Here is a 57,671-nt window from a genome sequence, read left to right as displayed (position 1 = left end):
GGCTACATGCTTATTTTGTTGGATAAACATGGGTTTTTATATTTCTTTTCACAACATTTTGAGACAAATATCTGGGTAAAAAGTTTGTATGGGGTGGTGGTGTGTACAAATCATTGGGCTTGGATGTTGGCACTAATCGGGTACAGTGCGTCCCATTTGACTTCACCGAATCCACAATTGCGCTATGCGACGTCAGCGGTTTTACCTTGGTATATATTGCACCAAACTTTCATTATTGTTTGTGCTTATTGGTTAAAGCCATTCGAGATTTCCCCCGGTATTGAAAGTATGTTCATCATTGCTCTTACCGCATTAGGGTGTTTATTGGGATATGAGGTAATAAAACGCAACAAGGTGTTATATGTTTTGTTTGGTGTAGCTAAACAAGATAAAACCTGTATACCGAAGGCAAAGTACCAGACAGTTTCATAAAGTGTGGCGCTAGTAGCTAGCGCCACAAAATGAATTAGAGGCGCTTAATTTTTTTGTCTACCTGATAACCTTCATCAGTAACAATTTTTTCTAAAACCGCAACTCTGTCTTTTAGCTGTGTAATTTCAGTTTTTAACTGATCGCTTTCTTGTTTGTTCAATCCACTGAGTTTTTTTGCTTGTAAGTACTTACTATAAAGGTCGTTGAACACGCCAAAACCAACGCTAACAAGTACGATTAAAAAAACCATCGTAGTACCCGACATACATGTATCTCCTTAAGCTTATCTACTCTAATCATAGTTGATAATTGTTGTGGGTATAGTGACAAGTGTCAGATAAGATACTTCAACGAAGGGTTCGGGAAATAGCTCGCGATAACTGCGGATGGGTTAGGTTTAACTGTGGGTTTAACCAAGCGCGCCCAATATTAATTTTGAGCACGCTGAGTTGACTACTCGTAAGTAAGTGGATCTGTCGCCTGGTTTAAATCAAAAGCTTCCAAACGCTCTTGGCATGCACCACATTTGCCACATGCTTTCTCACGGCCATTGTAGCATGTCCATGTTTGACTATAGTCTAATCCCATTTTCAGGCCATCTGTAAGAATGTCAATCTTAGTATTGTTGAGATAAGGGCAAACGATTTCAACTTCGTCGTAGTTGGCGATACGACATACATCATCCATCTTTTTCACAAATTCAGGTCGACAGTCAGGGTAGATAGCATGGTCGCCAGAATGTGCACCATAAAATACTTTATTGGCTTTTAATGATACAGCGTAGCCAACAGCAAGTGACAGCAAAATCATATTCCGATTAGGCACAATTGTGCTTTTCATGCTCTCTTCTTCGTAGTGACCTTCTGGGACTTCAATGTCATCAGTCAAAGAAGAACCGGCAAGTAACTGATTGATTGCTGAAATATCAACAATCTTGTGCGCTACATTCAAGTCGTCACATACTTTTTTAGCGACTTCTAGCTCTTTAACATGTCGTTGCCCATAATTAAAAGACAGCGCATAGACTTCGTGGCCCTGCTTTAGGGCTTTGTTTAGCACAGTGTAAGAATCCATGCCACCGGAATAGATAACAACGACTTTTTCGCTCATAAGGAGTACCTCGGATAAATGCCTCAGGTTTTGCCTCGATTTTAATAGAGGTTTGCTTCAGGGCGCGATATACTACACGGCCGCTGAAAAAATGACAATTTTAGCAGGTTATTTTCGCAAAATATATTGAGTAGTTTGGAGCTGTTTTGTACAAAATCAACGAAGTTTTTGAAACCATTCAAGGTGAAGCAAGTTATACGGGAACGCCGTCAATCTTTGTTCGCTTGCAGGGCTGCCCTGTGGGTTGTGCTTGGTGTGATACTAAGCAGACATGGGATGTCAATCCAACATACTTGGTGAGCCTAGACAAAACGGTCGAAAAAAAGTCAGACTCTGAATGGTGGGCAAATGCGACCGCAGAGGAGATCATCGAACTATTTAATAAGCGAAAATATACCGCAAAGCATATTGTGATCACAGGCGGTGAGCCGTGCATGTATGATTTAACATCACTTTGTGAAACGTTGCATAAGTCGGGATACTCTACCCAAGTAGAAACCAGTGGCACATTCGAAGTGCTAGTGCCAGAAGAAACTTGGGTTACAGTGTCACCCAAAATCAACATGCGTGGCGGCTATGAGGTGCTTAAATCTGCCATGCAGCGCGCAGATGAAATAAAACACCCCGTGGCAATGCAAAAGCATGTCGATGAATTAGAGGCACTGTTTGAGCAAACCGGTGTGAGGCCTGAGCTTATTTATTTACAGCCAATTAGCCAAAAAGCCAAAGCGACTAAGCTAGCCATCGATACGTGTGTTAAGAAAAACTGGCGTTTATCAATCCAAGTACATAAATATATCGGCATTAACTAAAAAAGGCGGTCACTGCCGCCTAGCAAACTTAGTAACACTCGTTACTGCCAATTTCAATAATTCGCTCTGTTTCACCACTGTTGTTAAAGAGATAAAGACCTTTATTTATGTCATTCAGTATCGAGCGCCATTTAGGTTTCTTTTTACTCAATGCAAAGAATAAATTGTTGTAGCGTAAGGCGGGCTCTACATCCTCAAGTCCGCGAAGTAATGTCACTTTTTCGGATTTAGATAGCTCAGAATAGCTGACGGTAAAACGCAGCACTTTAGGGTCGCCTATTATTAGGTCAACGCGTTTACCCACGAGTAATTTCACAAGTTGTAAATCATCGACCGCTTCAACGATAACAAATTCATCATTGTCCATCATAGCATCAAACTCAGGCGTATTCTGATACCCCCTAACAACGCCGATTGTAGTGCCTGTTAAATCATTGAGGTTGCCTGCAAACTTATCTTCTTCACCTCGCCGCTTTAAAAAGCCTATTTCTCCACCTGGGAATGCATTGGATAAAGCCAGTAGCTCTCGTCGCGTTTTGCCTGGAAAGTTGTCAGACGGAGAAGCGTCTTCAATAAAGTACTCTGGGAAAAGTATATCTGCTTTGCCCGCTTCGACGGCTTTGACAGCCCTTGCCCAAGGCAAGAACTCAACGTAAACAGGGTAGCCTTGATCTACGAGTAAAGACACCGTAAATTGAAATACCCAACCTTTATTGCATAGTTGATCGCCGATATAAGGGGGCCAGTCAAGCGTTACTAAGTGTAACTTCTCTTTTGTGGCGTCTTTACTAAACAAATAACCATTCTTGTACTGTTCCCCCATGATCATCTGATATTGCCCAGACTTGAAAAAGCCAACCTGAAGACTCGCATTGGCAGGTGTCGCAAACAGGGCTAAATAACCAAACATAAAGTAAACTAGTGGTCTCATTTTATTTATCCTTATTCGAATAAGGTACTCAAATCAGCAGCCCATCTGCTCGACTTAACATTGTAATATCAAAGTGCCATAACTTGTTTCACTTCAATCAATGATGATTTAAACAAATTTTTATTGTGATACTGGCATGATTAGTTGCCTCGTAGGCTAATATGACGGCGGCTTCGTTCTTGTCACGGCTTTTGACGCAAAAACACAATTATTCTGAGTGTTTGGATACCAATAATTAAACAAGTCTAGCAATCTAAAATATGCCGAATTTTTGGCTTAGGTTATTTATTTTAGTCTAGTAAGAATACTAAAAAAGGCGAGAGTAATTTGTGTAAATTGATGAGAAAAAAGCCAGCAAATTGCTGGCCTTATAATACTGAAGCTTATTGAACCAACTCTTGTTCACTGAACTCATCAGCAAACATTGGGCTAGAGAGGTAACGCTCAGTAGCACTTGGTAAAATAACTACGATATTTTTGTCTGCATTCTCTGGTTTTTCTGCAATGCGCTTAGCCGCCACGACTGCGGCACCTGAAGAAATACCGACTAAGATACCTTCGTCCTTCATCAACTGATGGGCCATTGCAATTGCATCTTCGTTAGACACTTGCTCTGTTCCGTCGATAAGTTCTAAATCTAGGTTTCCAGGTATGAAACCCGCGCCTATACCCTGAATTTTGTGAGGACCAGGTTTGACTTCTTCACCGGCAAGCGTTTGAGAAATTACTGGAGAGTCAGTAGGCTCTACCGCAATTGATTTTACACCTAGGCCTTTTTCTTGTTTCAAGAAGCGGCTCACACCCGTGATTGTACCACCAGTACCAACACCCGCTACGAAGTAGTCAACATTGCCTTCAAGTGCTTCAAAGATTTCTGGACCTGTTGTTTCGAAGTGGATCTTAGGGTTCGCTGGATTTTCAAATTGTTGCAATAAAACATACTTTGAAGGGTCGCTTTCAAGAATTTCATTTGCTTTTTCAATTGCACCTTTCATGCCCTTTGCGCCCTCGGTGAGGACAAGGTTAGCACCGAGTGCTTTTAAAAGCTTGCGACGTTCAAGGCTCATTGTGTTTGGCATTGTGAGCGTTAGCTTGTAGCCACGAGAAGCTGCAACGAACGCCAATGCGATACCTGTATTACCAGAAGTAGGCTCAATTAGCTCTTTGCCTTCTCCTAACAGACCTTGCTTTTCTGCTTCCCAGATCATTGAAGCACCAATACGGCACTTTACACTGAAGCTTGGGTTGCGCGATTCAACTTTAGCGTAAACGTTACCGCCTGTAACACGGTTTAATTTAACGATTGGCGTTTGGCCTATCGCTAGGCTGTTATCTGAAAATACTTTAGACATAGTGTTCCCTTGAATAAGCTTAGGACTATTATTAAGAAATAATGAATATAGTCACACTTTACTGGTCAGAAAACAAAACAAGAAGTAAAGAATGGCTATAAGATATATTAAAAAAGCTTATATCCAGAATGAATATAAAATAAGCTGCTAATTACTAAGAGTAATTAGCAGCGTGTGGTTGCTACAACAACCAAGCGTAGCTGAATTTGGCAAAAAAGGTTTTGTTGTCTTTGGTGATATGAGTCAGGTCGTCGTCTTGGTAACCACTATCAGAATAGCCAACAAATAACACGGTTTCGGGGTTTAGTTTGTATGAGTAGAGTAGTTGGGTACTCAACTTTTTGTACTTACTATCAACGTCATCAATATATTTTTGCAGATTTCGTTCAATATCTAGATTAATCACAGCGAGCCTGATGAAACTATTGATCCCGAATTGATATGTAAAGCGCGCATCAGAGAGGTTAGCCGTGTATACATTGTCTCCTTGATGCTCAAATCGCTCGAAGGTATGCCTCAATTTAACTTCAAAGTGCCTACCGAGATTAAAATTCAGAGTCGGTTTAATCAAGTATCTTTGCCCTAGGCGATTGTTCGCTAAATCTACTCGATTACCTGTGTTGAGGTTTAACGCTGCAAAAACACCTGCTTTTGGCTTCATTTCAAAATAGGCCCATTGGGTGTTTTCTGTAAACAGATCTGTATTTCCATCAATAGAAAGTATCGATTCATCTAGCCTAAGTCCGGTGCGTTTTCGATGGTCGACACCGAATTCGATAACGCTTTGCAGAGGCCCTTGCAACTTAAAGCTTGATTGCACTTCTTTTTCTAGTAGTTCGCCATCCTCATTATGCGTAATATCCCAATCAGTATACCAGTTGGCACGATTCCACCAGCTATCGTCTTTGCCGTACCAGCGATACTCAAACCCGGTTACAAACTTATTAAAGTCAACTTGCGATAAAAAGCCCATGTCAGCTCGAAAAGCTGACTCATAACTTCTATAGGAGCTGAATGCGCGCCAATGCTTACGATTGTGCTCATAGCTTGCCAAGTAGCCCATACCTTGCTTGTCATCGTCATTGAGCACACGTAATACACTTTCGTCTAACTCACAGTCATCGAGGGTTTCATCGTCGCAAACTTCATCAATAAAGTGTTTGTCATATCGTGTATCTGTTGCCGTTGCCTGTATCTTTATGGTGTCGTGCTTAGTCGGACGATATTTACTATCTACACTGATGACTTGGTTGCGATAATCTTCGCTTTGCCTTACTGTGCTGGTGGCTCCAATGGACAAATTACTATCGATATCATAGCGATACCGCAATGCAGCGTTTTCGCTTTTCTGCTCTAAAGACACAATGCTGGACCCCAAATTGCCAGGAATAAGTACATTTGTGATTTCATCATTTGCTACGAATCCGGCAAAGGTATGGCCTTGCTTGCTGCTAGTCACTTTGACCCCATAATCAGGAGACGCGACATTACGGGTGTGGACCAAGTTCAAGTGAGACGAAAAGTAATCGTCATTTTCAAGGAAAAAAGCGCGCTTTTCAGGGAAGAACAGACTAAAACTGTTGTTGACACTTAATTGCCCAGTATCGGTTTCTACTTGAGAGAAGTCAGGGTTTAGTGTGAGATTTAATGTCGTGTCGGGTGTAACAGCCCACTTTACGTCTAAGCCAGGTTCATAGTCTGTATCATCTTCAAAGTCAGGTACTTGATTGCCATCAATATCACGAGTTTGAGAGTTGGCGATTGCCAGTGCTGGGGTTATGGTGATATTACTGCTTTGTGTTGCTTGTTCAAAGCCGCTAAACAGGGGCATTTGACATATCCAGCAGCTGTTATTGTGATCCAGTTGCATATTTGAAATACGCAAACGTTCATCTCTTGGCAAGAAACGTAAAAACTCCATCGCCATTGTTTTGGTCTTTATACTGTCGTCAAAGTTTAGAACTCGCAGTGGGATTTCTACTTCTACTGTATAGCCATCCTGTGAAATTATGCCCTTACTTGTCCAGATACCATTCCAAGATGCATTTTCATTCTTGGTGAGTTCATCTTCTATGGAGTCCAGTTGTACGCCTAAAGGGTTTATAAAAAACTGGTATGCGTTACGACTGGTATTCAGTGAATCTATCTTGATACCTACTAGATCATCGTTCCAAATTTTATCTCTATCTCGGTAATGAACTCTGATTTGATCTGGGTTTGGATCTTTGGCAATAAAGGCGACAAATAGCGAGCTGCCATTTTCATAGACGAGCGCTTCGGTTTTGACTAGGCTGGCAACATTATCATGAGGCCAATTGACATTATCAATGGCAATCGTTTTGGCTTTTTGCCAAACCGGATCGTGAACATTACCATCAATTTTTGCTGACTCAGGTAAGTAAGGAATGTCTATTGTTGCTTTTTGTGCGAGCGCACTCATTGAAAGTAAAAGTGCACAAGTATAACTAGTACTTCTTAACATGGTAAAAGATTTATTCTCAGTCGAATGAGGTGTTAATTAAATAATAATAGTATAAGCGCCTCAATTATTTCTCGTTGGACTGCGTTAATTTCAGGTGAAATAAGGTAAATCAGATGCAGTTAAAGTATCGCATTTGTATACCTAAGGGGTAAAAACATGGTAAAAAGGGGCTCAAATTAATGTGATTCGGGCAAAAAAATGTCTCTAATAATAAAGCTTATCGCCGGTATCTTGGGTGGTATTTTGGCAGGTTTATATCTGCCAGTGGGTATAACAGAACTACTTTACACAGCAAAAGTAATCATAGGTCAGTTAATTAGCTTCACTATTCCTCTAATTATTTTGTTTTTCATTGCATCAGGTATTGCTGGTTTACCTAAGGCGTCAGGCCACCTTTTGGGTAAGACCGTAGGGTTTGCCTATGGCTCAACCGTGATTGCAGGTACTTTAGCCGTGCTATTGGTATTAGCTGCAACAGGATTTTTTGAAGGTAGTATCGCCTACGAGGCGGCAAAAGGCGCCGAGTTAAAAGGGTACATTCAACTAGAAATTCCACCTATTATGGGTGTAATGACGGCGTTAGCGGCGGCCTTCATATTTGGTATTGGCATTAGCCAACTGAACCTTGTGCAGCTAAAAGATGTTGTTGATCAAGGGCGTGATGTGATTGATGCTTTACTCGCTAAAGTCATCATTCCAGCGTTACCTTTTTATATAGCGGGTGTTTTTGCCGAAATGGCAGTAGCTGGCACAGTCGTTGATACACTAAGTACTTTTGGTGTGGTGCTCGTTGCCGCAGTGGCAATGCACTGGCTGTGGTTGACAACGCTCTTTGTCGTAACTGGCTTAATGTTAAAGCGCAGTCCTATAGAATTGGTTAAAAATATGCTCCCTGCTTACTTTACAGCGATTGGTACTATGTCGAGTGCGGCTACGATCCCTGTATCGCTAAGAGCGAGTAAATCGAATGGTGTATCTGAAGAAGTCGCAAACTTCTCAGTTCCTTTATGTGCTACAATCCATTTATCGGGCTCAACCATTACGATTGTAACGTGTGCAATGGCTGTTATGTTCCTATCACCAACTATGGCTGTACCATCGTTAATTGAGATGCTGCCATTTATTTTTATGTTGGGTGTTGTAATGATTGCTGCACCAGGCGCACCAGGTGGTGCTGTTATGTCAGCTCTGGGTCTATTAACTTCAATGCTCGGGTTTGACGAAAGTGCGATAGCACTGATGATTGCACTGTACTTGGCGCAAGATAGCTTCGGCACAGCATGTAATGTAACAGGCGATGGCGTGATTGCACTGTGGGTTAACCGATTTTCCGAAAAGGGATAGCAGTTTAATATCGAATTAAGAAAATATTCGTATATTTACTAAATGGAATGATGTAATTGATTATGCTTTGCGGAATTATGTGTTAATCTCGCAAAGCAAATCGATAAGATTTTATTTACCAAGGGCTAGCGTGAGGATGTTCCATTGATTAACGTACTTTTAGTTGATGATCATGAACTTGTAAGGACTGGGATCAAGCGCATCTTAGATGATGTGCGTGGTTTCAAGGTGGTCGGAGAGGCTAAAACTGGGGAAGAAGCGGTGACTTTTTGCCGTCAAAATGAACCTGATATCGTATTAATGGACATGAATATGCCAGGAATTGGTGGTTTGGAAGCAACGAAAAAGATTTGTCGTTACTGTCCAGACGTAAAAGTTATCGTGTTAACCGTGCACTGTGAAGATCCATTTCCAAGTAAGGTGATGCAAATTGGCGCGCATGGTTATTTAACCAAAAGTGCGGGTCCAGATGAAATGATCAATGCAATTCGTTCGGTAAACTCTGGGCAGCGTTATATTGCACCTGAAATTGCACAGCAGATAGCGTTGGCGCAATTTAGCGGTAAAGTGGATGAAAACCCATTTCAATCTCTGTCTGATAGAGAGCTGCAAATTATGTTGATGATCACCAAAGGTGAAAAAGCCCAAGATATTGCAGAACGACTGAACTTGAGCTCTAAAACCGTGAACAGTTATCGCTATAGAATGTTTGAAAAACTGGATGTCAGCGGAAATGTTGAACTAACTCATTTGGCCATTCGTCATAAAATGATCGATATAGATAGCTCTCGTTAACCACTTTAATGGCTGTATTTGATCATAAACCGTTTTTAAAAACGTTGACCACTGAACCTGGTGTATATCGTATGTACGATAAAGAACATCAGGTTATCTATGTCGGCAAGGCAAAAAACCTTAAAAAGCGTGTCAGCAGCTACTTTCGTAGCAATATTCCAGACAGTAAGACTCAGGTTTTGGTGAGTAATATTGCCAACATAGAAGTCACATTAACCAACACCGAAACTGAAGCGCTTCTTTTAGAAAATAACCTGATTAAGAAATATCAGCCCAGATACAATATTTTACTGCGTGATGATAAATCTTACCCCTATATTTTACTGACTGATCATCGTCACCCTCGGCTTGCTTTTCACAGAGGATCACGCAAACAAAAGGGTGAGTACTTTGGTCCATTTCCAAGCAGCGCGGCGGTATCGGAGAGCTTACGCTTGATGCAAAAAATCTTTCCTGTACGTCAGTGTGAAGATGTCTATTACCGTGCAAGAAGCCGTCCATGCCTGCAACATCAACTCAAGCGTTGCTCCGCACCGTGTGTTGAGAAAGTCTCAGATGAAGAGTACAGCAATCAAGTTGATCTAGTGAGGCAATTTTTAAGCGGTAAGTCACATCTTGTAATCGAAGCTTTGGTTGCCAAGATGGAGCAGGCTAGTATCTCGTTAAACTTTGAAGATGCCGCTAAATACCGAGATCAAATTGCGTTACTAAGACAAATGCAAGAGCAGCAATCCGTAGCTGGTAACTTTGCCGAAATGGATGTCATTGGCTTTACGCAGCACAATGGGTTATGTGCGATCCATATGTTGATGATTCGAGATCACAAAATACTGGGCAGTAAAACTTATTTCCCCAAAGTGCCAAAAGACTCCAATGACGATGAGATATTGACGTCTTTTATAGGGCAGTACTATATATCTAATGGTTCAAATGCGCGGATAGCAAATGACATTGTGTTGCCCTTTGACGTATCTGAACGAGCGGATTTGGCAGCAGGCTTGACGCTGTTAGCAAAAAGAAAAGTGCAATTGAGAGTTAATGTGCGGGCAGAGCGCGCGCAATATCTGGCATTGGCGAATAAAAATGCGCACAACAGCATTATGGTTAAACAAAGTGCGCAGGATGCGATTAGTAAACGTTACGCGATGCTAAAAGATGCAGTAGGGCTTACTGATATTAGTCGCATGGAGTGTTTTGATATTAGCCACACTATGGGAGAAAACACGGTCGCGTCTTGCGTTGTTTTTGATGGACAGGGCCCCAATACGAGAGAGTACAGACGCTACAACGTGACGGGAATTACCCCTGGAGATGATTATGCGGCGATGGACTTCGCGTTAAAAAAACGCTATGCCAAAATGACCGATGAGCAAAAAGTTCCTGAGATTATCTTTATCGATGGGGGTAAGGGCCAGCTTGCCAGAGCGGAAGCCTTTTTTGAAGATTGGCAGCTAGACAAAATGCCCATGTTGATTGGTGTGGCTAAAGGAACCAGTCGAAAGCCGGGATTAGAGACATTGTTATTTGACGGCGGGCGTAAAACCATTAATCTAGATAGCGATTCGCCAGCATTGCATCTCATTCAGCATATTCGGGACGAATCGCACCGATTTGCCATTGCTGGGCACCGAAATAAACGTCAGAAGCAACGCACTCAGTCGGTACTTGAGGAGATCGCGGGTGTTGGAAGCAAAAGACGACAGACGTTGCTTAAATATTTAGGGGGACTGCAAGGCGTTAAATCAGCAAATCTACAACAATTAGGGCAAGTGCCTGGGATCAGTCCTGAGTTGGCTGAAAAGATATTTAATCATTTGCATGACAAAGCTTAATGCTTCGTGCGAACATATAGAAAAAGAATTCTCTAAGTAGTTATGTGGAATATTCCAAACACGCTCACAACATTTAGGTTGTTTCTCATCCCAGTATTTGCCGTGGTGTTTTATTTGCCATACACATGGGCTTTTTTTGCTGCCGCCTTTATATTCTGGTTGGCCTCTATTACCGATATATTAGATGGGTATCTAGCTCGCAAGCTAAACCAGTCTACGCCATTTGGTGCGTTTTTAGATCCCGTCGCTGATAAAGTTATGGTCAGTGTCGCATTAGTGTTGATTGCCGCGCACTATCAAAATGTTTTAGTAACACTTGCCGCTGTAATTATTATTAGCCGTGAAATCGTTATTTCAGCGTTAAGAGAGTGGATGGCTGGACTCGGCAAGCGAGCCAGTGTGGCAGTATCCAACTTAGGTAAATTTAAAACGGCTGTCCAGATGCTCGCCATAATCGGCCTTATTTGGCAGTTTGCCCCATGGATGATTACGTTGAGTTACGCTCTTTTGGCCATAGCGACTGTACTGACTATTGTCTCAATGTTGCAATATTTGCTTGCGGCGAAAGGAGAATTGCTTAAATCTTAACTGGTGTTGAGCAATTACAGAACGCTTTAGATAAAAAATAAGCAAACAGTTAAAAACATTCATTTTTTATATTGACGCATCCATTAAGTTCTGTAGAATGCGTCCGTGTTGAGAGACAACAGTCATCAAAACGAAATGTTGTTAAGGCTCACTTAAGAGTTTTAATTACAATGCGAGTATAGCTCAGCTGGTAGAGCGCGACCTTGCCAAGGTCGAGGTCACGAGTTCGAACCTCGTTACTCGCTCCAACTCTTTTTGAAGAGTATGGCGGAATGGCAGAGTGGCCATGCAGCGGATTGCAAATCCGTCCACCTCGGTTCGACTCCGGGTTCCGCCTCCATTTTCTCAACAACATCCACATGCGAAAGCAAACCCGATGCCCGGGTGGTGGAATTGGTAGACACAAGGGATTTAAAATCCCTCGCTGGTAACAGCGTGCCGGTTCAAGTCCGGCCCCGGGCACCATTTATTGTGCGAGTATAGCTCAGCTGGTAGAGCGCGACCTTGCCAAGGTCGAGGTCACGAGTTCGAACCTCGTTACTCGCTCCAACTTTACTTTAAGGTTGGCTTTTGCAACCCGATGCCCGGGTGGTGGAATTGGTAGACACAAGGGATTTAAAATCCCTCGCTGGTAACAGCGTGCCGGTTCAAGTCCGGCCCCGGGCACCACTTGTTTACAAGTGAAAATGCGAGTATAGCTCAGCTGGTAGAGCGCGACCTTGCCAAGGTCGAGGTCACGAGTTCGAACCTCGTTACTCGCTCCAACTCTTTTTAAGAGTATGGCGGAATGGCAGAGTGGCCATGCAGCGGATTGCAAATCCGTCTACCTCGGTTCGACTCCGGGTTCCGCCTCCATTTACTTCCACGTAATCTGTTCATATAGACATCCGTCGCCCGGGTGGTGGAATTGGTAGACACAAGGGATTTAAAATCCCTCGCTGGTAACAGCGTGCCGGTTCAAGTCCGGCCCCGGGCACCATTTACTCATTCGAATGCTTTATTTTCTATTTTATCGACTTTAATAAACCATTTGGTTTGTTGTTCTCTTTCACCCTACACATAATCTTGCTAAGCTCGCTAACATAACTTTGTCATGGTTAAAGGGATTAATAATGAGTATTGAAGTGTGGTTGTCTTTTTTCGTAGCATCATTAGCTCTGTGTTTTACGCCAGGCCCAGCTGTATTACTAGTGGTAAGCCAATCGTTGTTAAATGGAAAAAAAGCAGTATTGCCTATGATTCTTGGTATAGCGAGTGGTGATCTTATTGCGTTAAGCTGTTCTTTGCTTGGTATAGGTGCCGTGCTATCTACATCAGCAACCGCATTTAATGTGATGAAGTATATTGGTGCTTTGTATTTAGTTTTCCTTGGAGTACGTGCATGGCGTCAGGCCAATAACAATACATCGCCTGAGTCTAATCAAGTCAAATATAGCGGTTTTAAGCTATTCAGAGATTCAGTATTGGTTACAGCCTTAAACCCCAAAGGGCTGATTTTTTTCATGGCATTTCTTCCACTCTTTATTAACCCGGAAAAAAGCGTTGTTGAGCAAATGCTGATACTGGGGTGCACATTTATAAGCGTTTCATTAATAAGTTCATCGACCTATGCGGTATGTGCGCATAAAGTGCGCGCGTCAGTTGCGTCACAACGTGGCCAGCGGCTATTTAATAGATTGTCGGGAGGTATGTTGGTTGGTGCTGGTGGGATCACAGCAACGCTAGAGCAATAAGTGTTATTTATCCATATCTCATGTAATTAAAAAAGTGCGGGCAAGTCTGCCCGCAACGAATAAGGTGCTCACAGCAATCAAGCATTACTACTGTTCTTCGCCCGATAAAGCAAAAAATTCGAGCATTAGCTTGAAATGACCATTGCCAAAATACTCGCTAGAAATAATTTTACCTTGACCACTAACGCAGTCTCCTTCAAATGAATGCACTAATTCGCCTTCCATAACGACTTGGCGGCGATTCTTGGCCCAGTAAATACGAATGCCTTGCTTAGTGCCTCTGAATGTATCGAAATAGTCTTTGAATTCCCGCTCTTTGCCTTTAAGTGGGTTGAGTTCGAAATCCACATGCTTACTGAGCTCTTGCCCGTAAGAGCTAAATACTGCGAGCTGAAAAGTGTCATTTATGATGGTATCAAAGTCCCACCATGGCTTATCTACACTGATTTGCTCTGCACTTGCAGCGAGAAGAGGTACCTCGAAACAGAGTTCATTGGGCGCTACTTGTTCGGTTTTGTGCTGATTATAGATATGCTCGATAATCGCCATTTCTTGAGGTGTGAGCGCTTTGTCATCCTCATACTCAAATTCTGTAATTGATTTTGCAATGAGGTGATCTTCTAGCGACTCCAATACCTTGTCTGTGATCTTAACCTTATTCATACTGATATCGTCTCATTTATTTTATTGCTGTGAGTGAGAAAGTAAATGTCGAAATCTGCTTGTGGGTTACCACCTAATTCTAGGCTTAACCCAGACTCTTCAACGCGTTTTGCCAACTTAGTTACAAATCTAGATATATATGTGATTGCCGCATTTCCTTTAAAGCCGTGACGTTCTCCAAGCTGTTTTTGAGTCAATGCATTTTGCCTAAAAGACAAAGAAAAAAAGTCATAAAAGAGTGCTTGTTTTTGCTTATCTTCTTCTTGTGCAATCGTTTCTAACAGTAGGTTTATAAATAGCCGCGCATTTTTATCCATTTTAGTTACCTGATCTGGAGTAGGCTGATCACTCGGCATCAGCTCATAAATGTTGCTCGATTTTTCATCACCTTGATTAGATTCATATAAATGAATTATCTGTACTGAACGGCCCTCATCAGGGGCTTTTGCTTGCTCAGACGCAGATTTTTTTCTGTACGTTACATTGCTACCCATATCCAAGTAGACGCTTTCAAAAGCACGATATGTATAAGCTTTTAAAACGTGATTAAAGTCACCCTGTGCATTAAGCCTTTGGGCATCTGGATGCGCTCCTTTGTCTTGTTCAGCTTCTTGTTTGGTTGCTTTAATCACTTTTAGTAAAGTCTCTTGGATCAGTGCTTCGGTATCGATACGATGGTCCGTAATTGCCTTTTTTCTAAGTAAAAACTTAATAAATTTATACGCTTCTTGTACGGCTTGTTTGTTATCAAACCACATCAATACCCCCTTTGTCGTTGCTGTTGTATCCTTTTGCCCGCCCATTGTATGGCTTACTCTAATGTGAGTCACCTCATGGCTATTTGCGGTATAACAACTTTTGATAAAGTTTCAGCACAATGTTTTACGTCTTCAAACTAATGCTATCAAAGTTTGTTGCTTTTTTAGTTACATTTTAATAATTCAATATAATGTTCAAACTTATTTTTGGCTTTTTGCCATTTAATACTCGCATTGGCTTTTAAATAATTTTCTGAAAGTGTTTTCCCTTGAGTAAAATAGTTACATGCACTCTCTGTCTCTCCTATTTCTGAAGCAACATAGCCAAGGTTAAAGAGCTTTTTTCGATAACTAATTTGATATGCTTGATTACTTGGGCGCTTTTGGGTTAACGCCAAAGCAATCACGCGAGCCTTTTCAAGGTGAGACTGTGCGGCTTTTTTGTCACCTAAGTCATATAGGTGAGAAGCGACTTTGGAATGAACACCTTGCAGTAAACTGGCAAAGTCTAAGTTATCTTCGTCTTGTGCCGTTAAGCGCTCGGCCGCCTGTAGTGCTTTTTCATAGTAAAGTGTACTTTGTTCTGGTTGTGCAGACTCTTCGAAGTAATCGGCATAGGCTGTATAGAGCTCAATACTATGTCCTTGCCAATCTGTGTTATGTTCATTGAGTTGTCGTAATTTTCTCGCAATATCAAGGCCGATTAAAAAGTGCTCTTGTGCCTCAATTAGGTAGCCCTGCGATAGTTTATTTTTGCCTAAGCGACTTGCCAACAACAGCTGTGCAACCTGCACGTAAACATTGTCAGGATCTTTAATGGAGTACATGCGTGCAAGATCATCTGCTTGCTGATAGTACTGTAATGCCTGTGTCCTGCTTGTACTGTACTCAGCAAGGTTGATGTAGGTGCGGAGCAGGTTGTATTGTGACACGAGGTGATTGGGATCGTTGCTGAGCTGTTTCTCAAGTGTCGTTTTAGCTTGTAACAGTAAATCACTCGACTTTTGTTGTGAAGGCGAAGCCTTGGCCAGCTCTCTAAAGACGTTAATTCTCAGTACATTGTAGGCTTGTTCTAGTTGTTGAGAAGGGACAATGCTATTTAATATTTGCAGTGTTTGATTGAGCTTTTCAGAAGCAAAAGTAATGTCTCCAGCATCTAGCGCAATGGAAGCTATCTGCGATGTTGCTCTAGCTTTAGTAAGTGTTAGAGACTCATCTTCTTGCATGTTTTCAATGTGCTCGAGCGCCCGTTGAAAATAGGATCTAGCTTCATCCGCTCTACCTTGTTTAAGCAGCAGTGCGCCAAGTTCATACTTAAAAGCAACAAAGAGTTGTTGCTCCTTCGAGCCCTTGTTTGCTATGGATGTCAGGCGACTCTCCAAAGCGCTAAGGGTATCAATTACTTCGTCAATATGTGTTGAGTCATCTTGACGTAGTATTTTAATTTTAATGAGCAGTAGCCTGAGCTTATCTATTTCATCAAGCGGGATATCATCGACACTGTCTACTAACTTTGACAAGAGGGCGTTTAAATATTTGCGTTGAAAGGTGGGTAGGTACTGCTCGAGTATTGGCTCTATAGAGTCAATATTAATAAGCACATTATCTTTTAGATGCATTAAAGCCTGTGCTGTTTTTGCTTGTTCCTTTTCTATCTGTTGTTTTTGGAAATAGGAATATGTTGCTGTGCCCAAAGCGCAGACAAATAACAAGCTGGTAGTAAACAATCTACGCTGTTGAGTTTTGTTTTGTAATTCAAGAGAAGCTTGGTAATGACTTTGCGATGTGATTATGTAATTTTTTACCGACTCCAGACCAACAGTGCCGGGTTGACTAAGGTACTTAGCTCCGTCTGAAAGCTCATGTTTAGTTAATGCAAAGTGATACTGTTCTTGAGGTTGTCCAGCGAAGTTTTTCCATTGCTTATACTTGGTTTCAACACCATGAAACCATTGTAGGTACTCTTTTCTTGCCGTGAGCCAAATATAAAATCTGGGCCAAATTTGCTGATCCAGAGAAAGGTTATCTGCAATCGTGATCAGGCAATCGTGCGTTAGCTTCACATAGGGAGGTAATTTTTGAGCCTGATGACGAATAATAAGTTGTTTTTCTATCAATGCATTAACTAACCCTAACAGCTCTGGGTTTTGTTGCTCTAATGCAATAAAGTCGACATGGCGTGCGTAGCAAGTTCCATTGATATTTACACCAACAAACAGTTCAAAGAATTGTTCTGTGAGTGGTTCAAACTGTCCTAGTATATGTTCAGCCTGTTGGTAAATAACACCAGTCAGTTTATTGAGCTGGTTATATTGTGCAAAAGAGAGCATTTTGGGCTGCTCGCTGGTAATCGCTAGAGCGTGCATTTGTGCCAGCAAATATTCTACGGCTGGCAACGCGTGAGACAGTTTTAACGCTTCGGTCTGAATTGTTTGCGCTAGGCCTTCTTCTAAAATAATGCCTAAAGCGAGTGCTTGGTTGTTGATTATTTTCAGCCAATCCTCGGCAGACAAACTGTGGGGAACGTAAAAGTCTCTACCAACCATATCTGTCTGGTGTAGGTACTCACTTCGTATGCTGGTAATTATTTTTAATGGGGTGTGTTCACCAAGTAACGCCAAACTTTGGAGTAACCGACTGTGGGGCTCTAATTCATAGATTTCTTCAAATTGATCTACGAACCAAACATAAGTTGTTTTGTGCGCGCTTAGATGATGAGATAGCTCGTCTAAGTAGGTGGTATTTAAACTTAATAACGCTTCAACGAACAGGTCTAAGTCGACAGCCATTGTTTGTAATATTGTGGAAACCCCGGCTTCATTGGAGTTAATAAAATGCGTTAATAGGGCGCGACTGTCCGAAAACTGTTTTGGTAACCCAATTGCCCATTTGATATCACCGATTTGCTTGGTTAACTCTGGCAATAATCCAGCCTTAATAAGACTTGATTTGCCACTTCCAGAAACACCGTGAACTTTTATCAGAGTCGGGTTTTCATTAAATAAGTTCACCAATTTAGCGGTTAACTCTTCTCGTCCAAAAAAGTAATAAGCGTCGTGAGGATCAAAGCTACATAAACCTTTAAAGGTCAGGGTACTGTTTTGTTGTTCACCGTCAAAGTCCTCACCGAGTATATGAAAAAGCGCTTGGTTTATATGCTCAATTGGGCAAAGTTTACCGCCAATTGCCAAAGCTTGTTCAATCAGTTCAGGGTCGATGTTTTGGTGGTTCGCTTGTGGGTAAAAAATGGTAAAAGAACCGCTGTGGCGATTTGCCATCGCATACAGGGCCCCTCTAATTTTATTGTTGATGTGCCCAATACTATGCACATTACCGCTAGGAGATACTTCACCAGTTGCAAATAAGGTATCGTCTAGATGAATATGCTTATTTAGATGACTACGGTAGGCTAAATAGCAACCAAGGGCATACCCAAGGCCAATACTCGTGCTGTCTTGCTGTAAGTTGATGGTTTCTTGATTACTTGATGTAAGCTTGAGCTCGATAAAAAATTGGCTTTGTTGTCTGTCGAGAGGATTTAAGGACATGAAAGCAGCTTCTGCTGCCATAGTGAAGTAGTTATTCTGCTCCTTAAATTTATAGCCCAGTGCGAGCACCAAATCATTGGCAAATTTTACTTTAACCTTTTGTTGATCCTTTGGCTTTATAAATCTGAATTCTGGGTTATACGTATAGCGCTTGTCAGACAAAAGAATATGTATCATTTCTTGCTCTTATTAATTAATGCTGCACATGGTATGTGCACCTATTTTTACTCAATTGTGTTGAACCATCGAACCGCAGCATAGTGTTTTTACAGCTCACTCCTTATTACAACGTCAATTAGAGACAAAAAATAACATTTGCGGTGAAAAAATTAAATTTAACATGCGTTATTGTCTCTTATGAATATTATTCAAGTTTGTGGGACTTTAATGCTTTCTTTAAGCACCATTTTAGTAAAGTACATGATAAGGCTTGAGTTTTGACTTTCCTACTATGATTTTTTTTATAAATCTACCTTTTTTTTAATTTATTGGATTAAGTTGAGTTTGGTTTGTTATTTTTTAATCAATTTTTCGTTTGTTAGTATAGAGAACCCGCTTTTCTCTACGGAGTTTTGATCTGGACTGTATAGTTCGGTGAAATTAAAACGTGAGTTAGCTGGTAAAGGTATTTGTCTTTAGTTCAAGTATGTGAAGAATTAGATTTCTGTTTATGGCGTATTATGCAATTATTTGTTGTGCCAATTGATGTTACTTTTATTGCATTAAAAACATTGTTATTGAGCGACTGGGCTGGTGTGAGTAAAAGCAATAAAATAGGTGAAACAGTAGCTTTAAAGAGTAGAAGTTCAAGCGCGATAGGTGTGTAAATAGCGTTAAACAGGTGGCTTTAGCAGATAAATAATCGCAGTGTTTGTAAACAAGAAAAATACAATAAATTTAAAACAATAATCAAAAGTAGAAACATCGCTTTGTTAGGAGGGGATATGGTCTATTCGAAGAAAAGTCTATTAATTGCAGGTATAGCAACAGGGCTAAGTATTTTGCCAGCTGCGCATGCTCAAGGGGGTGGTAGTTCTTACTTGGTGGAATACGCTCAAGGGCAGTTATCACCCAATGTGCTCAGTTCTTTGAAAGTCATTGGACGAAATGGTAACAACTATATTGCGCAGGGTTATCTATCGACTCAGCAGGTGGCTGGGCTGGAACAAGTAAACGGAGTCATACTTGAACCCGACTATGGCTTGTCGTTGAGTAACAACTCGCTCGACTATCTTCAAAATAGTTCACATAGTCTAGACACTCTTAATAACAGCGAACTTGAGCCCTATTGGCTAAGGGCTACAGGTATTAACAGTTTGCCCGTAGCATTGAACGAAATTCCAGTATGTATTATTGACTCTGGCGTTGATAGCGCGCATCCAGACTTACCCAACAATATAAATGGTTATCATAGCGTATATGCAGGGTTTTGGAATCAGGATGCATTGAGCCACGGTACACATATGGCGGGAATTATAGCAGCTCAAGGCAATGGTATTGGTGTTAAAGGGGCTCTCAGTGAAGGGGTCGCTAAACTGCAAGTACACAAGCTTATTAGAACCGCACATGGTAAAAACTCTTCAATTTCCGGCGGTAGTTTGATAGAAGCCATAGAAGTGTGTGCAAACTCAGGCGCTAAAGTGATCAATATGTCACTAAGTGGGGATCAATTCTCGCCAATGACGATGGCTGTGATTGACCGCTTAACATACGATAGAGGCGTGATATTTGTTGCGGCAGCGGGTAATCATGGCTCACAGCTGAAAAAGCTGAGTGGGTTACATAATGACTCGCTGCACTATCCTGCGTCATACCACAACGTTTTGTCTATCGGTGCGCTTGACACAAATGGCGTGGCGGCATCTTTCTCGCCTGCGAATGGCGAAATTGATTTAGTCGCGCCAGGCAGCAAGATAATTTCCACCGCTAACCGTAGCCACTTTGCTGTGCAGCAAGTTGGTGTTCAGCAAGGCAGTGGAGCTGAACAGTTGCTCAGTTATACACAAATTGATGTTGGTGTGAGCAGCCACTCTATGCAAGCAACCTTGCCTGCGCAATGTTTATATTCGTTGACTGCGGCAGATATTGAGCAGCAGATTTCTGAGCGGACTTTACCTTACAACACCAGAGTTGCTTTGAGTAATGCACAAAACAGTTGTAAAGCGGCAAGTGGTAAAGTTTTAGTGATTGATTATCCGCAAAGCGCTACCGGTTCTGTTAAGGGGCTAGACTATTACACAGAATTTCCAACGTTACTTGTTCATCAATGGCCTGTTGAAGGTGACACCTCAAATATCACTCTCAATATCAGCAGTTACCACAGCAATTATGTCGTAGGCGCAGGTACTTCACAGGCAACAGCGATTATTTCTGGCGGTATAGCAAGGTTGTGGTCTCAAAATCCACAGTGGCGCAATACAGACATCATTAATGCGCTTAAAGAAACGAGTTACGACTTAGGGTCTTCTGGACATGACAATGTTTATGGGTATGGCCTACCTAACTTTACAAAGGCACTTGCGTATTTGCATGCAGGGCGCACGCCTGATTGCCCGCAAGAGTGGTATCAAAACAAGCCCTATTCCGGTGGTGAAAAAGTGACATATAACGGTATCGTGTACACCGCACATTACTGGAATAAGAATTTAAGTCCATCAGCGGTGCCGTCAATGTGGGAAGCTCAAGGGTCATGTAATATGAACAACGCCTCTCAATCACAGCCTACAGATGGTGGATATAGCATTTTGGACTTTTCGGGTTTAGAGGAAGAAGAAGTAAACTACAGCTGTAAGGGGCTTAGTTTAATGTGTAGTGGTGGAAGGTAACCACTACACACTCAACTCAGTAGGGGCAGAAGCAGCCCTTACTGAACAAGAGGGCCGCATTATGTGTTTAGCTGCCCTCTAACAGCCAAACATAGACGTTAGGAAGCCCATCTTTGTAATTGATTTGGATATCAAGTAGGCGGCCATTTACAGTCTGCTCGATGGTATAATAGGTATGGTTTAAAAAGTAGCGCCCCTCATTTTGTACAAGTGTACTATTTGAAGAAATTTCTATTCCTTTTATTTTTGCAAGCTCAACCAGTGCATCTCGGATGGCGAATTTAATGGCGCTACTTAAGAGGTTATCAGGCGCTATCGTGCCATCTTCACCAAAGTTTCCTAAAACAATACTTCTACCTTCAAACTCTTGTTTTTTGCGCCAATTAGTAGGGTTTGAAAGGGGAGCTTCTCGTGTTGGGAGGCTGTAATTAGCAAACAGAGTTGCGCCGTAAGTACAACTGTTAGTCATGAGTATTGGCTGCTCTATTTTTTGAGCAGAAACATTGCCTTGACGAGATAGGTTTATGGCGTATTGGGTTTCAGATTGCTCATCAGATACGTAGCTTTCGCGTAATTGCTCTTTAACGTTTACTCTCGCCTGACTCAGGTAGCCTGCAAGAACTTTGGCATTTTGTGCGTTCATGGGGATTTGTTGGTGTGCGAATGCAGTGTAATAACTCACACCAATAACGCTATTGTGACTGTTCTGGCATAACCATGAAGGTTGACACTGAGAAAAGTCACACTCAATTGGCTGGCATTGTTTATTGGTCGTGAGTGCCGAGGTACTCGCGTAGCTGTAAAGTGTATCCGCTGTTACATGAGGGTCCGAGAAATAGACCTCCTGCCCATTTTCTAAGGAAATGCTTGTTAAGTTATGTGTGACTTTATTCAATTCTACGTCGATTTCAGAGATTGCATAGTGCTCTAGTAATCTCACTAAAGCGCGCTGACGACTCGCAATCAAAGAGCCATATTGGGTTGCACTGTATGGCGCTGCTGTACCAATGAACCCTACCTGATTTGATTGTACGGGCGCTTGCAGCCAGCAAGGAGCTACCACTGTGGGAGCAGGCTCTTTTTCCACAACAGATGTTATTTGGCAGCCTACAAGAGTAATAGGGTATAGGCATGTGATTACAAAGCGATATAAGGGGGTCATGGGCCATCCTATTGGGCACCTAAAGTCAGATGCAAATCCTTTAATTGTATTTAGTGTCCTGTAAAGGGATATCAAATTCAACCATTAGCCCTCCTCGTTCTCTATTCTTTAGTTTAATTAGGCCTTGGTGTGCGCAAATTATTTCGTTGCATAGGCTCAAACCTAAGCCTGTGCCATCAGTTTTAGTCGAGTAGAAAGGTTGTAGCGCCTGGTGATGATTTCCGTCGATGATCCCTGTGCCTCTGTCCACCACCGCAACTCTGAGGCGAGTATAATCTTTGACTACTTTAACTGCGATCTCTTGAGGTAGACTACCAGATTCATGGGCATTTTTTAATATATTAATGAGCACCTGCTCCATTTGTGTTATGTCAAAGTATGCGCGTGTAACAGGCAGTGAAGCCAACATTTCAAAGGGGTAGAGCTTGTTTACTTGGTCAAAAAGCGGCGCTAAATCATGGTAGGCGAAGTTGGGTTTGGGCAGCCTTGCAAAATGAGCATATTGCGCAATAAATTCGCTAAGATGGGTAGTCCGTTGGTCTATGGTTTGCAGAATATCGGGTAATAATTTTAGATGTTTGCTTTGTTCCACCATCGTTTTGGCAGAAGTAGTGAGTGAGCTAATAGGCGCAAGAGAATTATTTAACTCGTGACTGATTAAGCGGATAGCATTTTTCCACATATTAATCTCTTCTTGGCTTAGCTCATGGGAAACGTTTTTGAAGATTAAGAGTCGATGAGGCTTTTGATTTAACGTGACTTGCTTAAAGCTTAAATAGTAACTTTGTTTTAGGTCATGTTGTTCAAAGCTAATCAGGCCAGTTTGTTGTTCGGTAATTGCAACTTGTAAGTTGGGGTGTAATTTTTTGATACTTTGATGCAGCGCCATCCCCTCTAGTTTCGGTTTTTTTAACAGTTGGGCTGCTTCACCGTTGGAATAGACAATGTGATGGAAGGTATCCAGCAAAATAATGCCCATGGGCGATGCTTGAACGATACTATCTAATAAAATTTCACGTTGATTGGAGGATTGGCGCTGTTGTCTTAAACTGCTCGTCAATATGTTATACATACGCAGGAGATCTTTTAATTCATAGCTATGATACTCGGCAATACGGATTGAAAAGTCTTCATCACGAATGCTTTTTAGTCCATTCGTGAGCGTATCTATTACGTGCTTATGTTGCCTAAACACCACCTCGCAATATATAAATACTAACGGGATCACCAGCAAAAATGCCCCAACTGTAGCAGCGTTAAATGATGCACCTAAAAAGAGTAACCCAGACTGAGTTGCTACCAAAATCAAAAGAGCCACGATGCAAAAGATTGCCATTTTGCCAGCCAGTGAGTACGACTTAAATTTCATCAACGTGCGATTCCAAACTTGTCCATGCGTCTATACATTGCTTGGCGGCTGAGCCCTAAGCTCTTCGCTGCATGGGTTACATTACCATCGTTGGCCTGCAGGGCTGTGCGAATATCTTGCGCTGAAAACTCTGATGAAGTGGCTGAACTCGTTTGCTTGATTTGTAACCCCAGATCTTGTGCTTCGATGACTTCACCTTGCGCAAGCAGTGTTGCTCGACCAATCACATTTTGTAACTCCCTGACATTACCTGGCCAGTGATAGCGTTTTAAAGCATGCTGAGCGCCAGCACTCAATCGCTTAGTATGGTCGATAAAGTGATTAGCCAAAGGAATAATATCTTCGGGTCGCTGCGCCAGAGACGGAAGATTAAGCTCAATCATGTTAAGGCGGTAGTAGAGGTCCTCTCTAAACTGGCCCTGTGAAATTGCTGCGGCAAGATCTATATTTGTGGCACTTAGCACGCGTACTTTGACTCGTTTAGTTTGGCTACTGCCAACGGGTTCGAATTCTCCTGTTTGTAATACTCGCAGTAATTTTTGCTGACCAGAGAGTGGAAGGTTGCCTATTTCATCTAAAAATAGTGTGCCGCCATCCGCAGCTTCAAATCGGCCAATACGACTTTTAGTTGCACCAGTATAGGCACCACCGACTACGCCAAATAACTCAGCTTCTATTAAATCCGCAGGTAATGCACCAGCGTTCATTTTGATAAATGGAGCGTCACGATAAGGACTATTGGCGACAATGACTTCGGCAATCTTCTCTTTACCGGCACCATTGGGGCCGGTAATTAAAACAGGCGCATCTGAATGCGCGACTTGGGTGGCAACTTCCAATAAACTAAGCATGGCGGGATCTGCACAAACGAGCCCTGCTAGGTTGAACTTATCAGTCAATTTGGTTGCACGTGCAATGGATTGTTGCTGCTGCTGAAACTGTGCTTTTTCTAAGCGGTACATTTCTAAAAGCTGGTTAACAGATGCGAGTAGCTTCTCTTCTCGCCAGGGTTTTTCTAAGTAGTTAGCTGCCCCGTCTTTGATAAGTTCTACGGCCATCTCTAGATTGGCCCATGCAGTTAGAAGGATAATTGGTAAATCTGGGTTGAGTTGACGGATATCTTTGTAAAGCGTTTTTCCTTCAACCCCAGATGTCGTGTCAGAGGTAAAGTTCATATCTTGAATGACGAGGTCATAAGTTGAATTTTGGAGCATGGCCAAGCCTTTATCGGGCGACGTAGCACCATCACAATCAATGTCATTGAGCAAAAAAAGCAGTTTGAGTGCTTTAATTACATCTTGGTTGTCATCGATAACAAGTATTCTATGTTGCATAACTTTAAAACTCAGATACCAGCACTCAAAAGTGCTGGCTTGTTATTTTTATTAATTGGTTTTCGTTACTTGAGCAGGGGCTATTCTAGCTGCTTTTCTAGCCGGTATATAGACCGCACAGGCGCTTAGTAACCAAACCCCAATGGCGACAATAGCTGCCAACCAAGGCACTATCAGTCCTTGTATTCTAAGATTTGTGACAAAGTACTGATTGAGCCACAATGCTGCGCATAGACCAATAGCGATACCCCCAAAAGCCAATATGCTATTTTCAACGAGTAAGGATCTCATCACTCTAGATTGACTGGCTCCTAAGGCTCGTAGTACACCAATTTCTTTTGTACGCACTGAAATTGAAAAAGAAACCAGTGCGACTATACCAACTCCTGTCACTAAAATCGCGATCCCACTAATCCCCATCATTATAAAAGCAAACGTACTGCGTCCGTCCCATAGGCGCTTTTTAGCGCGGGCTGCATATTCAACTTGCTTTACAATCCGCCCTTGCTCGTTGAATAAAAGGTTTTCAATGCGCTCTAGGGTTTGTTCTGTAGTGTCTTTATGTACTTTAATAATGTAGTTAACTTGGCTATTTTGTGCGTAGTGTGCTTCTGGTATAACGGCGGAGTGATACCAGTTGTTATTGTATACTGCACTTTCGCCCAGCATCATATCTGTGTAAGTACCGATTACTTGATAGGGTAGCCGTTCATTGTGCAAGTAAATCGTTTGTCCTAGGGCACTTTGTTCTTCAAATAAAGCGGTTGCGAGTGCATCACTGATAAGAATTACGCTGGCTCTTCTTGCTTGCTCACCGTCAGAAAAAATGTATTCAGTATCATAAAAATTACGCCCTTGCGTGATTTTGATACCTAACGCTTCGACACCTTGCTGAGATTGTGAAAATAGAGCAACATGCTCTCCTTGCTTGTCTCTATCTAGTGTACTATGGGCAAAATTACGACCATTTACGGTTGCAAGTACAAGTTCATTCGCCGCATAACTGGCAAATTCGACTTCAGGTAATGCGCGCAGGTTGCGAAGATCTCTTTCTATCAAAGCACCTTGATCCAGTTCCTTATCAAATACACGTGTATAAACATTGATAATCTGTTCTTCAGCGATATGAGAAGGAATAAGCCAGTTTTGCAGTGTCCGATAGCTAATAAAACTGGTGTTACCCACGATGGTAACTGCGATGGCAATTTGCAATGTGATCAGAAGCGAAATACTTTTGTGCTTTAGTATCAACTTTAAAATATGTTTGATAGCCATGGTGTTACCCCCTTAATTGTGATGCAGGTGCGATACGACTGGCTTTTATAATGGGGAACAAACCAGCTATAAGAATTGTTAAGTAGATAGCGCCTGCCGCCTTAAGTGCGAAAAACAGGTCCATCGAGTAGAGTTTTTGAACTTGCTCGGACACTCCGACATAGTCCATTTGGTACAGTGCTAGCAAGTACATGACATACAATCCAACTTGTGCGCCAATTACCCCCAAAAGGATAGCAAGGGTAGCGCCTATCAGTAATTCGAGTACTTGAATTTTTATTATGTAGGCCCTGTTTGCACCTAGTGCACGATAAAGTGAAACCAACTTGGCACGATGCTGATTTTTGGCCAATAAAATACCGACGGTATTTACTAAGGTAATCGCGAATAACAAATATGCGAAGTTCAGGTAGACGCGCTCCCAATCCATAAAGTCATAGATAGTATCGTGAAGCAGCTTTAAAGACTGTAAGTAATATGGCTCAGCATGGGTAAAGCGACCTTGGGTTGTTTGTTGTTGCGTATAATTTCTTAGCCATAGTGTGAAATTGCCCAGCTGTTCCTCTGCCTGTAATGGAGATACTTCGGCCCAAGCATGAATGTAACCACATTCCGCCGTTTTTAGCCCAATCATATTGTATTGACGATACCCAGTGCGAGACGACTCTTCTTTGGTCATACAGGGCATATACCCAACCCGTGGAAGATTGTGATTTGTCGCATATCCTAGTGGAACAAACGCTAAGTCATTCTCCCTATTACTAAAGCTGATATTTTGAAAGCGATAGGTGTGGTTTGATAAATCGACAACACCAATAACTTCTAGCTGCTGGTTGTTGATAACGACTAACTTTCCCACTGAATTTTGACCTGCAAATAGGTGGTCATTTGCTTTTTTATCAAGCACGATCACAGCATCATCATGCATGTTTTCGCCCCAAGCATGCCCGTATACAAAAGGGGTTTGCATCATTGAAAAAAACGCATGGTCTACAGCTGAGCTGGTGGCGTCCAGAGGTCGTGCACTTTTGTCTACAACATCTAATACAAATGATGTGGTATAACTAAAACTCAATCCTTCAAGGTCAATGTCCCCTTGTTTATATGCAAGTGTCAGCGCCTGTGCGTCCTGATAAGTCATGGGAGGTGTTCTGAGCGCATTCCTTCTATCAAAGTCTGCATCCATGAAATTTAAACTGACATGATGTAATTGTTCTAGTTTATGTGAAAGTGCAGAGTGGCCACTTTGTGCAATGATTGTGCTCATAGTCAGTAGCAGAGTGATACCTATCACGAGGTTTGCGACCATTAAAGTTGTCAGTTTTGATTTTTGTTTAAACCCCTGCCAAGCAAGGTGTATCAGGTCGTTCATAACACCTCCTTAAACCGCTAAATCAGTTAACTGGCTTTTTGCAATATCGCTCAGTTGACCATCTAATATTTGAATATTTCGATGGGCGCGCTGTGCTAGCTCATTGTCATGGGTCACCATAATTAAAGTGGTGCCTTGTCGATTGATTTCTTGTAATAGTTCCATGACTTGGCGTGCCATCAAAGTGTCCAAATTACCGGTTGGTTCATCTGCAAGTAAGAACCGTGGCTTTCCAGCAAGGGCGCGAGCAATAGCAACGCGTTGTTGTTGTCCGCCACTCAGTTGGGCAGGGTAGTGTTGTGCTCGGCTACCTAGGCCGACCAACTCCAAGCTCTCTTCGATACGCTGCTTTCGAGCTTGCTGGCTAAGCCCTCTAAATATGAGTGGTACTTCAATATTGTCGTACAGGTTAAGATCAGAAATAAGGTTAAATCCTTGGAATATGAATCCGATTTTTTCGTTGCGAAGGCGAGATAAGTGCTTATCCGACAACCGGCTAACATCTTCACCATCCAGCATGTACTGGCCTTCTTCAAAGGTCTCTAGTAATCCGGTAATGTTTAAGAAGGTCGTTTTGCCAGACCCTGAAGGACCTGTTACAGCGATAAACTCTCCTTCTTCTATAGTAAGGTTAACGCCACTGAGCGCGTGAGTTTCTACCAAGTCAGTACGATATATTTTGCTGATGTTTTTCATTTTTAGCATGGTTGTTCCTTTTTATTTTATTCGCTTAAGATGACTTGTTGCGCTTGCCCAAACGCCGATAGGCTAGATATTACTATGGTATCACCTACCTGTAAGCCATCTTTGACTTCAACTTCTTTAATACTTTTCACACCCAATTGTATGGGGGTTCGATATGCGTTTCCGTCCGCCACACGATAAGCTGTGCGGGCAGATCCTGTTTCTACAAAGGCACCACGCTCTACTTTCAGCACATCTTGCTTTTGTGAAATAATTATTTGGGCATTAACTCGTTGGTTTTGTCTGAGGTTTTGGGGTTGTTGCTCAAAACGGATACGACCAGACACTCTGCCATTTTCTACTTCTGGAGAAATGGCCATCAGTGTGGCTGGGAAGTATTGATTGTTGATTTGAACTTTCGCTGTTAAGCCAATGCCCAGATCATCAGCGAGGTTTTCGGGGATATATGCTTCGACTTCTAATTCACGGAGATCGACCAGAGACATTAGCTCAGCATCGCGCTGTACATGTTGCTTTTGTTGAACATTGATATTACCGACAATACCATTGAGTGGTGATGTCAGTTTGAGCGCATCCACTTTACGTTGCAGGTCAGCGACTAAGTGGCGCTGTCGGTCTAAATCAAGTTGGGTACTTTGTAATTCAAAACTTAGTTGTTCCTGAGATAATTTTAAGCTATCAATTGCATGGCGTTCTTTTAATTCGGCGCGTTTAAGCTCGACCATAGTTTGTTCCAATTCAAGCTTTGAGATAATTTGTTTTTCAATGCTTGCTTGCGCGCGTGCCATTTCACTTTGTGCAGCTTCAAGCTCAACTTTTGCGAGCTCCATGGCTTGTGTATTGTCTAGTTGTTGCTGTTTTATGGCAATTTGCTGGCGTTTAATATCCATTTCTAATCGCTGTAATGTAGCTTCTTCTTGCAGTAGCTGATTGCGTAATTCTGGACTCTCCAAGCTGACGAGCATTTGCCCTGCGCTAATTGCATCACCCGCTTTCACATGTAAGGTGACGGTGCCAGGCGCTATGGCATAAAGTGACGGGCTGACAGCCGCAAGGGTGCGGCCCTCAACGCGAATATCTTGAAGAATATCACCACGTACGACCTTCGCGGTTTTCAATTGTTGACTTGAAACTACTTGCTCAGCAGATAGTAGCTGTGAAAAGCTGTCTAGTGACAGGGTGATGGCACTTAACATGCCCATGGTCGCAATGCCTGTTATTAACCATTTTTTAGAGGCCGAGCTGTGGGCAATCACCTTATCTTGATGAGATGTACTCCGGATCATGGTATCTGATTCCTTGAACTAAATTAATATCACTTTTTCTTTATATCAACTGTTATGCCAATTTTTAAGTTATTGAAATTTAAGTATTTATAAGTATTTGGTTTATAGTGAAGAAGACAATCGGACGGACACCGGACAGTACGCGGACAGTAAAAGTGGCCGGACAACGGACGGTGTGTTGTGCATCAATCCAATGAAAAAGCTAATAAATAAAGTGAAATTTTTAAGTGACTTTAAAGGTAAGTAGATGAACTAATTTGTCACGAACTTATCGGGACTTATTCTACTCACTAGGTGCTTTATTACATCCGTTTACAATAAAGGCTTATAATTCATGAGCATACTCATTTTGAAGAGTTAATTACAAAAGTTCACATGATAAAATCGCAGGGTTGTTTCAATAGGGAATTAAAATGAAAAAAATAACGCTAACTCGCTCTCTACTCAGCGCTGCGATAATTTTATCTCTGGGTGGTTGCGGTGGTTCTTCGTCAGATAACAGTTCAGCGAATAACCCGTTAACGCCCACAGTTGAAAAAGTGGTAGAAAAAACGATCCAGCTGGAGACTGTTTTTAGAGGTTGTGAGAACGACGAAGCAAAGCCGAATATTGACATTGTTTTTCATAACGCCAATGGAGAGGTAGTTGCAACAGCGAAAACTGATGCTGAGGGCAAGTATGCGGGCAAAGTACCGGAAGCTGCAATGCATGTGTCCGCCATTGACTCTGAGGCGGAAACCAATCAAGTACATACATATATGGAAATAGGTGAAGGTGTAAACCTTGGCAAAATATATTTTTCAAGGCCAAGTCCACTGCCTGCATGTCCAATTGAAAGTGACTACTTCTGTGACAGGGTTGATGTAGATCTAAGTGAACTGGCGGCTGTGTACCCTGGTTATAAATTGGTCGATAAGAATTGGGTGCTTGAACACGAATTGAGTAACAGCAGTCAAACGATAGACGTGTACAATTGTGAAAGTAATGGCACTCATCATTTTGCGCTCGTATCCCCGTCAGGTGATGAAGCCGTCGCTGCAAGAATACCTGTCAAAAACGTGAGCGTTGATAGTTTAAAAAGTGAAGCCTTTACACATGGGGGAATAAAGGTTTCTACAAAATCATATATCAGCGATGGCTCTGCGAGAATTATGTCTTTGGAGCCAGAAGGCACCAATGGCGCCTATGATATGGGCTTTTTCATACCAGAAGATTACATGCCATTTGTATTCCCAAGTTTAGAATCGACCTTTAATTATCGAATATCCCGACATGAAGACTTGTACACAGGGAGCAGTGATTTTAATGCTAGTGCATATATAGCATCTCGGACAGTGATTGCAGATGATGGTACCGTTGATGTGGAGTTACCGGTCAATGTCAATAATGATTTCGGTTCTGCTTTTTTTGCAGGTAATGTCAATAACAACTTTAATTTTAGCTATGACTTTAGCCATGTAGATAAAAGGCTACACATGTTGCGGTTGAATTTTGATTTTACTACCACAGACGGACAGTCAGTAAAGTGGGAAGTTCAAGGTAATGTCGCAGGAACGCTGCCAGATTTTCAGTTTGGTGACGCATTAGACTTCGGGAATGCCGATTTTTCAGTCCTTAAAGAGTTCTCAATATTACTATGGGCGCACCCTCATGCACCTCAGGGATTGAACGATTACCGGTCGTTTTTAGCGAGTAAAGAGGGCGCCTTTAGATTTTCTTTACCAGAATACCAATCCTACACTTCCATTAGTTATCTATTTACACCTAATAAATAAGACCGCCATACGCCCAGAACGATAGGTCTGGGCGTCATCGTCAGTTTTACCAGTGGAAGCCCAATCTTTGTAGCCCTTGGAGGGCAGCAAGTTGTATTAACCCCACCCACACAGTGATAATCCCGCTCCAAGATTTTGACAAGCCCAGCGTCCGATTAAACACGAACATCATCCAAATAAAGACAAAGGCCATACTAACAAGTGATTCGATTGCTTGAAGAGAAAACAAAATGGTGATGGTCGCGATTAATACGACGACAGCACAGCGAACTATACTTTCATAGTCTGCACCAATAAATCGTACGGTCATTTTGGTTGGAATAAGCGTAATGATAAACAGTAATGACGCCAGCGCCAGCGTTGAATCCTTATGATAAATCAAATCCATTTATTCAGAGGTGTATAATAGTTTCCCATATAGGTCCATTATTTCATGATTTGGGCCGAACTTTCTAGTCTAGGTCATTATTTCGAGCGTTCTCCGTGCGACCTTTAACCAGTCCAATGGTAGTATCTCATCACCTTTTTTTCGTGATTTTTTATTTAAAAATGATGTTTTTTTGGTTCTTTTGTATTTTCAATTTGGAGTTTCTACATATTTTTTACTTATTTCATCTTCATGCTTCGATTTATTGTGTCTGCCAGTCTAATTATTTGATTTTAATTACATTTTGTACCTATTAGTGAGGTGTGATTTTAGTCTTATAGCGTGACGGGCGCTTGGGACTGGTAGGCCATTACGCCACTCTTGGGAAGTGGGATAAATCGTTACGGAGGAAATGCGATGTTTGGAAGTTACTATCGGCCCTTAATAAGGCGATTGATGTTGGCTGCTTTATTTGTAGTGCCGACTTATGTGTCTGCGGTCACGACAATAGAGTCGTTATCACCAGAACAGTTAATTGCGAAAGTCCATTCTGCGACAGAAGTCGGTTTAAGTTGGCAGGCACCGGCTGGTGTTGAAGACATTACTGGTTATCGGGTATTTCGTGATGGCAAGCGAATAGGCCGGACAAAAGTTACGTTTTTTGTGGATACCAATGCAATACCAGATGCTGAGCACACTTACTATGTTACCGCGTTTACAAGAGGTAAAAATAGAGTCTCAAGTTTGCCTTCAAATTCAGATACCATTAAAACCTTAAGCTCTGATGAAAACGATGGAATGCGCAATGGTTCTATCATTCGAGTTGGTATTGCGCGACTGGTAGATCATTGTGGTACAAACGATCTGAACGAGATATCAGATGAAGCACTTGATAGCTGTATGGATAAGCTGATTGATCATTACACTCTGCGACAAGGGCTGGAAGATATGCAAGCCTATGTCGCCCGCTACCGTCGCCATGAAGATGCAAAGCTTATTGCGTTAGGCAAACGGCTATTTTTTAGCAAAGCATTGAGTCAAAACTTTGATACGTCGTGTGCTTCCTGTCACCATCCGGCACAAGGGTGCGGCAGTGATGGATTGTCACTGTCTATTGGGGTTAATGCTGAAAATACAGATTTGATGGGCTTGGGTCGTAGTGACGGCGCTGTGGTACCGAGTGTTGGACGAAACTCGCCACAAATTTGTAATTCAGCGTTGTGGGTCGATAGCATGTTTTGGGATCAGCGAGTTCGTTTACGAGAGGCAAATCGCGATAGTGAAGTAGGTAGTGTATCTACTGCTGATATTCAGACACCTGAGATTGAAGTAACTAGGTTAATGAATGCTGAAGTGGAAAATACAGATCCACTTCGCTTGCTCATGGCACAAGCTCACTTTCCTATTACTGCATCAGCGGAAATGGGCGACCCTAGCGGCTTTGACTCACCACAGGCATATCGTGAGTTTATTGCGCAAAGATTGAGTGAACAGTGGAAGCCCCACTTTAGCGCGGCCTTTGGCGACGACCAAATAAGTTTCATACGCATTGCCAGAGCCATGTCGGCTTATCAGGCATCTTTTTTGTTTATTGATAATCCATTCTTCAACTATATCGAGGGTCGACAAGATAAGTTGACCGCAGATGAAAAGCGCGGCGCTTTGTTCTTTTACACAGGAGCCGGTTGTGCCAATTGTCATGATGGTGTGATGTTTACTCCTGAGAGAACGAGAGGGCCCTTGTATCCGCAAATAGGCGCGCATGGTATTGCAAATGGTAACTTTAAAAATCAATTTAGAATGCCCAGCTTATTAAATGTCGGTATTACCGCGCCGTATGGTGACAAAGGTGTATTCGCGACCTTAGAGCGCGTGATTGAACACTACTCTGATGTCACCGGTTCTTTGGAGCGTTTTTATGGCGAGAATGAAACTTGTGGATTGCCGCAGTTTCAGCATTTGAGTGCCGTGCAATGCGAGGCTGTTGTTGGTGATGCAGATGACTATGTTTTAGCGCTCAATGCACAAAATCGAGCTGCATCTGACAGAAGTGATGAAGCAATTATCCGAGGCTTTACATTACAACAAGTCAGTTACTTAGCGGCATTTTTACGTGCTTTAACTGATCCGAAAGCATTAGCGGGCAGTAACGAGGTTAACGCCTTGATCCCAAAAAGAGATGGTGGGCCAGATGGACATCAGTTTGATGCTATCGACGAAGAGGGCAATACACTATAAATAAAACAAGTAAGGGAGCCTGATGGCTCCCTTACCTCATCTGTATCTGAATAATTATTATGAGTTCAAAGCCGACTCTGAGCCCATGGCGTGTAACTCTTGTTGCAACTGTTCCGCACGCTTTTCAAATTTTTTCGCGCTGTACCAGCACAGTGATGCAATAGTAATGAACATAATATCAACTATCACGAGATCTAAAAGCACGTGACTAGATAGTATATCAGCGTAATGCAGATAGTTTGGCACATTCAACAATGCAGCAAATGCATATGCTAAACCTGAAAATTTGAGTAAATAATTACAAAAGACATCTTGCTGCTTGATAAATAGAGATATCAAAGTACATACGAAGAAGCTTACATATACAATACTGTGTATGGTCGTCATTCGCCCTATCGCTTCGAGTGGAATTAACTTCGACGCGATGGCACCAAGAGCGATGGCCAACATACAGCCAATGAAGGCACCAGAAGTTAAGCGGGTCACAAATGCTAGGCTGCGTTTACTTTGTTTTTTCTGCTTTGCGCGTTTGCTTATCCACATTAAGTTACCCGTAATGATGATATAAGCTGTGGCTAAGCCAAGAATAAAGAAAGCAATCCGCATACCATATCCTGCAAAATCACCAAAATGCAAACTTGCAATCGTGGCCAAACCTCCACGTAGATTATTGTCGTAATTATCTTGAGTAATATAAACCTGCTGGTGGTCTTTTAAGGCGTAGCGCACTTCTACATCATTTGAAAATTCATCATTACTTTTAGCCATAAAAACCAGCACAGCGCTTTCGTCGCCAAAATGCTCGATCATCATGCGGCGAAGCGTAACATTGCCTAACTCATTCATAGCCTTAGTATAGAGCTCATCGATACCTTGCATAGGCATACGAATGTCCACTTCTTCTATGTGAGGTTCATTGAAACCTGCGGCTTGCAGAACTTTACCTTGATCGCCTTGATACAGTATTACCGCATACGAGATTTGATAAATAATCACTAGATTAAAAACCAAGCCAGTAAAGGCATACATGATGTGAAAAGGTAAGCCCATGGTGCCAATTAAGTTATGCGCATCGAGCCATTTATCCTTGTTGGCACCGAGACGGAACTGATAAAAGTTTTTAAACAATTTGCGCCAGTGAATGACCACGCCACTGATTAGCGCAACAAAAAAGAACAATGTTATGATGCCTACGAAATATAAGCCAATTCGTCCTGCACCCAGGTCATAATGTAAATGGTAAACAAAGTTGGCAAATTGAAAGTTATTGGCATCGGCAATAATGTCGCCGTTGACAGGATCGAGTAACAGGTACATATCCTGATGGTCTTCGCCTGTCTCCGGATGAGGTTCATTTAGCTCAGCAGCAAAATACACCTGCAAAAATGGATTTCTTTCGGTGGGCTGGTAGAGATAAAAGATGTGGTGAGTATCTATTTCATACTTTTCATCTAACTTTGCCACGACGGTATCATATGATACCTGACTTGCATGCGGTGAATGCTCACCTATCAGTGATACCTTTTCCCATGTTTCTATATTTTCTCTGAATAAGCTGATAGAACCCGCTATAAACACAATAAATAAGACAAAAGAAATAATCAGACCTATCCAAGCGTGTGCATTTGTAAGTGACTTAAGTGTTTGGCTTTTCATTGTATTACACCATCAAAAAAACGTTGAGTAGAGCTGAGGGCAAGAGTACTAACAGCATGTACTTGGAAGCTTTAAGCGTTGTTTCAAAGGCGTAGACCCACACCATAATGCTGGCCCAAATTGGAAACCCCAAGATAAGGCCGATGAGTAATCGAGTATCTTCAGCAAAGGGTAAAATGAGGTTCGTATTCAGTGCAATGGAGACTGAAATCAACAAGCCAAATATAAACCCCAGTATTGTTTTAGGCCACATGAATGATACCTCCAACGGTTGAGCATATTGTGAGTAATAAAATGGAAGTTGTCATAAATAAGCGCTTTGATTTACCAGCCAATACGGTGACACCAACAAGCCCCATCATCAGTACAACAAAACTAGCAAGTAATGCGGATACCATAGGGTAGCTCTGTGCGAATAAAACGTTTGCAAAAGCATATAAACACAGTGCTAAGAGGTAGCTTAGCCATTTAGGAACTGGCTTGCTGAGCAAGTATTGCTTTGGGCTGGCCAGATATAACAGCAGTGACGCGACCCATATAGGGATAATAGCGAGAAGGCTCATGAGAATAGGAATAATTGTTATTTTGTTCTTTATTGTTTCAATAAGTGAATCAAAATTCAACACCTGAGTCTAAATTGGTCTGCGCGAATTACAATTTTTTCAATCTTTTCATTTTTTCAAGCTAGGCTAACGAAGCAACTCAAGGTTTCAAATCGATAAGCGTACTGTTCATCGCAGCCTTGTTTTGCGATGGGTCGATAGTTTTTGTGATGTTTAGCAGTTGGCTATTTGGAGTTAACCATATGTTCTCGCTGTAATACGACAGATTCATTGAAAAATATCCTCATGCTTTTTTTTGTTATATTGTTCAATTCTGAAGGTGTCTCACTGTTCATGTCCCGATTTAATAAACAAATCACAACACAATATGCCATTCTCATAGCGATGTTTATTAATAAAAAGTTAACCTGGTGTTTATTTGAAGTGTGTTTTGGTATTTGTATTCTGTAATCTACCAGTGAGTGTACGGAGTTAAAATTCACTCATGGAAATTTTAATTGTGCTATTTACAAGGATCTGACAATGAAATTTATACAGGGTATTTTAATATTTTCTATTCTACTTTTCTAAATTAGGACATGCCAAACTGACGGTTATTGACAATGCTTGTTCAAGGTTAGTGAGCGGCGATCTTTCCACAGAGGTAGAAACAGTCGGTGTGCTTGATGAATAAGGGACTGAGCAATTTATCGAAAGTCGTGTACGTTTTTTGGGTTTGATATTGTTGATGTAGATGGTGTCAAAAATTTGAGTGCACTATTTGCTGCTCAGGACCTGCATTGGCGTTATGCAAATGTAAAAGCGGGTAACCTAGCATTGTTATTTGGTCGTCACTTCGGTTTAGGTGAGAGTAAAAGGTCCTCATGGGTCGTCCATATTCCAGTCGATAAAGTTTTGACTCACATTGAGCAGGGCAATGAGGTGGTAATATTGTTGTATGCCTTTCATCATATAAACGGTGAAAAGAAGCGTTCTTATTCAAAACTAAAATATCATCAACCAGTACTGCTAAGGTTATTAAAGAAAGAGATATCGATTGGTTTGCCTTATAACTTAAAAGTCGAACACCCAAGTGATATGTCCCATAATATTCATGACAAATGTATTGTGTATTGTTTGAATAGCAATTGGGTCGACTCTGACTACTCAATTGAAGATCATCCTAGGTATCATACCAGTACAAGCGACCTTGGAATTGCCATTCCATTTAAAGGCCAGTTTGTTGTAGTCGGTTATATTACGCGTTTACTATTTAAAGAAAATCTTACGCCAATCGCAAACTTTTCGCCTACCGAGTTTGGGTTGTGGAATCGTTATGGAAAAGCTTTTGACCTAGGTGCGCTTCGCGGTAATGCAAAAGCATTTTTGTCGCAATTCTTTACATTGATTTATGTACGTGATCCTCTAACTGGAAAGATACCAACCAATATCGCATGGAATATTCTTATGCAGCATGGTGAGTTTTTAGCCCATGCGAGTTATGCTCGAGATTATGAAACTTACCTGATGATGAACTTTGCATTTGAGGTAAATAGCTTGGGGAGTGCACATGACACTACTACCCAAGGCTATAGCAAGGCGGAATACGCGAAGCAGATGCAACAAGGGTTTATCAGAAGTGAAAACAGGCGCATTTAATCAGGCACCGTTAACAGTAACATACGCTTAATCATTATTTGAATGGCCATTACGTTAAATGATGGCCAACTCAATGTTTTATAACTACTTTACTCACCTTGCTTTATTACAACGCGACACAGTATGCGGATTTAGAGCGTATCTTTCAGTAACTCTAACACCTCTTTCACAGACAGCTTTTGTGTTGTGTCACTACCAGACAACACTTGTTGTGCAAGGTCTCGCTTCTGGTTGTGCATGGCTAGAATTTTTTCTTCGATGGTATTAGAAGCAATCATGCGATAAACGGTCACTGGTCGAGATTGCCCAATACGATGCGCACGATCTGAGGCCTGTGCCTCTACTGCTGGATTCCACCACGGATCCATGTGTATAACATAGTCAGCGGCAGTCAAGTTTAGGCCCGATCCACCGGCTTTAAGGCTGATCAAAAAGACTTCTCCTTCACCTTTTGAAAAAGCATTGACACTGTGCTGCCTTTGTTTGGTTGGGGTAGAGCCATCGAGATATTGGTAGGAGATCCCGAACTCGTCTAAATGTTGTTTAAGTAATTGTAAGTGACCTACAAACTGGCTAAATATCAGGGCTTTATGACCATTGTTGCGAAGTTCAATCAATAGTTCATTGAGTTTTGCAAGTTTTGTACTCGAAAGTGAAAGTTCAGGGGCAACAAGGTTTGGGTTACAACATGCTTGTCTGAGCTTAGTAAGCTCAGCCAGCATTGCAAGGTGCTGGGAACCAGCGTCTTCTTGTTCATTTGCTGTTGCGATGTTGGCTATGGCATTTTGTCGCAGTGCCTCATACAGAGTTTGTTCTTCATCACTCAATTCAATATTGATATTGATTTCGGTACGTGGAGGAAGCTCTGTCAAAACTTGATGCTTCATTCTTCGTAGAATGAACGGTTGTAAAAGTGTCTTAAGATTTTGCTGCGCATACCGTGCTGCTATTGGCTTCTCTTCTCTATTTTCAATTGGTTGAATAAAGCGTTCTGTAAATCGTTTCAAATTACCAAACAATCCCGGGTTAACAAAACGAAACAGAGACCACAGCTCCGTCAAATTGTTCTCAATAGGTGTACCCGTGGTGATCATTTTAAACCCCCCTCTCAAGGCACACGCCGCTTGCGCCCGCTTGGACAATGGGTTTTTGATGGCCTGTGCTTCGTCAGCAATGATAGTTTGCCAATCAATGGATTTTAAAATTTCGAGGTCTTGAACTAATAATCCATAGCTAATAACCAACACATCATGAGCGTCCAGTTCGTTTAGTAAAGTTTCTCTGTGTTCACCAGCTTTAAAGTGCGCCAAGGTGTGCAGTCGCAGGGTAGGGGCAAACTTAGTGGCCTCTTGCTGCCAGTTAAAACAAACGGAGGTGGGAGCAATAATCAAACTCGGGCCTTTAGTTGCTCTTGCCAATAACACAGCCAAAGATTGCAAGGTTTTACCCAGCCCCATATCATCAGCAAGGCAGGCCCCTGCCCCCCAATGTGCCAAGCGGGTAGCCCAGTCATAGCCAGCTTGTTGGTAATCTCGTAATGTGGCTTGCAAGTCTTGCGGTAAGTTGATTTGCAATGCATTTGCTTCTTGCATTAATTGCGATTGCTGTTCCCAAGCATGTAATGTTTTCATTCTCATACCGGTTACGGCCTCTTTTACAAGTGGGCTCGCCAAAGGATGAAACTTGCCTTGCTCAGTGCCTTGCTCAGTGCCTTGGTTTAATTTGATGAGCTTATCATGTAGCGATTGGGACAGTGCAACAACCTGCTGTGAGTCCAGCTCAATAAAGCGCCCATGACTTTGCTCGACAAGCTCAAGCAGCTCTTTCAACTCGATAACTTGTTGATCGTTTATCTTCAACTCGCCATTAATATCGAACCATTGGTTTTTCTTAGCGATAGCAAGCTGTAAGTTGTGTGCTTGGAGAGGTTGAGTCAATTGTATTTTCTGACCCTTAGGCCAACGTAGCTTAAACGCCAATGGCGGCTCTGTTTTGATAGCCTGCTCCAGCTGTTCCAAAGCATTCAGCGCGTCTTGTAAATCTGCGATACTCAATTGATTATCTGCCATTGCCAAAAAGGCTGGGCACTGTTCATCCAGTTTGTCTAGTAGCTCTTGCTCTGCCGCTAAATCTCGTTTAGTGGCAATACGTTTACCACCAATTTCCGCGCTGATGCTGGCATTACCAACTGCGGGATGAAAAGCAGGACCTTTATCTCCAAATGGCATGCTTATGCAGTGAAAAGACAAGCCCTGCTGGTAGGGGCTAACATTGATAACAAGTTGTGCTTGTGCGTCTACATTTTCTAAGCCAATCTCAATATCGCTCACCTCTGACTGGATGTTCATCAATGGTGCAATAGCTTGAATGCTGGTCATTAACTTTGCCTTTGCACTTACAGGAATGAGTATCCCATTTTCTCCGATGATATTGGCGACCTTTAGCTGTGATTTGTCAAAATGAGTAAATACACACTTACATCCTGGTTCAAATTTAAAGGCATATACAGACTGGCGGCTCCTAAAATCATCAGGTAAGTCTAGAAGTGTCAAATATAACTGCTCGCCGCGTTCAGATATCGCCAATTGCGCTGGAAGCTCAATAATTTCAAGTGGTTCCAACATATCATTAGCGTGATACACATTGGGGGCCTGCATTGCTGCTTTTAGTGCTTGTACACCCTCTAATTTGTAATCTGTACCTTCCCAATGTCTTTGAAGCTCTATCACGTCTATTATTGCCAAGTCGGTATTGGACAGGTAGCCCAATTTCGCGTGGCTTGTATGGAGTTCCTCAAGGGTAATTGCTTTTCCTTTACTCCACCCTGAAGACATACGTTTTTGTACTTTCGCACCAAATAAGGCGAGTCCTTGGTGTTCTTCTAAAACCCAGATGAGTTGATGAGAGTTGGATTGTTCGTGCTCTTTGCTATCAACTTGGTTTGTCGGTGCCAAGGCGAGCAACTTGTCTAATGCCAAATCCCACTCAGATTGTTGCTGGATCAGTCTAGAAAAGTCTACCTGCAAGCTTTGCTCAAGTTGAAATGACTGAACGTTTGCGAGCAGTTGCAAGGCGATTTTTTCTAACAAGTGCAGTTTTGATGTTCGATAGAAGGTAGTACACCGCTCTAAGATAGATAAGTGCTCATCTGTAAGTGTGTGCTTACACCAATGTAATGAAAGTACTGTGAGTAGCTGGCTGCTGTAGTAGTCAAAAGGCCTATTTTGTAAGTCTCTTTCGTGCTCTTTCAGTTGGGGAATAAATGGTGCACTGTTGGACAATGATTCGGCAAGGCATTCAAAAATGTGGCCGATATGATAATTGGTTTTAGTACCCTTTTTATCAGATAGTTGATTGCTGGCGAGCTGCATTGCTTGGTCACAATGGTCATTTTGACCATTTGCGGTAGCGAGCAGAGTAACCATGTGTAACCATCCAAATAACCCATTTAAATATGGGTGTTTCTTTTTTGAGTACTTTTGTTGTGCTTGAAGCGCCGCATTGAACTGAGTATTTGCAGCGGTCAATTGTGCATTAAACAGCAAAGCAGCAGCTTTGAGTTGCAATGCATAACTTGAAATATCGCTTGGCTTTACACCGTTTGTGACGAGCTCAAGCTGACCTTGTAATAACAGGTGTTCAGCTAGCAAGAGTCTAAGGTTTTGGTTTTTGGGTTTTTCCTTGCAAGCAAGTTGTAGTAGGTCGGTAACTACGCTGAGATCTGCGCCTAATTGCACTTGTGTCGCAGTTAATGTTGCAAAGGCCTGATATTGCATGTCATCAGGCAGCTCTGCAAAGGTTTCTAACTGAAATGGGAAAAAAGCAAATTGCACCAAAGCGTAGTTATTTTGCAAATCGAGTATCTGCGGGTTTTTATTAAACCCCATTCTTGCTTTTGCTTTGGGAAACTGCCCTAACCACAAAAAGTCCCGTGTAAGACGGTTTTCGTCTTCGGGATCTCTTTCCCATTCGTAGGCGTTAAGAACTGGAATATACTCTTCTGCACATTTTAATATGGGCAGTAAACGCCCAAGCTTTTGCGCGTGCTGTGTTACAAGGTTTGCGACCAACGGGTTGATTTGTATATTCAGTTGATCACAATGCGCCAAGTGGCTTTGTTCTACTGCGATCGCGAGCTCAGAACTCAAAGCTGACATTGGTCGACCGGGTTCTATTACCCCTTGCTCAGTGAGCTTTTTTAATATTTGTTTAATTTTAATCGTAGAGGTGGACTTGAATATTACCGCCAGTACTTGAACTAAGGCCTGGTAATCGGGGTCTAGGGTCAAATAGTCAGCATAGAGAGTTTCTATGTTACTGTGGGTATGCGTTGTGAGCGTAAGGGGGCGATTAATAGAGTGCAAGATTGTTCCTAGGTCTGCAATTTGACGCTGGCAAATTACCAAATGCACTGGCTCGTCACAAGTATCGTATGCGTTTTAAAGGTGTAGTGTATAAAAAGTATTTTTTTGAGCATCATTACTAACTATTTGAAAGTTGCACTTTTCTAACGTTCGAACTGACCCTAAATTATTCGGATCAACTCCAGCATAAACGGTCTTTGCTAATGATTGGGTGCGAAGATATGCCAAGCACCCAAAGAGCAGCTCCGTGCCATACCCTTGATGCCAGTATTGCTCATTGATCAAATAGCCAATATGGGCAATTGATTGTTCTATGTGAAAAATAAATAATCCGAGCGGCACATTTTGCAATTTGAGTGAGGCTTGGTTTATTGTCCCTTTTGGCAGAGCCAAATATATCTCGCTCTCAATAAGTTTGTTATTGAGCCAATCAAAAGCGTGATTTGCGTCAGGACGTGTTTGCCAATCCTCGGGCAAAAAGGCTGCGGTATCGGGGGTCAATATCCCAGTAATGATGGCGGCGCTATTTCGACTGGTGATAAGTGACTTACAGTTGTACAAGTCTAAGCGCGCTGTTTGAAGGAGTGGTTTCATTGTTTATTACTCTTTTGGGCGACAAATATAGGCCGCCCTAAATTAGGTGAACTGTTATTAACCTTAGTTACTTTTTTCCATCTGAGCTTGTTTAAATGCCATCACCTTTTGATGCCCTGTTAGGGCAGGTCCTGAAATAGCTTTAAGTAACAAGCTCCCAAACAAAATGAGTAAAGCACCAACTAGAGCATCTAAAAACCACGCTATTGGCAAGGCTGCAGCGCCCAAATAGGCTGGCATCACCTCGGATGAGAGGAGTGTATATTGCCCAGTGAGTAAGTGAAGCATAAGTGCAACCCAAAATCCAAAGCAGTAAGGACAATGCCAAGCATCGTACAAGTAAGCCAAGGGCTTAGGCAGGTTTGCAATCAATGTATTAAACCAAGTCCCCCAGTCTGGCAACTTTTCCCAAATTAAGATGTGTAGTGATAGCCCCATTAGTACAATGGAAAAGTTAACATTCAGCGTTGTATCTACCATCGCTTTATCCTCAAATCAGCTTTTTTTAATATGGATTTATTCTATACTAGTATTTACAAGCTAATAATTGACGTTTTTTATTTAAAATCGGCTTATTTTAAGATTGTGAGAAATCAATGCATACTTTAGCTGTTGGAGAGGAGTATATAAGTGCTCTTAAGGAGAAAAAGCATGGTACCCACAGTGAATGTGTACTGACTTTTTTAGCTTCAGGTTCGTTGGATATAGCGCATCGACGAGCTTTCAAGGTGTCAAAAGGCATGTTTAGTGTTGTGCCGCCTGGTGTTCCGCACTCATTAATTAAAGGGCTGGATTTACATGTATTGTGGTTAAGCTTCTGCCCTGATTGCTTGGATCTGACAAACAGCGAATTAATGGCCTCCTTTGAAAGTGTTAAACAGGGGGCGTTGCCAGCTTTCAATACTGAGCCAAGTAGGCGCGAATTTATTAGGGTCTTGTTTTACGAGTTAATGGCAGCAAATAAGCAAGGCTTTAGCTTGGAAGTGCAGCGCAGCTTTGTTGTGCTGTTGCTCAATGAGTTGAACAGAGCCGGTCAAAGCGACCTTCATCACACGCACTATAACGACAAAGTCATCAAAGCTATGACCTATATCCAGGCCAACTATTTACAGCCTATTGGGCTTAAAGAAGTGAGTGAAGCTGTGCATGTCAGTGCGCCTTATTTAGCAGCCCTATTTAAAAAAGAAACGGAGTTTACAGTGGGGCAGTGGATTACGCAGAAACGTTTATCTCAAGCATGCTTGCAATTACTTCATACTTCCCTGCCAATAAGTCAATTAGCTGAGCAGTTGGGGTGGAGTGATACCACCCACTTCATTCGCCAATTTAAAAAACATCTAGGCCAGACGCCAGCGGCTTGGCGTCGAAGCTGCGAGACTGAAAATAATTAGCTAGGACGCCTCTTTTGTCATAGACAAGCGTAGTTAAAGCGCCTTCAAACATCGGTTGACGATTTGATCTGCTTGTCTGGTAGTTTCTGGTAAACGATATTTGGGTGTTAAATTAGTAATCCATTCAACGGCTGTTGTAAGATTGATTTTATGGCCAATAGACACAAACACGGGCTTAATTCCATTCTGAGTTCTCAATACTTTTCCTATGCACTGCTGATTATCAATTAAGTCACTGTTGGCTCCTTTGGACTCTGGCGGAGGCGTATATTCGCCAAGCAGTTTTGATTTTCCACAGCCTATGGTCGGTATATCTAGAAGTACGCCCAAATGAGAAGCCATGCCACATCTTTTTGGGTGAGCGACCCCTTGACCATTACACACGATGAGATCTGGTACGGTAGTGAGCTTTTCTATCGCGCCGAGTAGTGGCGGTACTTCACGAAAAGAAAATAGCCTGAGAACATACGGGAAGCTAATCGGCTCTATAGCTATTTGTGATTCCACCACTTCAAATGTGGTAGCGTCTAGCACCACAACAGCACCAACAACTTTGTTTTTTGCTTCATCGTAGGCGACATCGACATCCGCGATGTAGTTTACTGATTCAAAATCATCGGTTGTAATGATTTGCTCTGATGTTTGAGGTTGAATATATTGCATTTTATTTTGACAACTCAGAGTACTTACATGAGTAATCTATTTGGGGCAGAGCTTATATCTCAAGTGGTGTGATGAAAAAGAAAAGTTTTGATGGCATGAGTTTGCAGACTGATATTTAAATAGAGTGCTTGGGCGAAGCTTGCAGTTACCAGCTTCGTCGTCCAGGCACCAAACACATCTAATATTTTATGGATGTTCTAAAATCATACCTAAAGCCAACTGACAGAGAATCGAAATCCTGATCATTGGCGTAGGATTTAGTTAAGTACTCAAGGTGTACACGCAGTGGAGGTGCAGGCAGCCACTCAAAAGTGATATTAAAACCATCAAAGCTTTGATTGTTGGGATCGCTATCGTCAAATCCGTCATCAAAGTCAAAGTAACCCGTTTTTAGTTTGTAGTGCTTCCCGAGCTTATACGCAAACGATAAGTCAAAAGTGGAGCCGTCTCTATCAACAATATTGTGTCGCTCATAGGTTTTATCTTGGTATGCAACTGCTGCATATAACTTGTCGGTAAAGTCATAGGCAAAAGCGGCTGCCCAAATAGAGTTTTCACCTAAGTGGGTCTGTTGGTCGTACACTTCGTTCATTTGGTATGTGACCGCAGCGTGTAAACCGTCTTTGTCGTAGCTCAGGCCCATGTTAAACAAGTCGTTATTGTTATCATTATTGGCACCGTCAAATTGGCCAACGGCGACAAACGTGAGTGGGCCGCTGTCAACACGATAGCTAATTAAATTATCCACAAAAAAGATACTCTCAGGGTCATAAGCGTAAGGGCTATTTGCATGATTAAAAATGTCGACGTATTCGGCAATAAATAAGTATTGCGCAGGGCGTTGTTTACCTATGCCAAAGCGACCGATTGGTGTCACTAATGCCGTATAAGCTCGCCTAGAGCGACCAAATTCACCGGTATTCTGTACGTCTATACTCCATTCGCCATGTAACTCAGCGGCCCAATCTTCATTGAACCTATGAGTCGCCTTCACACCAGCATGAGACAGCGCATCCCTAACGTCATATTGATCCTCGCCTCTGTCCTCGATCCGACCAAAAGTAGGGCGCATCGTTGCGTATACATCAACTGTGTGAGTGTGCGCCTCTGAACCCTCCATTTTCTTGTCTTTCTTTCGGGCTTTTGGTTTATCTTTTGGTGGAGATTGCTGTAAAAATCGCCGCTTAAGATCTGCAAGTTGCGCCTCTAGCGCTTTGATATCTTCCATGGTGACGGGATTATTTTCTGAGGCAGCTATACAGGGGGATGCCAAAGAAGATGAGAGTAAAACGGCAAGGAGAGAGCGAGTCGCTGTTTTCATAGTCTTTAAACCAATTAGTTGCGATAAAGCGAATTATAGACAACACTTTGCGGTGTTGACTGATTTTTTTCTGGCGAATAACTATGAAGATTAGAACCAAGTTTTCAGTCGCTTCTGCGCTGGTGGTATTTCTCATTATCCTAGTGATCAGCGGCACTACCTATTGGTTTATCAACGATTCCATGAAACAGAAAACAGCTGCTTATGTAGCTGATACAACAAAGCTCTTAGCAATTGGCATTGATAATTGGCTATCAAAAAAAGCTTCGCAAGTTCATGTGGTCAAAACGCAACTGGATGCAGACTTTAGTACAGAGAGATTTCAAACGGCGTTAAACACACCGTTTTTCAAAGACTCGTTTTTATTGGCTTTTGGCACTGTTGAAGACGAAACAGGGTTGAGGTCAAACAATCCCAACAGGCAAAATCCGCCCGGCGTAGACTTTCGCCAGCGCCCTTGGTATTCACTTGCCCGTCAGCAAGGTAAAACGGTTTTTACCAGCCCCTATATTGATGCAGCAACAGGAGAGCTTTTACTCTCTGTGGTATCTCCAATTAACTACAAAGGGACATTTAGAGGCGTGATAGGGGGTGATTTAAGCTTGGATACTATCGCGAGTAGCATTAATGCAGTCGATTTTGACCATACAGGGTTTGCTTTTTTGGTTGATAGAGAAGGTAAAATCATTTCTCACCAGCAGACCGAACTCAATGGCAAAACACTCAAAGACATTTCTCCAAACCTTTCGTTATCCCAAACTAAAACGATCCTAGAAGTGGAGGTAGGCGGCGATGATAAAATCATGTACTACTTCCCATTGGATGATCAGTACGGAAATGCTTGGTACTTAGCCGTGATGCTCGATAAAGCCAAGGTGTATGATGCACTCAATAGCTTGACCCTGAATACCTTTATCATTGCTATCATGGCGATTGTATTAGGCTCTTTGAGTATTAGAGCACTGGCAATTCACCTTTTGAAACCGCTTAAAGAGCTGGAGGCAGCGATAACAAATATCGCTTCGGGAAGTGGGGACTTAACGCAAAGGCTTACAATCAAAAACGACGATGAATGCGGTAAAGTCGCGAGACAGTTCAATGTATTTCTGGCTTCTTTGAATCAGTTGGTCACACAAGTTAAGCAAGGCACAGATATTGTTGTTTCAAGCAGTGAAGCGGCTAGAGAACTTTCGACTCAATCAAGCTCTAGATTGCAAGAGCAAGTTGGACTTGTTGAAAGCTTGGCGACAGCGATGCATGAAATGAGTACTACTTCTAGCGAAATTGCAGGCAGTGCCCAAAATGCGGCAAGCTCTATAACTACCGTGAACAATAAAACTAGAGACGGACAGCAAGTATTTTTACAGACTAAAAACGAAATTTCGACTTTATCTGAAGAAATCAATGAATCACATGCAATGAGCACACAGCTAGCTGAATATAGCCATAGCATCGAAAATATTTTGTCTGTGATTAATGGCATCGCGGAGCAAACAAACTTATTGGCTTTAAATGCTGCTATTGAAGCCGCAAGGGCGGGGGAGCAAGGTCGTGGGTTTGCGGTAGTGGCCGATGAAGTCAGATCGTTGGCAACCAAAACCCAAGAGTCGACGACTGAGATTAAAAGCATGATTGAACAAATTCAAGTTTCTTCAAATCAAGTTCAAAACGCGATGGGAGCCAGTCGGGATAAAACTCTACTATGTGTTGAGCAAACTGAGCAGGCAACGCAAATGCTCAATGAAATATCAGAATCGGTAAAAGACATCATGGATCGCAATATTCAGATTGCGACTGCGATTGAAGAGCAAAGTGTGGTCATTGAGGAGATCAATAAAAACACTGCAAATATAAATGATATAAGTGTTGAAGTAGACAACTTCTCCAGTCAGCAGTATCAAGCGAGTCAAGAGCTGGCTGAGCAGTCACATCAACAAGAAACATTGTTATCGAAATTCACTTTATGATGTACTGATCTGCTATATGCAGATGCGACAAATGTGCGTATTATGCCCCGTAGTCAACTGCCCTAGCGAGAAAGAGGAGAGAGGAATGGCTATTTGGGTTGATGCTGATGCGTGCCCTGTTGTGATCAGAGAGATTTTGTTTCGTGCCGCGGTAAGAACGCAAGTGACCGTGACCCTTGTTGCTAATCAATACTTAAAAACTCCTGCATCCCCCTATATTTGTAAATTACAAGTCAGTGCTGGCTTTGATGTCGCTGACAATGAAATTGTTAAGCGCGTGAATGCAGGTGATTTAGTCATCACAAGTGACATTCCGCTTGCTGCTGAGGTCATAGATAAAGGTGGTTTAGCGCTTAGCAGCCGCGGAGAAATGTACACATCTGAGAATATACGAGCGCGCTTAAACATGCGTGATTTTATGGATACACTGAGAAGTAGTGGTATACAAACAGGTGGGCCACCTCCACTAAGCCAAAGTGAGAAACAGCAATTTGCCAACTGCCTTGATAGGTGGTTACAACAACATAAATCCAAATAAAACCATCACTTTTCGACCAACCTGTATAGCGGTGCAGGTTGTATTACTGTCATTTTCGTTCTTCTGTCGTCTCGATCTTGCTATTTCATTGATCTTATGAACATTATATTTATCACAAAAGCATTGGTTACATCACCAATGAACGTCTTTTATATGGAGTAAGTTGATATGATCAGAGCTATGACAAGGCAAGATTTTGTTGCTTTTTGGCCTGTATTTAAAGAAGTAATCTTACAACAAGAGACATATGCATTTGACCCGCAAATGGATGAAGAGTACGCCTATCAACTTTGGTGTGAGCAGCCGCTTAAGAGCTTTGTGTACGTAGAAGATGATAAGGTGCTTGGCAGCTATTATCTTAAAGCGAATGCAATGGGGCCGAGCGATCACATAAGCAATTGCGGGTATATAATATCCCCTCAAGCGAGAGGCAAGGGACTGGCGAGAGAGTTATGTGAACATTCTCAAAAACAAGCATTGGAGCTTGGCTTTCGTGCGATGCAATTCAATTCAGTGGTATCGAGTAATGAAGTTGCCGTGTCCCTATGGAAAAAACTGGGGTACGATATTATCGGCACAATTCCAAAAGCATACAGGCACCCAAAACTTGGATTAGTAGATAGCTATATTATGTATAAATGGTTGCAGTAACCTATTTAGGAAGCGGTTAAATGAACAAGGATTTGGCATTTTATTATTTAGCAGACAAACCACAATATCTCGAAACAATTGCATCTTGGTATTTTAAAGAGTGGTGCGAGCAAAGTGGGCGCTACTCTTTGCTAGAAGTGAAGCAAAAGCTTGAAAAAGCACTTAATCAACACAGTTTGCCATTGAGTATTGTTGCTCTGCGAGGCGATGAATTAGTGGGTGTTGCAGAGCTGAAGTTTCATGAAATGGACGCATATTTAGAATATGAGCACTGGCTTGGCGGGGTTTTTGTGTCGCCTTCAGCCAGAGGTGCAAACATTGCGAAACATTTAGTATTGTACCTTATTGACCAAGCTAAGCGCTTAGACATTAAAGCGCTTTATTTGCAAACAGAATCTTTAGGTGGCGGTTTATATAGCAAACTAGAGTTTGAACCGCTTTTTGAAGCGGATTCAAAAGGTGTTCGGGTACTCGTTATGAAAAAAGAAATATGAGTATAGGTAAATGATCACTGGTCTCAACCATATAACACTCTCGATAACGGACTTATCGTGCTCTATTGGGTTTTATAAAAGCTTGGGAGCAACATTACATGTGAGTTGGCAAAATGGCGCTTATTTATCATTTGGAGATTTATGGTTATGTCTGAACTTGCACCATAACCCAAATAGTAGTTTCAATACTGAAAGTGATTACACTCATTTTGCATTGAACATTGATGCGAAGGACTTTGGGGGTTTCCGAACTAAAGTAGAGGCGTTGAATATTCAATATTGGCAGCAAAACACCAGCGAGGGTGACTCGATGTATATTCTTGACCCAAATAGGCACAAGTTAGAGATACATGTTGGGTCACTGCAAAGCCGACTTGAAAGTTTAAAAGCGAACCCCTATAAAGGGTTAACTTGGTACCCTGATAAATAGAGAGTCTAAAAAGCCATTTTTAGTTATTAATATTTTTGCAATTTAATTGGGTAATGTTATTTTATAACAAAGGCTTATGCAATTATTTATGCCTCATTAAATTGACTTTTCTCGCGGTGCTGTTTATATTGTCGACGCATTATTTTTAATACTAAGGTGTTAGGTTGATATTCAGGGTAGTAGTTTACGCGATACTCATGATGGTGATTGCATTGCAGTCAGTGTCTTCTGTTGCGTCGCTCTCCGAATTACACTTAGTTGATGCAAAGCATCTGCAATCCAATCACGCACATCAACACGATGAGCAAGTCACAACAACCGTGAAATTGGATGAACATGGTCACGCTATACAAGATTGCCATCATTGTGGGCACTGTACTGGCAGCCACACTTCGTGGGTCAATACAAACGGTGTGAGCAATACCGCCTTTAACACTTCGAATCCGATTTTTTGCGTGCTAGACAGGCAGGTGCGCAAACGCATTGAATCAACATTTAGACCTCCAATTTACTCTTAATTCCCACAAAATTGGTTACTCAATTTTGGGCGGTTCAATCCGATTAGCCCTTTTAGAGTAACTGCATAGAATGATTTAGTTTGGGATTAGATCCAGATCTGAACTGGTTACGCATGCCGACTAAATAAGGTATAGCGCGGTCGTATGGTCGTGCCGATTTGTCATGCTTTTAAACACGCTCATAAAACGAGGCGTACATTTTATTGATGCATGATTTATCCCCCATAGATGCGACAACGATTTTATGTATTTGCGTTTTTTTGGGGGAACTGGAGTTATAAATAATGAATATCAAATTTATGCGAACGTTCGCAGTCTTTATCTTTGCTATCAATTTACACAGTACAAATGTGATGGCTGATAGTGATGATCATATACATGAAATCAAGCCGTCTTATAGGCCACATCTAGAAAGTGAAGTACATAACCATACACATGATGAGCCGCAAATAATTGTGTTAAGCCAAACGCAGCGCTCCATGGTGGGTATTGAAGTTGAGCAGATTAAGCCGAGAAGCTATGAACAAGTTTACTACGCGCCAGCAGAAGTCAAAGCAAATGGTTACACCAGTTACATAGTTGCTCCTAGAGCTGAGTCTGTTGTAATGAGCCGCCATGTAGTGTTGGGAGAAAAGGTGAGTGAGGGTCGCAAGCTAGTCACATTATTCAGTCATGAAATGGCGCAGGCACAAGCAGACTATTTGCTAGCTAAAAGCGATTGGGAAAGAACAGAATTGCTAGCTCGAGAGGCTGTCAGCGATAGCGAACGAGTGGCAGCCAAAACGAGGTTTGATGCTGCTTATGGGCGGCTAGTGGCGCTGGGTTTGAATGGTTTGGCAATTCAAAAATTGCACTCTTTTACACGTGAAACTCTAGGCCAATATACATTAGTCGCGGAACAGGCGGGTGTTGTGTTGAAAGATGATTTCTCTCAAGGGCAGCGCATTTCCGCGGGCAGCGAGTTAATGTTATTAGCAGACGAGCGCACACTTTGGGTTGAGGCCAAGTTGTCAGCGAGCACAGATCTTGAACCTGAGAAAATTGTCAAAGCTGTCGTTTCAATTGATAACCGAGAATATGTCGCCCAAGTTATTCAGCAAACGCACACCATTGATAAACAAACTCGAACCAAAGTAATGCGACTGTCTGTAGAGAATCCAAAGGACTCGTTGCACGCTGGTATGTTTGTGGAAGTGAGCTTTTTCGTAATATCAGCACGCAAAGAGATGATAGTGCCAGAATCTGCGGTGATGCGAGACTCGGAGCAAAACTGGGTCGTTTTTGCAGAGCAGCCAAGCAAAGCATTTTTACCTGTACAGGTAAAACTAGGGAAGCAGTTAGGGGATAAGCGCATTGTTTTTGGTCTTCCTGTTGGAAGTCGTGTTGCTATAAAAGGTGCTTTCTTTATTGCTTCTGAGTCCGCTAAAAGTGGCTTTGATCCGCATAATCACTAGGAGTAGATAAATGTTAAACAATGTGGTTTCGTGGGCAGTGCAAAATAGGTTCTTAGTTCTGATTATGACTGCGCTGATGATGATTGCCAGTGCAACTGCTATTCAAAAACTAAACTTAGACGCTTTTCCTGATGTTACGAATGTTCAAGTGGTCGTCAATACTGAGGCGCCGGGGCTGGCGGCGGAAGAAGTTGAACAACTGATCACATACCCGGTTGAAGCTGCCATGTATGCGTTGCCTGATGTTGAAGAAGTCAGATCAATATCGAAAACAGGCTTATCAGGGGTAACAGTGGCGTTTAAGGACGGTATCGACATTTACTTTGCTAGGCAGTTAGTTTTTGAGCGTTTACAAGAGGCTAAAGCACAGATCCCATCAGGGATGGGCTCCCCAACAATGGGGCCAAACACGTCAGGGCTTGGACAGGTTTTTCAATATTTATTGGTCTCTGAGCCTGAGTCAGGATATGACCAAATGGCCTTGAGAAGCTTAAATGACTGGTTAGTGAAGCTATTATTGATGCCAATTGATGGCGTGACTGATGTTTTGTCCTTCGGTGGTGAAGTACGTCAGTACCAAGTGAACTTAAACCCAAGAAAATTATTAGCGTATGGATTACACCAAACAGATATTCATACGGCATTGGCAAACAACAATATGAATGCTGGTGGGTGGTACCTAGACAGAGGGCAAGAGCAGTTGATAATTAGGGGGGCCGGTTGGTATGCCAGTGGCAGCCAAGGGTTGGAACAGATTGCACAGGTACCAGTTAAAGTTGTAAATGGTATCGTTATAAAAATTTCTGACGTGGCAAATGTTCAGTTTGGCGCGGAGGTTCGCCAAGGTGCAGTAACGATGACAACACGTGGCGAAAATGAGGAAGTCTATACGATGGGTGAAGTCGTATCGGGCATCGTTTTAAAAAGGTTGGGGGCAAACACGAAGGAAACAATTGATGAAATACAAAAACGGTTGCAATACATAGAGCAAGCTTTACCGGCAGGTGTGACTTTGGTGCCGTTTTACAATCAAGCAGAACTGGTCAATAAAGCTGTGAATACGGTTGTCAAAGCATTGGGGTTGGCATTTATTTTCATAACGGTGGTGTTGACGTTGTTCTTACTGAACATTAGAGCAACAATACTGGTACTTATTTCTATTCCTCTGTCAATCGGACTGGCCATGATGACTATGGTTTGGCTGGGTATTTCGGCAAATCTGATGTCCCTTGGTGGCGTTGCCATTGCAATAGGTATGCTGGTAGATAGTTCGGTTGTGATGACCGAAAACATTGTCAAAAAACTTAACCAACGTACGCATAACATGCAAGCAGAGGAAACTCCAATGGCTAAGGTAATTATTGAAGCTGCACACGAGGTTGCTCGATCGATATTTTTCGCTTCACTGATTATATTAATCGTCTTCATGCCATTGTTTAGTTTTGAGGGTGTAGAAGCCAAAATGTTTGAGCCAATGGCGATGAGTATTATGTTGGCTATCATATTTGCGTTAATTGTGGCGGTGACTGTGGTACCTGCGTTAGCGGGCATATTGTACCAAAAAGGTCTTCTACCTAAAGAAAATAAAGCCTTAAATCATCTGGAAAAGCTATATCGGGCTGCTCTGTCACGGGTAATTAACCACAAAAAAATATTAATCTTTAGCCTAGCTGCGCTCATTACATGCAGTAGTTATCTAGCATCTGAAATTGGAACGGAGTTTATCCCAGAGCTTGAAGAGGGCACTATCAACTTACGGGTGACTCTAGCATCATCTGCCAGTTTAAATACCGCTTTGGAAGTAGCTCCGAAGTTAGAGAAAAAGCTCCTTGAATTTCCTGAAGTCACCTATGCGCTAAGTAGAATAGGGCGCGCGGAAGTTGGAGGCGACCCAGAGCCGGTGAATAATATCGAGATCTACATTGGCCTGAAGCCTATAGAGCAATGGCAAACAGCGCAGAATCGCAAAGAATTACAAACGCTGATGAAAGAACGGCTTAGTGCGTTTCCTGGTGTTCTGCTCAATTTTTCTCAGCCAATAGCAACGCGTGTAGATGAGTTATTATCAGGTGTAAAAGCGCAACTGGCTATCAAGTTATTTGGTCCGGATCTTGGTGTGCTGGCAACAAAGGGCGCGGAGATTGAGCAGCTCATTCGAGCGATACAGGGTACTTCCGATGTGGCAATGGAGCAAATAGCAGGAGAAGCACAGCTGCTCGTTACCCCTGATAGGCAAGCGTTATCGAGATATGGACTATCAGTCGCAGACGTAATGTCTCTAGTCGCTGACGGGATAGGTGGACAAAACAGTGGGCAAGTCGTTAGTGGCAACGAGCGCTATGACATCAACGTTCGTATTGAGCCGAGATTTCGTAGCAGTCCTGCTGTTATTGAAGAGTTAACCATACTCTCTCCCAGTGGTGAGTGGGTCAGGTTAGGCGATGTGGCAGATATTACATTGAGTCTAGGTGCGCCACAGATCAGAAGGGATGATGTGCAAAGGCGGGTCGTCATTCAAGCAAATGTTATGGGCCAAGATATGGGACGCGTGGTTGCGAGGATACAAGAGCAAGTATATTCCCAAGTTGACTTGCCAGCAGGGTATACGGTTGTTGTTGGTGGTCAGTATGAAAGTCAACAGCGAGCACAGCAGCGTCTCGCAATCATCGTTCCTGTGTCAGTTTTACTTATCGGATTATTACTTTTTTTGGCATTTAAGTCTGTCAGGCAGTCTATTTTAATATTGATAAATATTCCGCTTGCGGTAGTGGGGGGAGTAATCGGCTTGTACTTGTCAGGTATGTACTTATCTGTTGCGAGTGCAGTTGGGTTTATAACGTTGTTTGGTGTAGCCATATTAAATGGTGTAGTAATGATTGAGAGTATTAACGCTCGCAATGGCCGAAATAGCATCCATGAAGCGGTACTTGACGGGGCAGCTTCTCGATTAAGGCCCGTTTTAATGACTGCGTTGACATCCACACTAGGTCTATTACCAATGTTGTTGTCTGAAGGTGTCGGATCAGAGTTGCAAAAGCCCATTGCGATTGTTGTGGCCAGCGGTTTGATAAGCTCAACAGTACTCACCTTATTTGTACTGCCAAGCTTTTACCCATTTTTTTCGAAAAATGTAGTTCGTAGCAATCCCTAGTTAATCTAGGCTTTTAGTAAAGCCCAAAAATTGGGCTTTACATTTACTTCGGTAGGTAACGGTTATGAAGCAAGAGTTTAAGAATTTTGAAGAGTTTTATCAGTTCTACCTTGAAGAACATAGCAATAAGTACTGTAGAAGAATGCATTTTATAGGGTCTTCATTAGTGGTAGCGGTGTTATTTATGAGTTTAATAACCCAGTGTTGGTGGCTATTAATTTTGTTGCCATTACTCGGCTATGGGTTTGCGTGGCTGGGGCATTTTATATATGAGGGAAATAAACCCGCCACCTTTACCTACCCATTGTATAGTTTGATGGCGGACTGGGTGATGATTAAGGATATAATCACCCGAAAAGTGTCTATATAGTCTTCTATTCAGATTTGGGTTTTACTGGTTGATTGAGTAAATATACTGCGCACAAAGCAAATGCCCCCCCCAAAGAAACGGCTAGGCTGAGCTGTTCCCCAAAATACCAAACAGATAGACCCATTGCAGTCACTGGCACAATGAAAATAAATGAGCTAGAGCGGTTTGCCCCTAATTTTTGTGTGGCAAGGAAGAAAATACTTGTAGCAATACTGACCACGACTGTAGATAGATAAAGCATGTGATACCAATATGTACTTGAATAGCTCGTAATATTAGCTAGAGGCTCGTAGTCATACGCAAATACATAACTGATGATAGTAGCCCACAAATACATAAGCGTGCTGAAAGTAAGGAAGTCTGAGAATTTAGTTCCTTGCTTGCTTATTAAGGTTAATGCTGCCCAAGTAATTGATGCGAAGAGGAAAAGCGCATTTCCAGAGGCAAAAATCTCGGCATAGTCGAATCGCCACACCTCAATCATCAACAGTCCGCCTACTAAACCAAATACTAGGCCTAGGATTTGTTTAGAAGATAGGGCCATACGAAACAAAATAAAACTTAGTATAAAGGTAAAAACTGGGTTTGTTGTGGTTACTAACATCCCCCCTTTACCAGGTAGTCCGTCTAATAATCCCATAAAAAAGAATTGATTATACATTGCCATCAAAGCACCAGCGGGCAGAGACCAAATTATGGCTTGGTAAGTACATCGTAGCGAGATTAACCTAAATTTGTGCATCAGATACAGGGTGGGCAGCATACTAATTACTGCAAGTGCAATACGGTAAAATACGGTAACCTGCGAAGGAGCCATATCAGCAATAATCTTTCCAGATATCCAACTCGACCCCCAAACTAGCATCGCGCTGATTAGTGCAATAATGATAGATGTTTCCCTTGATGAAGCTGCTACGGTGGTCGCTGTCATTTTTTCCCTTTTTTGGAATGTATTTATAAGTAAGGTTAGATGTGAAGGCACTTTATTAGCTGTTTTCGCTTTATGTTGAATGTGTATGACAGAATAGGCCTGTGTCGATTGTACAAACTTTGTCACTTTGGTTGAAGTTAATTTTACATCACTTAAATAGGTTTATTTTGAACTAGGCCTATCAATTAAAACTCGGCGTAATTTAATTGTGGGTTATTACACAACTAACTGTAATGCCCCGTAATTGCTTTTAATCTGAATATCCCTATAGTTGCACATAGATTATTCAGAACGAGGGAATCGCAATGTCTGCAAAAGTTACTGTGACATTTATCAATAAAACGGATAAGCCAATGTTCGCTTTTTTATTGCATGAAAAGCAGATTGTTGCGCTTACTTTAACCCAAATTTTTCCTGGCTCAGCATACCGTTTAAATGAAGAGGTAATGAACTTGGAAAATCTATCCGTTGGGTTTGGTCAATCTTGGTCTCGCGCTGACTTAGAGATGCAATTAGAGATAAAGCGTGGGATCACCGACTTTAATGTTGCATTAGATAGCAGTGGAGCCATGGAAATTATTACCAATGGTGAAACTAAATTGAAAAGGAAGCACTACTTCTATGGTGAGTCATTTTGCTAAGCAAGTGGTGCTCTTATATGGCAACTCGCTTTCAAGTGGCACATCTATAAATTGGGTTGATCCTCCAACAAGCCTAGGTGACATATTGGCATTGCCTAAACCAAGTCTTAATTACATATTCTGAAACCGGATTTTATCTCACTTTGTATAAGAAAAATGTTGTCCAACAGTTATTTTTCAAACGCCATACAATAAATAGTTAAAAAACGCTTGCGCCAATCTCAAATCTCCCTATAATGCGCACCCAC

At 42.1% G+C, this 57,671-nt stretch carries 48 protein-coding genes and 8 tRNA genes (1 of these 56 running past the window's edge); 31 read left to right on the top strand and 25 right to left on the bottom strand.

Annotation, left to right across the window (positions count from 1 at the left end):
• Window positions 1-432, top strand: partial view of an acyltransferase family protein gene (locus N482_RS09465; RefSeq protein ID WP_063376798.1) — the end only. Its footprint begins 774 nt before the window's first position; only the last 432 of its 1,206 coding nucleotides appear in the window; its start codon lies beyond the left edge, outside the window; the stop codon is at window positions 430-432.
• A 34-nt stretch (window positions 433-466) separates the two neighbouring features.
• Here the strand turns inward: N482_RS09465 and N482_RS09460 are convergent, their stop codons facing one another.
• Window positions 467-697: a hypothetical protein gene (locus N482_RS09460; RefSeq protein WP_063376797.1), complete on the bottom strand. Its 231-nt coding sequence runs from the start codon at window positions 695-697 to the stop codon at window positions 467-469.
• Window positions 698-885: 188 nt separating this feature from the next.
• Window positions 886-1,542, bottom strand: a complete 657-nt coding sequence (queC, locus tag N482_RS09455) for a 7-cyano-7-deazaguanine synthase QueC (protein WP_063371740.1) — start codon at window positions 1,540-1,542, stop codon at window positions 886-888.
• A 146-nt stretch (window positions 1,543-1,688) separates the two neighbouring features.
• Here queC and queE point away from each other — a divergent pair, with 146 nt between their 5' ends.
• A complete protein-coding gene (gene queE / locus N482_RS09450) occupies window positions 1,689-2,354 on the top strand; it encodes a 7-carboxy-7-deazaguanine synthase QueE (RefSeq protein ID WP_063376796.1) in 666 nt (221 codons plus the stop codon).
• 28 nt (window positions 2,355-2,382) lie between these two features.
• Here the strand turns inward: queE and N482_RS09445 are convergent, their stop codons facing one another.
• The 3 genes from N482_RS09445 to N482_RS09435 form a co-directional block, all read right to left on the bottom strand.
• Complete coding sequence (locus tag N482_RS09445) at window positions 2,383-3,264, bottom strand: substrate-binding periplasmic protein (RefSeq protein WP_231100827.1); 882 nt, start codon at window positions 3,262-3,264, stop codon at window positions 2,383-2,385.
• Window positions 3,265-3,668: 404 nt separating this feature from the next.
• Window positions 3,669-4,637: a cysteine synthase A gene (gene cysK / locus N482_RS09440; protein WP_063376794.1), complete on the bottom strand. Its 969-nt coding sequence runs from the start codon at window positions 4,635-4,637 to the stop codon at window positions 3,669-3,671.
• 181 nt (window positions 4,638-4,818) lie between these two features.
• Window positions 4,819-7,119, bottom strand: coding sequence for a carbohydrate binding family 9 domain-containing protein (locus N482_RS09435; protein ID WP_063376793.1), 2,301 nt, complete (start codon window positions 7,117-7,119; stop codon window positions 4,819-4,821).
• 198 nt (window positions 7,120-7,317) lie between these two features.
• On the opposite strand from N482_RS09435, the gene N482_RS09430 reads away from it, so the two are divergent.
• The 13 genes from N482_RS09430 (at window position 7,318) to N482_RS09370 (ending at window position 13,411) form a co-directional block, all read left to right on the top strand.
• Entirely contained in the window at window positions 7,318-8,463 is a 1,146-nt protein-coding gene (locus tag N482_RS09430) for a dicarboxylate/amino acid:cation symporter (protein ID WP_063376792.1), read from the top strand.
• 144 nt (window positions 8,464-8,607) lie between these two features.
• Window positions 8,608-9,258, top strand: a complete 651-nt coding sequence (uvrY, locus tag N482_RS09425; protein ID WP_063376791.1) for a UvrY/SirA/GacA family response regulator transcription factor — start codon at window positions 8,608-8,610, stop codon at window positions 9,256-9,258.
• 8 nt (window positions 9,259-9,266) lie between these two features.
• Window positions 9,267-11,090, top strand: a complete 1,824-nt coding sequence (uvrC, locus tag N482_RS09420) for an excinuclease ABC subunit UvrC (RefSeq protein ID WP_063376790.1) — start codon at window positions 9,267-9,269, stop codon at window positions 11,088-11,090.
• A 42-nt stretch (window positions 11,091-11,132) separates the two neighbouring features.
• Entirely contained in the window at window positions 11,133-11,678 is a 546-nt protein-coding gene (pgsA, locus tag N482_RS09415) for a CDP-diacylglycerol--glycerol-3-phosphate 3-phosphatidyltransferase (protein ID WP_063376789.1), read from the top strand.
• A gap of 172 nt (window positions 11,679-11,850) precedes the next feature.
• Window positions 11,851-11,926: transfer RNA gene (locus N482_RS09410), tRNA-Gly, on the top strand.
• Between the two features lie 18 nt (window positions 11,927-11,944).
• Window positions 11,945-12,018: transfer RNA gene (locus N482_RS09405), tRNA-Cys, on the top strand.
• A 38-nt stretch (window positions 12,019-12,056) separates the two neighbouring features.
• A tRNA-Leu gene (locus tag N482_RS09400) sits at window positions 12,057-12,143 on the top strand.
• An 8-nt stretch (window positions 12,144-12,151) separates the two neighbouring features.
• A tRNA-Gly gene (locus tag N482_RS09395) sits at window positions 12,152-12,227 on the top strand.
• Between the two features lie 33 nt (window positions 12,228-12,260).
• Window positions 12,261-12,347, top strand: a tRNA-Leu gene (locus N482_RS09390).
• 19 nt (window positions 12,348-12,366) lie between these two features.
• Window positions 12,367-12,442 (top strand) — tRNA-Gly (locus tag N482_RS09385).
• 17 nt (window positions 12,443-12,459) lie between these two features.
• Window positions 12,460-12,533: transfer RNA gene (locus N482_RS09380), tRNA-Cys, on the top strand.
• A 37-nt stretch (window positions 12,534-12,570) separates the two neighbouring features.
• Window positions 12,571-12,657 (top strand) — tRNA-Leu (locus N482_RS09375).
• Between the two features lie 133 nt (window positions 12,658-12,790).
• On the top strand, window positions 12,791-13,411 hold the full coding sequence (locus tag N482_RS09370) for a LysE family translocator (RefSeq protein WP_063376788.1): 621 nt from the start codon (window positions 12,791-12,793) through the stop codon (window positions 13,409-13,411).
• 87 nt (window positions 13,412-13,498) lie between these two features.
• Here N482_RS09370 and N482_RS09365 read toward each other — a convergent pair whose 3' ends face one another.
• The 3 genes from N482_RS09365 to N482_RS09355 form a co-directional block, all read right to left on the bottom strand.
• On the bottom strand, window positions 13,499-14,074 hold the full coding sequence (locus N482_RS09365) for a hypothetical protein (protein WP_063376787.1): 576 nt from the start codon (window positions 14,072-14,074) through the stop codon (window positions 13,499-13,501).
• Window positions 14,071-14,832, bottom strand: a complete 762-nt coding sequence (locus tag N482_RS09360; RefSeq protein ID WP_063376786.1) for a hypothetical protein — start codon at window positions 14,830-14,832, stop codon at window positions 14,071-14,073. Before N482_RS09360 ends, N482_RS09365 begins: the two co-directional genes overlap by 4 nt.
• Before the next feature lie 164 nt (window positions 14,833-14,996).
• Window positions 14,997-18,557, bottom strand: a complete 3,561-nt coding sequence (locus N482_RS09355) for a tetratricopeptide repeat protein (protein WP_063376785.1) — start codon at window positions 18,555-18,557, stop codon at window positions 14,997-14,999.
• A gap of 452 nt (window positions 18,558-19,009) precedes the next feature.
• Between N482_RS09355 and N482_RS24795 the strand changes: the two genes are divergently transcribed.
• Together N482_RS24795 and N482_RS09350 are read left to right on the top strand one after the other, a co-directional pair.
• Window positions 19,010-19,207 (top strand): hypothetical protein, encoded by a 198-nt coding sequence (locus tag N482_RS24795; protein ID WP_155730553.1) that lies wholly within the window; start codon window positions 19,010-19,012, stop codon window positions 19,205-19,207.
• A gap of 117 nt (window positions 19,208-19,324) precedes the next feature.
• Entirely contained in the window at window positions 19,325-21,205 is a 1,881-nt protein-coding gene (locus N482_RS09350; RefSeq protein WP_063376784.1) for a S8 family peptidase, read from the top strand.
• Between the two features lie 67 nt (window positions 21,206-21,272).
• On the opposite strand, the gene N482_RS09345 is transcribed toward N482_RS09350, so the two are convergent.
• The 7 genes from N482_RS09345 to N482_RS09315 are packed head-to-tail and all read right to left on the bottom strand — an operon-like array spanning window position 21,273 to window position 29,708.
• Window positions 21,273-22,367, bottom strand: coding sequence for a hypothetical protein (locus tag N482_RS09345; protein WP_063376783.1), 1,095 nt, complete (start codon window positions 22,365-22,367; stop codon window positions 21,273-21,275).
• A gap of 40 nt (window positions 22,368-22,407) precedes the next feature.
• Window positions 22,408-23,736: a sensor histidine kinase gene (locus tag N482_RS09340; protein ID WP_231100825.1), complete on the bottom strand. Its 1,329-nt coding sequence runs from the start codon at window positions 23,734-23,736 to the stop codon at window positions 22,408-22,410.
• Entirely contained in the window at window positions 23,736-25,070 is a 1,335-nt protein-coding gene (locus N482_RS09335) for a sigma-54-dependent transcriptional regulator (protein ID WP_063376782.1), read from the bottom strand. The genes N482_RS09340 and N482_RS09335 overlap by 1 nt, the downstream gene beginning before the upstream one ends.
• Before the next feature lie 51 nt (window positions 25,071-25,121).
• Window positions 25,122-26,345 carry an ABC transporter permease gene (locus N482_RS09330; protein WP_063376781.1) on the bottom strand — a complete coding sequence of 408 codons (1,224 nt, stop codon included), beginning with the start codon at window positions 26,343-26,345 and terminating at the stop codon, window positions 25,122-25,124.
• A 4-nt stretch (window positions 26,346-26,349) separates the two neighbouring features.
• Window positions 26,350-27,717, bottom strand: coding sequence for an ABC transporter permease (locus N482_RS09325; RefSeq protein WP_063376780.1), 1,368 nt, complete (start codon window positions 27,715-27,717; stop codon window positions 26,350-26,352).
• Between the two features lie 9 nt (window positions 27,718-27,726).
• Window positions 27,727-28,422, bottom strand: a complete 696-nt coding sequence (locus N482_RS09320; RefSeq protein WP_063376779.1) for an ABC transporter ATP-binding protein — start codon at window positions 28,420-28,422, stop codon at window positions 27,727-27,729.
• A gap of 17 nt (window positions 28,423-28,439) precedes the next feature.
• Entirely contained in the window at window positions 28,440-29,708 is a 1,269-nt protein-coding gene (locus N482_RS09315) for an efflux RND transporter periplasmic adaptor subunit (RefSeq protein WP_063376778.1), read from the bottom strand.
• A gap of 413 nt (window positions 29,709-30,121) precedes the next feature.
• On the opposite strand from N482_RS09315, the gene N482_RS09310 reads away from it, so the two are divergent.
• Window positions 30,122-31,483, top strand: coding sequence for a hypothetical protein (locus N482_RS09310; protein ID WP_063376777.1), 1,362 nt, complete (start codon window positions 30,122-30,124; stop codon window positions 31,481-31,483).
• Between the two features lie 46 nt (window positions 31,484-31,529).
• Here the strand turns inward: N482_RS09310 and N482_RS09305 are convergent, their stop codons facing one another.
• Window positions 31,530-31,865 carry a hypothetical protein gene (locus N482_RS09305; protein ID WP_155730552.1) on the bottom strand — a complete coding sequence of 112 codons (336 nt, stop codon included), beginning with the start codon at window positions 31,863-31,865 and terminating at the stop codon, window positions 31,530-31,532.
• Window positions 31,866-32,267: 402 nt separating this feature from the next.
• Here N482_RS09305 and N482_RS09300 point away from each other — a divergent pair, with 402 nt between their 5' ends.
• The gene (locus N482_RS09300; protein ID WP_081227857.1) at window positions 32,268-34,088 is read left to right on the top strand and encodes a cytochrome-c peroxidase; all 1,821 of its coding nucleotides are present in this window, start codon (window positions 32,268-32,270) and stop codon (window positions 34,086-34,088) included.
• 57 nt (window positions 34,089-34,145) lie between these two features.
• On the opposite strand, the gene N482_RS09295 is transcribed toward N482_RS09300, so the two are convergent.
• From N482_RS09295 to N482_RS09285, 3 genes are read right to left on the bottom strand one after another with little or no spacing between them, the layout of a single operon-like run.
• Window positions 34,146-35,744 carry a PepSY-associated TM helix domain-containing protein gene (locus tag N482_RS09295; RefSeq protein WP_063376774.1) on the bottom strand — a complete coding sequence of 533 codons (1,599 nt, stop codon included), beginning with the start codon at window positions 35,742-35,744 and terminating at the stop codon, window positions 34,146-34,148.
• A gap of 4 nt (window positions 35,745-35,748) precedes the next feature.
• Window positions 35,749-35,997, bottom strand: coding sequence for a hypothetical protein (locus tag N482_RS09290; RefSeq protein ID WP_063371762.1), 249 nt, complete (start codon window positions 35,995-35,997; stop codon window positions 35,749-35,751).
• Complete coding sequence (locus N482_RS09285; protein WP_063376773.1) at window positions 35,987-36,307, bottom strand: hypothetical protein; 321 nt, start codon at window positions 36,305-36,307, stop codon at window positions 35,987-35,989. The genes N482_RS09290 and N482_RS09285 overlap by 11 nt, the downstream gene beginning before the upstream one ends.
• A gap of 747 nt (window positions 36,308-37,054) precedes the next feature.
• Here N482_RS09285 and N482_RS09280 point away from each other — a divergent pair.
• The gene (locus N482_RS09280) at window positions 37,055-37,945 is read left to right on the top strand and encodes a hypothetical protein (RefSeq protein WP_063376772.1); all 891 of its coding nucleotides are present in this window, start codon (window positions 37,055-37,057) and stop codon (window positions 37,943-37,945) included.
• Between the two features lie 131 nt (window positions 37,946-38,076).
• Here the strand turns inward: N482_RS09280 and N482_RS09275 are convergent, their stop codons facing one another.
• The 3 genes from N482_RS09275 to N482_RS09265 form a co-directional block, all read right to left on the bottom strand.
• The gene (locus tag N482_RS09275) at window positions 38,077-42,309 is read right to left on the bottom strand and encodes a DEAD/DEAH box helicase (protein ID WP_231100824.1); all 4,233 of its coding nucleotides are present in this window, start codon (window positions 42,307-42,309) and stop codon (window positions 38,077-38,079) included.
• A 75-nt stretch (window positions 42,310-42,384) separates the two neighbouring features.
• Window positions 42,385-42,903, bottom strand: coding sequence for a GNAT family N-acetyltransferase (locus tag N482_RS09270; RefSeq protein WP_063376771.1), 519 nt, complete (start codon window positions 42,901-42,903; stop codon window positions 42,385-42,387).
• A 63-nt stretch (window positions 42,904-42,966) separates the two neighbouring features.
• Entirely contained in the window at window positions 42,967-43,383 is a 417-nt protein-coding gene (locus tag N482_RS09265; RefSeq protein WP_063376770.1) for a hypothetical protein, read from the bottom strand.
• Window positions 43,384-43,499: 116 nt separating this feature from the next.
• Here N482_RS09265 and N482_RS09260 point away from each other — a divergent pair, with 116 nt between their 5' ends.
• Complete coding sequence (locus tag N482_RS09260; protein ID WP_063376769.1) at window positions 43,500-44,294, top strand: helix-turn-helix domain-containing protein; 795 nt, start codon at window positions 43,500-43,502, stop codon at window positions 44,292-44,294.
• A 33-nt stretch (window positions 44,295-44,327) separates the two neighbouring features.
• On the opposite strand, the gene nfi is transcribed toward N482_RS09260, so the two are convergent.
• On the bottom strand, window positions 44,328-44,957 hold the full coding sequence (gene nfi / locus N482_RS09255) for a deoxyribonuclease V (protein ID WP_063376768.1): 630 nt from the start codon (window positions 44,955-44,957) through the stop codon (window positions 44,328-44,330).
• Window positions 44,958-45,135: 178 nt separating this feature from the next.
• On the bottom strand, window positions 45,136-46,278 hold the full coding sequence (locus tag N482_RS09250) for a porin (RefSeq protein WP_063376767.1): 1,143 nt from the start codon (window positions 46,276-46,278) through the stop codon (window positions 45,136-45,138).
• Between the two features lie 83 nt (window positions 46,279-46,361).
• Here N482_RS09250 and N482_RS09245 point away from each other — a divergent pair, with 83 nt between their 5' ends.
• The 9 genes from N482_RS09245 to N482_RS09205 all read left to right on the top strand — a co-directional run bounded on the left by N482_RS09245 (window position 46,362) and on the right by N482_RS09205 (window position 55,851).
• Window positions 46,362-48,245 carry a methyl-accepting chemotaxis protein gene (locus N482_RS09245; RefSeq protein WP_063376766.1) on the top strand — a complete coding sequence of 628 codons (1,884 nt, stop codon included), beginning with the start codon at window positions 46,362-46,364 and terminating at the stop codon, window positions 48,243-48,245.
• An 85-nt stretch (window positions 48,246-48,330) separates the two neighbouring features.
• On the top strand, window positions 48,331-48,783 hold the full coding sequence (locus tag N482_RS09240; protein WP_063376765.1) for a YaiI/YqxD family protein: 453 nt from the start codon (window positions 48,331-48,333) through the stop codon (window positions 48,781-48,783).
• Window positions 48,784-48,951: 168 nt separating this feature from the next.
• Window positions 48,952-49,434, top strand: a complete 483-nt coding sequence (locus N482_RS09235; protein ID WP_063376764.1) for a GNAT family N-acetyltransferase — start codon at window positions 48,952-48,954, stop codon at window positions 49,432-49,434.
• A 20-nt stretch (window positions 49,435-49,454) separates the two neighbouring features.
• Window positions 49,455-49,928 (top strand): GNAT family N-acetyltransferase, encoded by a 474-nt coding sequence (locus N482_RS09230; RefSeq protein ID WP_081227855.1) that lies wholly within the window; start codon window positions 49,455-49,457, stop codon window positions 49,926-49,928.
• Window positions 49,929-49,938: 10 nt separating this feature from the next.
• Window positions 49,939-50,358 (top strand): VOC family protein, encoded by a 420-nt coding sequence (locus N482_RS09225; protein ID WP_063376763.1) that lies wholly within the window; start codon window positions 49,939-49,941, stop codon window positions 50,356-50,358.
• 164 nt (window positions 50,359-50,522) lie between these two features.
• Entirely contained in the window at window positions 50,523-50,876 is a 354-nt protein-coding gene (locus N482_RS09220) for a DUF2946 domain-containing protein (RefSeq protein ID WP_155730551.1), read from the top strand.
• A 284-nt stretch (window positions 50,877-51,160) separates the two neighbouring features.
• Window positions 51,161-52,330, top strand: a complete 1,170-nt coding sequence (locus N482_RS09215; RefSeq protein WP_155730550.1) for an efflux RND transporter periplasmic adaptor subunit — start codon at window positions 51,161-51,163, stop codon at window positions 52,328-52,330.
• 10 nt (window positions 52,331-52,340) lie between these two features.
• Complete coding sequence (locus tag N482_RS09210) at window positions 52,341-55,481, top strand: efflux RND transporter permease subunit (protein ID WP_063376761.1); 3,141 nt, start codon at window positions 52,341-52,343, stop codon at window positions 55,479-55,481.
• Window positions 55,482-55,545: 64 nt separating this feature from the next.
• Entirely contained in the window at window positions 55,546-55,851 is a 306-nt protein-coding gene (locus N482_RS09205) for a DUF962 domain-containing protein (protein ID WP_063376760.1), read from the top strand.
• A 4-nt stretch (window positions 55,852-55,855) separates the two neighbouring features.
• Here the strand turns inward: N482_RS09205 and N482_RS09200 are convergent, their stop codons facing one another.
• Complete coding sequence (locus N482_RS09200) at window positions 55,856-56,782, bottom strand: DMT family transporter (RefSeq protein ID WP_063376759.1); 927 nt, start codon at window positions 56,780-56,782, stop codon at window positions 55,856-55,858.
• A 305-nt stretch (window positions 56,783-57,087) separates the two neighbouring features.
• On the opposite strand from N482_RS09200, the gene N482_RS09195 reads away from it, so the two are divergent.
• On the top strand, window positions 57,088-57,423 hold the full coding sequence (locus N482_RS09195) for a hypothetical protein (protein WP_063376758.1): 336 nt from the start codon (window positions 57,088-57,090) through the stop codon (window positions 57,421-57,423).
• Window positions 57,424-57,671: the final 248 nt, after the last annotated feature.

This window comes from Pseudoalteromonas luteoviolacea NCIMB 1942 (assembly GCF_001625595.1).
Lineage (GTDB): Bacteria > Pseudomonadota > Gammaproteobacteria > Enterobacterales > Alteromonadaceae > Pseudoalteromonas > Pseudoalteromonas luteoviolacea_A.
The sequence above is the reverse complement of the archived record's forward strand: the minus strand, read 5'-3'. Positions and strand labels throughout refer to the sequence as shown.

Coding starts and splice junctions, on each gene's coding strand:
- N482_RS09195 (WP_063376758.1), top strand. CDS start 57,088: ATGTCTGCAAAAGTTACTGTGACATTTATCAATAAAACGGATAAGCCA.
- N482_RS09435 (WP_063376793.1), bottom strand. CDS start 7,119: ATGTTAAGAAGTACTAGTTATACTTGTGCACTTTTACTTTCAATGAGT.
- N482_RS09210 (WP_063376761.1), top strand. CDS start 52,341: ATGTTAAACAATGTGGTTTCGTGGGCAGTGCAAAATAGGTTCTTAGTT.
- queC (WP_063371740.1), bottom strand. CDS start 1,542: ATGAGCGAAAAAGTCGTTGTTATCTATTCCGGTGGCATGGATTCTTAC.
- N482_RS09350 (WP_063376784.1), top strand. CDS start 19,325: ATGGTCTATTCGAAGAAAAGTCTATTAATTGCAGGTATAGCAACAGGG.
- N482_RS09320 (WP_063376779.1), bottom strand. CDS start 28,422: ATGCTAAAAATGAAAAACATCAGCAAAATATATCGTACTGACTTGGTA.
- N482_RS09250 (WP_063376767.1), bottom strand. CDS start 46,278: ATGAAAACAGCGACTCGCTCTCTCCTTGCCGTTTTACTCTCATCTTCT.
- N482_RS09315 (WP_063376778.1), bottom strand. CDS start 29,708: ATGATCCGGAGTACATCTCATCAAGATAAGGTGATTGCCCACAGCTCG.
- N482_RS09460 (WP_063376797.1), bottom strand. CDS start 697: ATGTCGGGTACTACGATGGTTTTTTTAATCGTACTTGTTAGCGTTGGT.
- N482_RS09225 (WP_063376763.1), top strand. CDS start 49,939: ATGATCACTGGTCTCAACCATATAACACTCTCGATAACGGACTTATCG.
- uvrC (WP_063376790.1), top strand. CDS start 9,267: ATGGCTGTATTTGATCATAAACCGTTTTTAAAAACGTTGACCACTGAA.
- N482_RS09335 (WP_063376782.1), bottom strand. CDS start 25,070: ATGCAACATAGAATACTTGTTATCGATGACAACCAAGATGTAATTAAA.
- N482_RS09370 (WP_063376788.1), top strand. CDS start 12,791: ATGAGTATTGAAGTGTGGTTGTCTTTTTTCGTAGCATCATTAGCTCTG.
- cysK (WP_063376794.1), bottom strand. CDS start 4,637: ATGTCTAAAGTATTTTCAGATAACAGCCTAGCGATAGGCCAAACGCCA.
- N482_RS09445 (WP_231100827.1), bottom strand. CDS start 3,264: ATGTTTGGTTATTTAGCCCTGTTTGCGACACCTGCCAATGCGAGTCTT.
- N482_RS09205 (WP_063376760.1), top strand. CDS start 55,546: ATGAAGCAAGAGTTTAAGAATTTTGAAGAGTTTTATCAGTTCTACCTT.
- N482_RS09340 (WP_231100825.1), bottom strand. CDS start 23,736: ATGAAATTTAAGTCGTACTCACTGGCTGGCAAAATGGCAATCTTTTGC.
- N482_RS09345 (WP_063376783.1), bottom strand. CDS start 22,367: ATGACCCCCTTATATCGCTTTGTAATCACATGCCTATACCCTATTACT.
- N482_RS09295 (WP_063376774.1), bottom strand. CDS start 35,744: ATGAAAAGCCAAACACTTAAGTCACTTACAAATGCACACGCTTGGATA.
- N482_RS09285 (WP_063376773.1), bottom strand. CDS start 36,307: ATGAGCCTTCTCGCTATTATCCCTATATGGGTCGCGTCACTGCTGTTA.
- N482_RS09360 (WP_063376786.1), bottom strand. CDS start 14,832: ATGTGGTTTGATAACAAACAAGCCGTACAAGAAGCGTATAAATTTATT.
- N482_RS09265 (WP_063376770.1), bottom strand. CDS start 43,383: ATGGTAGATACAACGCTGAATGTTAACTTTTCCATTGTACTAATGGGG.
- N482_RS09215 (WP_155730550.1), top strand. CDS start 51,161: ATGAATATCAAATTTATGCGAACGTTCGCAGTCTTTATCTTTGCTATC.
- N482_RS09430 (WP_063376792.1), top strand. CDS start 7,318: ATGTCTCTAATAATAAAGCTTATCGCCGGTATCTTGGGTGGTATTTTG.
- pgsA (WP_063376789.1), top strand. CDS start 11,133: ATGTGGAATATTCCAAACACGCTCACAACATTTAGGTTGTTTCTCATC.
- N482_RS09260 (WP_063376769.1), top strand. CDS start 43,500: ATGCATACTTTAGCTGTTGGAGAGGAGTATATAAGTGCTCTTAAGGAG.
- N482_RS09240 (WP_063376765.1), top strand. CDS start 48,331: ATGGCTATTTGGGTTGATGCTGATGCGTGCCCTGTTGTGATCAGAGAG.
- N482_RS09230 (WP_081227855.1), top strand. CDS start 49,455: ATGAACAAGGATTTGGCATTTTATTATTTAGCAGACAAACCACAATAT.
- N482_RS09310 (WP_063376777.1), top strand. CDS start 30,122: ATGAAAAAAATAACGCTAACTCGCTCTCTACTCAGCGCTGCGATAATT.
- N482_RS09235 (WP_063376764.1), top strand. CDS start 48,952: ATGATCAGAGCTATGACAAGGCAAGATTTTGTTGCTTTTTGGCCTGTA.
- N482_RS09270 (WP_063376771.1), bottom strand. CDS start 42,903: ATGAAACCACTCCTTCAAACAGCGCGCTTAGACTTGTACAACTGTAAG.
- nfi (WP_063376768.1), bottom strand. CDS start 44,957: ATGCAATATATTCAACCTCAAACATCAGAGCAAATCATTACAACCGAT.
- N482_RS09355 (WP_063376785.1), bottom strand. CDS start 18,557: ATGATACATATTCTTTTGTCTGACAAGCGCTATACGTATAACCCAGAA.
- N482_RS09365 (WP_063376787.1), bottom strand. CDS start 14,074: ATGAATAAGGTTAAGATCACAGACAAGGTATTGGAGTCGCTAGAAGAT.
- N482_RS09290 (WP_063371762.1), bottom strand. CDS start 35,997: ATGTGGCCTAAAACAATACTGGGGTTTATATTTGGCTTGTTGATTTCA.
- N482_RS09200 (WP_063376759.1), bottom strand. CDS start 56,782: ATGACAGCGACCACCGTAGCAGCTTCATCAAGGGAAACATCTATCATT.
- N482_RS09330 (WP_063376781.1), bottom strand. CDS start 26,345: ATGGCTATCAAACATATTTTAAAGTTGATACTAAAGCACAAAAGTATT.
- N482_RS09300 (WP_081227857.1), top strand. CDS start 32,268: ATGTTTGGAAGTTACTATCGGCCCTTAATAAGGCGATTGATGTTGGCT.
- N482_RS09325 (WP_063376780.1), bottom strand. CDS start 27,717: ATGAACGACCTGATACACCTTGCTTGGCAGGGGTTTAAACAAAAATCA.
- N482_RS09245 (WP_063376766.1), top strand. CDS start 46,362: ATGAAGATTAGAACCAAGTTTTCAGTCGCTTCTGCGCTGGTGGTATTT.